The following is a 57671-nucleotide window of genomic DNA, read 5'->3' on the forward strand; positions in this document are numbered from 1 at the left end:
GTTAACTTAGATAACTTGTAAATACTTATCTTCTTTTTATCCATTATTTTTTGAATCATTTCCCACATGTTGTGTATAACTCCTTTACTTATATCTACATATAGTGTTAAAATTAATACCGAATTGCCCCTTGATATAGTGATATATCATTTGAACCGAGTGAATTCAGGGGAAACCTAAGTCACTGATATGGCAACCCTGAGCCAAGCTTAATTGAAGGTGCAACGCATAGGACTAAGTCCCACGAGCGCTCGGCAACTCATACGAGTTGAACATATATGCTGAACTACTAGGAAACTAGTAGAAGTTAAGAATAAAAAGCCTTAACGATAACAAAGTTGAACACAATCAATAGAGCTTTAGAGAATAGAAATCATTTTGCAAATTATCTGAATAAGACTAATGCACTTGCTAATATGGCATCTACTACTAGCCCAGCTTTAAAAGTAACTTTAGATAGGACAAATGGTATTATTAATGAGGAGATGAAGTCATTGACAGATAGCTACAAACGCACAGTTTCTGCAATTACACCATCCTCTGCATCATTCAAGAAAGGATTTTCTGAGCTATCAAATACTGGTAATTCAATCAACTAAGTCATCCCTAGTGGATGGCTTTTTTATTGCTGTCTTTTTCAATCATTACAGTTCTTTAGCTTCATAACGATCAAACCATTCTTGTTGATTTGCTAAATCTAATGCCTTTTCGGCTATAGTGCGCCAAACATGTGGTGTCGGATACCATTTGCCATCAACTACTTCGCTGGCTTGATTTTCAGCTGAATCAACAAGAAATTTAAGTTCCTGCACCGACCTAGTCATTTCTTTATCGTGCTTATCAAATTCTTCTTTTGTATACTTCATGTTTTGAGCTCCTTCTTAGTATTCCTTTTCCCAAACTTTGTATTTAATAGCGCAATCTTTAACCACTGCCATGTAGATTTGCTTAAGTCGCTTGTCAGCATCAATTACATCTAATCTGTTCAAACGATCAATTGCTGACTTGCATGAACCGTTAAGTGCCATTCTTTGCCTTAAATTAGTCAGTCTAGTTTTTAAGCTTGAACCTGCTCGTGCATCTACCTCTTTATAAATGTCACCTTGAATTTGTTGGTAAGCTCCAAAACCGCCTTCGGTCTTAGCCATTTTGTGAATTAAACCTTGTGCTGTTTTACGCCACTCGGTCGTATTTAAACTAACGATTTCAGTAATGTTGTCTACCTTTTGGTCTAACCGCTTAATTTTTCTTTCGTGTTCAGCATTCACTTTTAGCATCTGGCTAAACATCTGTAGCTCTGGACTAAGTTCTTTCATATCCAATTGGTTTTCTCGATACTTCTTTTCCACACTAATTAGATATTTACGATACTGCTTACCTTTTTCTGTCCGACTTAATAAGCAAAGTTGTTTGGCCATGTCGATTGTTAAGGCATAGTCTTGTAATTCACGTTTGGCGCCATTATTAACAACCGTACCTGCAGGTACACTTGTAAAATCTATGTGTTCTTCAAAATCTCTAAAATTTTGTTCTACCCAAGCGCTAAATCTTTTTTTGATTTCTAAGGCTTTGTATAAATCTCTAGCACTGACTAATTGCTGATCATCTTTGACCTGTACTTTAATTAATTCCAAGATTGTTTCCTTCCATTTGTTTTTTAACGCTAAAAGCGTTATTGGGACCAAAAAAAATATAATCTGTTGGTATTTTGTATAAAGCTGCAATTATACTAATATCCCGAATTGATAGCTTAGTTGCATCTTTTTCCCAAGTTTGTAATGTTGTGCGACTAATATTTAACGCTTCAGCAGCCTCCCATTGGGACAATCCGGCTCTCACTCTTAAATCTTTGATTGTATGTTTAACGTTATTGGGAACTTTATAATTGCTCACACATATTCCCTCCTTTCATAGTTTATAAATATATATTATCACGCTTTTAGCGAAATGCAATACTTTTTACGCAAAAAGCGCAAAAAAACATTCAAAAAGATAGTTAATAGCGTTATAATTCATTTATAGGAGATTTAAAAATGAACGATTTAAAAAATATTTTTTCAGCAAACTTAAACAAATTGATGGCTAATCACAATGAAAGTGTGACAGATTTAGCAAAAAGTATTGGTACTGCGTACTCTACAGTTTCTGACTGGAAAAACTGTAAGAAAATGCCTAGATCAGGAGGTTTACAAAAAATAGCTGATCATTATCATATTAATATTAGTGATTTGCTAGAAGAAGTAGTAGACAAAGAAGACTCTTCTAATCTCGATTGGACTGACTTAGGTATGGCTTATGGTGGTCACATTCCTGATGATTTGAAAGATATGTATCGTGCCATTGCAGAAGAATATGTCAAAAAACATCCTGAGGCTTTACAGAGAGATAAGAATAATAAGTAGAAAGTTTGATAATATGCAGAATATGGATGAAGTTCTAGATTGGATTACTCGTTTTTGTTGGTCTAAAAAAATTGGTATTCAATACATCCCCTACATGGATCCTCACGATCCTTCCATATGCTATGAATGGCCTAGACTAATCATTTTTAATGAAAACTGGCATAAAATTGCCGAAAAGCCGTTTATGCTCAGTCATGAAATTGGGCACATTTTAAATGGTGACACTTCTCATTATCACAATCATAATTGTCTACATGGTGTTGGTGAGGAAGAATACTTGGCAAATGTTTTTGCGATTAAACTTTTAATTCAGTATTGTCAGGAAAATGATATACATTTTAACAATATCTATGATTTCGCAAAAGCTTTTGGCATCCCTTCAAATGTTTACTACATATTAGAGAAATATGTAGACGTTAATAAATGTAATATTGTTGATTTTTAAGTAAGCGTTTTTAAGGAGGAGTCAAAAAATGAAACAAAATCACTGTGGAGTATGTGGTAAGAAAATAGGTTTATGGTCGTCACAATATCTTTTAAAAGATGGCATAATTTGTAATAATTGTGCTACTAAAACTCAGCTTTTGAAAAAGTCAAGCCAAGCTAAAATGGATGATTATTTTCAATATCATACAATTGCTGAAATAAACAACTTGCTTAATATTTCAAACCAATCTTCAAATAATGAAAACCAAAAAGTAAGCGATTCTTCAAATAAAGCAAATTCTTTTTTTGATATTTTTCATGTTCGCGAATTAAAAGGAGAGATTGTAAATTTAAAGACTGAGAATGCTAATTTAAAGAAAGAAACTGAGCTTAAATTGAGCATTCAGCAGATGAAACCTGTTGAACTTGAAGTTCTTATTGAAAAAAAGAATGCTCAACTGTGTAAATTAGATAAAGCAATTGAGACTAAGCAGAATAAAGAAAAACAACTTACTGCTACTATAAACTCACTGTATACTAAAGTAGACGAATTAAATAGCCAAATTGTAGATTTATCTGAAGAAATAAATTACGAAAGCTATGGTCTCTATAAACCGCGTTATGAATTTTCGAATTCAAGTACTTATAAAGGTAAGCTAACTGAAGTTCGATCTAATCAAAAAACAATGATTCGTAATGAAACAGCAGCCGAAATATTCGAACCTATGACCATGAATGGCTCTTTAGCTAAAGGAAAATCCATGCAGAAGAAAAACATAAAACAATTACTTCGCTCCTTTAACGGTGAATGTGAAGCAGCCATTAACAAGGTAACAAAATCTAATATTGAAACTATTGAAAAAAGAATAAATACGTCATTTGCACAGTTAAATAAATTAAATGAGCCTAATGGTATCCGCCTTACTCCTGATTATCTTGACAGCAAATTGGACGAAGCTCATATTGGTCTCGAATATGCATTGAAAAAAGAAGAAGAAAAAGAGCAATTACGAGAGCAACGTGAACGAGAGCGTGAGGAAAAGAAACTACAGCGTGAAATTGCATCAGAACGTGCCAAATACGAAAAGGATGAAGCTCACTTTACTCAAGTAAAAGAGCGCATAACTGACAAATTAAGCAACACTACAGATACAGCTGAGATGTTAGCTCTTAAACATCAATTACAAGAATTACAAGATAAACTTAATGATATTCGTGAGAGAAAAGAAAAATTACAAGATAGAGCAACTAACCCCACAGCTGGTTATGTTTATATAATTTCTAATATTGGTTCATTTGGTAAAGATGTATATAAAATCGGAGTAACTCGTAGATTAGACCCAATGGATCGCATTAACGAATTAGGAAATGCTTCTGTACCATTTAAATTTGATGTTAATGCTTTAGTATTCAGTGAAGATGCATTTAGCTTAGAATCTAGTTTACATACTTACTTTAAAGAATATCGTGTTAATCGAGTAAATAAACGTAAAGAATACTTTAAGGTACCTATGAATAAAATCAAGGAAGTTCTTGCTAAACACAAGGAACTAACTTTTGATTTTAATGAGTATCCTGATGCTTATGAGTATCGTGATACCTTGTATATTGAAGAGCATGAAAAAGAAAAAACAGCTACTAGAGCTGTAATGTAAAACAAAAAATCTAATTTACTCCAAGCTTGTTACTTTGAACTGTAAACTTTCCAAGTTTGAATGTTTTTTGACCAATTTTTGGTCCATCAACACCTTTGGTAGCTTTCAAAGTAACGGGAATCTTATTACTATCAAGGTTATATGCAATAGCACCTTCGAGTTTTCCACCCTTTTTTATGGACTTATTTTGATTATTCAAGATTTTACCAGCATAATTCAAAGGTGTTGAACCAACTACTAGTTTGCCATCTGTATTTTTATTATCTTGATACGCATTGAATACGGCTAACCATGCATTAGTAATATCAATCTTTTTATTACTCTTATTTTTTACAATGTATTCAAAAGCTATTTGTTTTTTGTCCTTAGGAGTTAATCCCTTAAAAAACTTAACTTTTGTAATAGTTATATCTAAATCACGGATACTTGCCTTTTTGCCATCAAAATAATACTTTGGCTTAGGTTTAACTGTGAATGTTTTAGATTGATTATTACTCTTGTTAGTAGAGGAACTAGAGCATCCCACTAATGACAAACTCGCAATTGCGACAGAAATAATTGTAATAATTTTCTTCATAATGTACTCCTTCATAAAATAATAATTTTATATATATAATTATTATATTTGATTGAAAATATAAAGAAAAGAGTAATTTTGTCCACGACGCCAGTGACGTTAAACCTACGGCAGATTATAATGAGGTTAATTATGAAAAAACTAATAGCTGTAGTATTCAGTGCACTATTAATGGGTTTAGGACTGATAACTACTAGTAGCACTACAATTAATGCCACATCAGCTACAACCAGTGCTGCATCAAAAATGGACTTTAAGCAAATTAAAAAAGGAAACTACACTAGCTTATTGGGTAAATGGAAGCAAGTTGCAGGAATGCACAATGATTACCATAAAGGCATCACTTGGTATAAGTTAGATCCTAAGAAACTATCTACTTTAAAGGTACACAAACATAAAATAACTGCATACAACGGATACATTACTTTTCAAGGTAAATATATGACTGATAACAACAAGAAAAAGAGAAAGCTCGCATTTTCAATGTATAAGAAATCGCTAAGATCTGTTAGTGATGATGCAATCTTGTGGGAAATAGACTATTACCCTAAAAATGTTCCAATCTACGATGACAAATATCATAGAAAACAACCTAAGGAGATAGATAATAAAAAAGATAGAATTGTAATTTTTTGTAACAATATGGGATCAACAGCCGTTTTTCAACGGAATTAGCCGATTATGAATAAAACAAAAAAGCCCTTAAGAACCCGTCTGGAAAACTATTCTTAAAGGCTTCACATGTAGGCAATTAGCCAAAGCTTTTTGTCTATCCTATTTTAGCAAATTAATAAGGAAAAATAAATATGGCATATTTCAAAAAACGCGGCAACAGTTGGCAAGCACAAGTATCGTGGTATGACACAGACAATACTAGGAAGTATAAAACCAAAAGTGGCTTTGCCACTAAGACTCAAGCTAAAAAGTGGGCTAATGAATTCGAAGTTGCTAAAGACAAAAATCAAATAACAAATTATGACCCCATTTTTATTGAATACTTTTTAGATTGGGCCAAAACTTATCGCATCCCCGGTAAGACAACCACTTCTGTTGATAGATATTACCAAATTTACAAGCACCTAAAAGAATATTTTAAAAATCAAAAACTAAGTAAAATTAGTCGATCTCAATATCAAAAATTTATTAACGAATATGGTAGCAAACACGCTAAAATAACAGTACAAAAAAATCATAGTACAATTAGCGCTTGCGTGAATGACGCAATTGCAGATAAGATTATTACCACTGATTTTACTAAACGAATTAATTTAATTTGGGATAAAGACAAAACTAGAACGGTTGATTATTTAACTAATAAAGAAGTTGTTGCATTACTTGCAAATTTAAAAAATAAAATTAATCCACGTTTTACTAGTCGTTACATGATAATAACTGCGCTTTATACTGGAATGCGAATTGGCGAAATCATGGCTCTTGAATGGACTGATATTAATTTTAAAAGAAATACCATTTCAATCACTAAGACTTACGATTATATCAATAACAAGCTTAAAGAACCTAAAACCCCTTCTTCTGTTAGAACGATTAGAGTCAATAATAGTTTGCTAAATTTATTGCAACAGCTTAACACTAATAATCAAAGATTTGTCTTTGCAGACAAAAATGGTAAGCTTCCATCACCCGCTGGCATAAATAAAGTTTTGCGCATCCACTTAAAAGAATGCAATATTAATCGAAGTGGTTTCCATTTTCATAGTCTAAGACACACACATGTGGCTATGCTTCTTTTTAAAGGAATTGATCTATATGCTATTTCTAAGCGTTTAGGACACTCAAATATGACTATAACAGCCAAAGCATATGCTTACATGTTAGAAGAATATAAGGCTCAACAAGATGACAAAATTGAGAACATACTTAATGAGATATAAAAATGACCTATCTATTAATTTAGATAAGTCATTTTTATTACTTCGGCGAGCATTTGGCGAACATTTATATTTTAAATGCTGTTATATCAATGTTTTCAAGCACTGTATTAAGGAGAGTACAGGATTTGAACCTGCGCGCCAAGGAATACTTGGTTCGCCGGATTTCGAGTCCGGTGCATTACCACTCTGCCAACTCTCCACAACAATCATAATTATACATGATATTGGCAAAACTGCAAAATTAATTTTACAATTTTGCCAAATTTGTTCTTATAATTGTTATCCATTTTAACTATGACTTCTTTAATTTTTGCCAAAATGGCTTACTATCGTTTTGCAACATTAACCGTTTATATGATTTGCCAACAGAAAATACTAATAAACCAATGCATCCAATTAAAATAAGTAAAGAAAAGGCACTCTCCCAATTATTAGCCGTTTTAGTAATTAAGCGTAAAGGCATGAAAAACGATGAGAATCCAGGAATAAAGGATAAAAAAACTATAATCGGATTCTTTAGTGTACTGATATTGCTTGATATTAATCCAATAAATAAGATAACAAATGAGAAGTAAGTAACTGGCTGTGCAGCTTTTGAAGCATCTTCTGTCCGTTTGACCACTGCTCCACAATATGCCGCCAAAATCATGAATAGAATTATTCCCAATAAAAGATATACTAGTTTAATTCCTAAAAGACTTTGGACAATATCTCGGGCGTAAGCTAATAAATTAGTTTGCGCCATAAAAGGAGCAGCTTGCGGTATATGTTTAATCATTTCTAGCCCAGTAGCTCCAATGATTAAATAAATCAATAATTGAAAAACTACAAGCCCTAAAATGCCAGTAATTTTTCCAGTGAAATATTTAACGGCAGAAATGCTTGAAAAAATAACCTCAATTATCTTTGTCCCTTTATCAGCAGCAATTTCTTGTGCGGTAATATTAGTATAAATACCAACGATAACAAACATAATTCCAAATATAGTCGATAAAAATAGATAAGGATCTTCACCGAGATTAATGGTCATCTTCTGCAAGTGCTCGCTTAATACTGGAGTCAGATGAGTCTGAGATGAGTTTAGTTTAGAATCTTTCTTGCTACGCTCATTTTGAAGTTGTTTCAGGTATTTTACTAATCTCTTTTTAAACTTTGAATCAATTTTCTTAGTACCAAAATAATCGGCTTGAATTTGACCACGTTTAACTTCAATATCAACATAACCGTCAATATCAACATTTTGTAAACTCTTTTTAGCAATTGAAACTGTTTTGATAGTGTCATCAACGTAATCTTCAGCATTAGCTTTTACAAAAGGTTTACTTATCTCCGGATTATTGCTGACAACAGCATAAGTGTCACCCATGCTGTTAATAATGAAGTATTCGGTTCCAAATGTAACAGCTAAGAGCAAAAGTGGTACTGAAAATAACATCACGAATGACCATGATTTTACTTGTTTGTAAAATGTGTGCCAAACAACAATAGCAAATTTACGCATTCTTCTCACTCGCTTTCATCCGAAAAATTTCAGCTAAAGTTGGTGCTTGCTGCTGATATTCTTCAATATACTGATCTTTTGTCAAAGCTGCAAAGACTTCTGGACCGCTTTTTTCGTCATCTATTCTTAATAAATAGCGATTATTTTTCCTCTGCTCAACAGTTTGAACATGTGGCAATTTAATTAGTTCTGCTAGCGGTGTAGCTGTTTTGACAAGAATTTCATTTTTAGAAAACGAATTTCGAACTTCTTCAACCGGACCTTTTAAAATTACCTGGCCTTTTCTGAGCATCAAAAGTGAATCGCAAATTTCCTCAACATTCACCATATCATGACTTGAATAAATAATGATAGCTCCATTATTCTTAGCGTCTAGAATTGCCGTTTTTAGTAATTCCGCATTAATTGGATCAAGCCCACTAAATGGTTCGTCTAAGATAATTAATTTTGGTTGATGAATCAAAGTACAGATCAACTGTACTTTCTGCTGATTACCCTTTGATAAAGTCTTTATTTTGTCAGATTTATTTCCATTGACCTCAAAGCGATCTAGCCAAGCATCGATTTTACTTAAAATATCTTGCTTTTTCATCCCTTTGAGTTGAGCATAATAAATAATTTGATTTTGAAGCGTCAACTCTTTCATCAAACTGCGCTCTTCAGGTAAATAACCAATTTGATCAAAATTATCTTCATTTATCTGTTTATTTTCCCAGGAAATCTTACCGTCATAGCTAATAAAGTTCAAAATACTATGAAAAGTTGTAGTTTTACCAGCACCATTTTGACCAATTAGTCCTAAAATTTTACCGGATTCAGCTACAAAACCAATATCATCCAGTGCGACCTTGTCACCAAACTTTTTACTAAGATGTTCAATTTTCAGCATATAAAACCGCCTTTTTAATTTTTTCTAAATAATTGATTTATAAAATAAGATAGAGCGTTTTCTTTTTTTATTAGAATTGCTGCATCACCCTTCATGCCGTAGCGAATTATTTTCGCCTGCTTAGCTGATAATTTGGTTTGAGCCTCAACTAAATAAAAATCATTATTACCTATAGTAATAGACTTTATCCCCACTGTATTAATTTTTCCAAAAATAGATGTTGTTAAAGATTCACTTTGTTTAATATTTAATATCAGTTCCTGTCCTTTTTTTATTAAACTAATGTTGTTACTTGGCACAAAGGCTATGATTTTTACCCTATCGTTTACTCCTAATTTAGGATAAATTTCTATTATTTCGTTTATTTGCTTAGCTTTTTTTAAAAAATCCACATGAACTAGGCCTGATTGCTTGGCCTTCATTTTTACTATTCTGTTTTTAGAATTTCTATACGAAGCTAATACCTGCCCTTGTTTTACCTTTTGACCTTCAAAATAGTATTTTTGTTTAGGTTTTAATTCAGTATTCATTTGAATTGTTTCAATTATACCAATGGGCTCAATCTGACCTTTTAACTTTAACACTGACTCATGTGGTAAAAATGAAAATAAAATCACTAGTATCAGTAATAAAATTATACTTGGTAAAATAATTATTATAGAAAAATTCTTAAAATGCTTGTTATAATAATCACTGCTTTCTAGTTCATATTTATTCATTTAACTCACCTGTTGCATTCAAAAGCCGGTAGTATTCACCCTTTTTGGTTAATAATTTGTAGTGGCTACCTTGTTCAGCTATTCTTCCTTTTTTTAAAACTACAATATTATTAGTTTTCCGTGCAATCGATAAACGGTGAGCAATAAAGATTACAGTTTTACGAAGCTTAAGTAGTTCATTTACTAAATTTGCTTCAGTTAGAGCATCTAAATTACTTGTCGATTCATCAAAAATTAGCACTTGTGCTGGAGAAAGTAGTGCTCTTGCAATAGTCAAACGCTGCTTTTAACCACCTGACAGTCCGGCACCATTTTCATCTAGCTTTGTGTTGTACTGCAATGGCATAGACTCAATATCATTTTTTATTTGTGCAATTCGACATGCTTCACTAATATCTGAATAATTAATATCAGGTCTATTTCCAAGTTGTAAATTTTCAAGAATTGTTCCAGAAAAAATGAATGGCTCTTGCGGAATATAGACAATTAGAATTGAAAAACCAAAAATTACAATCGCTAGTGGCAAGAGATTACCCTTTTTTAAAGCAGAGCTAGGATCTGACCATTCTTTCAGATGATGATAAATATCTTTTAACGCTTCGAAAACTGTTTCTTGTTTTTTCATCGTCTAATTTCTCCTATTTAGACTTTTAAGATTGTAATATCTTATGATTAAAACTGGCACTTTTTCAAGCTAAGTTTCTAAGATATGCATTAGAGCTTGATTTATTAAGTCATGTAGAAATCGCTTAATAAATTTTTTGAAAAACGGATTATTATTTGATGCAAAAGAATTTAAGCAAAGACAAACAATTATTATTAACATTTTTCTCGCGATTTTTGAAACTTATTCGAAAATTCAAAGTAACATTAATTTTCCCAACAGTTTTTCTTTATTAAAAAACAAACTTGAAGTCCATCTCCTATTAAGCTAGCTATTATTGAAAATATTAGTACTGACCAAAGATTAAATTTCATTTTAGTATAAGTACAAATTGAAAGCATGATGCTAACAATAATCAAGCTCATTCTTATAGATGTATTAATTAAAATCCATCTTTTCATTGAATCATTGATATTATTAGCGTTAATTTCTTTAATGATAGCACATTGATAACAAAAGCCAGTCCATATTTCTGCAAATACATCAAAAACAAAAAGTGGGCCCATAACACTTACAGATTCGTTACCCCCATAATTAAAATTTAAATCTTGCAATACCATGAAAACACAAAACCATAAACGGGAATCGAATTTTAAAAAAGTATTTTTTTTCTCTAATTTATCCATATTTAATCTTTTCCATTTAGAAATATGGTTATGGATATCCATTAAGCTTTCTATAATCCCGTTTTTTTTCATTTTAGTCTCCCCTCTTCTATACCCCCAAACAATTTTTTAAAAAACATTTTCAATAGTATGATATTAAAAGTTATTACTTGATGTACTCTACAGTAAGCCATAAAAATGATTTCTAAGAAAATATCATCTCAACAATTGGTACTGAAAAAATCACAAATAATTGATATAAAATTTATCTTTTATAATTTTTAAATATTATATTGTCTTTTTAAACCAATAATGCTTGAATGTCATTATGTATGTACACATGATTTAAATTTTTTAATAGAAAGTCATAAAGATGGAATTAGGAGACAAAATTAAACATTATCGTATTAAATATGGTCTTACACAAGAACAATTGGCTAAAAAATTACTAGTTTCTCGTAAAACAGTATCAAGCTGGGAAAATGATCGTAGTACACCAAATATTGAAATGCTTTCTAAGCTTTGTAGTATATTTGAAATTTCACTTGATGAGCTAGGTAGTATACAAGATACAAAATTAAAAAAAGACAATAATGTAAAAAAGAAAAAAAAGCCGTTAACCGTTATACTATATTTATTATTATGTGCATTTGCCGTAATGACTTATCTGAGATTTTTTGGATTTAAATTGATTATTAAATATACTCCATTTATAGCTTTTATAATCAATATTGTTTATCTTAATTTTTATTCTGAATGGAGTAAATTTTCTGAACCAAAAGCACTTGTCCTTCTTTTATGTTCTATTTTTATTTTTCTTATACTAAATTGCTGTTTATTATTTAAAAACAACTACCTTTTTTCTTCTTATTCGACAGATTATATAAATAATATTTTAGTTACTTTAGCTTCAATTACATATGTTTTGATTACCACATTTATTATTACAACAATAGTTTTTTTTAGTCCTTTTAATATAAAAAAACTCACAAAAAATAATTTCTAGCCTACTTCTCTCTTAGATTAATCAACTTTTTCATTAGACAATCTTTGCTATAAGTCTGTAGGTAGCAGTAATATGTTTTTATTAATTTTAAGTAGAACAAAATTATTTTTGATTATAATAAAAACCCTTTAGCTTTAATTTCTTTAGTCTTTGAGACTTCTAAAAAAACCCATGTATTTATGTATGTATTTATTTAATAAATTTGTTTCAGAATGTTTGCCTCCGCGTATTTCAATTAAATCCGCATTTTTTAGCAAATAAAATTGTATTTTTTTTGTTGCATTTTTCATAATTAATTCCTCTCTTAAATTAATATTATTTAAAAAAGTTAACTAAATAATCTAAAAAATCGTACTTTCACAAAACTAAACAAAAACAAGTTAGAGTAATTCAGTAAAACTGTTTCTTGTTTTTTCATCCTCTAATTTCTCCTATTTGGACTTTTAAGATTATAATATCTTATAATCAAAGTTGGCATTTTTTCAAGCTAAGTTTCTAAGACATGCATTAGAGCTTGATTTATTAAGTCATGCAGAAATATTTTAATGAAGCAAAAAATATTTTTGCCTAGGAATATTCAATTACATTTGACTAAATTTTTAAAATTAATTGTTTATAATTCTAACTAAACCAATAACAAGTTAATGACAAAAAACATTTATAACTAGCAATTTTCTTAATTTTTACTCAAGAGTGTCCTTTAAAGTATATTGAAACCTTGGTAACTGGTAAAATACAGTCGAATAAAGTTTGATAGGTAGGAATTTATCTTGTGTTCAAATATCTGGATTGCCATTATGTCCGCTCTAATATTGGTGCTACTTATTTTTAACATTAAAAATTCACGTCGGTTTAATCTGTTTGACCATTGGCTGCACCACAAATTAATTAGACGTCATGACGGCTACAGCTGGCAAATAATCGCTTTTATCAATGATCCAAAACTTTTAGTAGTTTGGGATATTTTTCTTGCCAGCTTTTTAATCAATGAAGAAAAAAATCTAACTGCTTTTTGGGTTCTTTTTACACTAGGTTTTACTGATTTAACTGGGTTGCTACTTAAGAAATGGATGCACCGGAAACGTCCTATTAAACATTCAAACCTTGAAGACGGCTATAGTTTTCCTAGTGGACATGTTTTAGGAACCACAATAATGGTTCTTATTATCTGGAAAATATTTGCAAATGAATTTGGTAGTGGACTTTTAATTACTCTGACTGCAATTTGGGTTATGGTGGTCATTTCTCGACTTAGTCTTAAAGCTCACTATCCTTCAGACGTTATTGGTGCAACTTCTTTAGCTGTCTTCTGTTTTACCTTATCACAGCAAATTTTTCTTTTGTTTTTCTAAGAATCCAACCAATTAAACTAAAAAAGTACCAAACATTGCTTTTAATTTAAGCGATGTTTGGTACTTTTTTAAAAGATCTTCTTGTTCTTCAAGCTTAGTTGCAATAATAACTTGTGGTGAAATTACTTTTATAGCGTTTCCTGATTTTTTGAAACAAAAATGGCTTTCTTTAAAAGCCAGTCTGTTCATTTTTAATTTTTAGTACCCAGAAACAAAGTGCTTCTGTCAATTTTACTCATTTATCCTTCAAAGCCAATCATCAGGCTTCCCTCTTCTCCATAAAAGGCACATAATCCCATCATTGGTCGAATAACTATATTAGCATCTGGATACAAAGCAATTATTTTATCCTTTAATATATTTGCATCTTTTTCATTCTTACAATGATCAATAATTACTCGCCCCCCTTGATATTTCATTTCAGTCATCAGCTTTATAACTTCTCCTAAAGCTCGTTTCATACCCCGAACTTTGGAAATTGGTTCCAGTTTTCCCTCTTCACTTGCTGTGCCTACTAGATCAATTTTTAACATCTTAGCAACCTTAGCCACGGCCATATTAACACGGCCATTTAATGCCAAATTATGTAGTGATTGCAGGATAAACAATAAATGGGTATGCGTTTTATATTTTGCAATTTTTTGTTCCAAATCCAAAAAACGAACTTGACTTTCAGCTAGGTGTTCAATCTTATGTTGAATCATTGCAACCTCTGGACCAGCAGTTCTTGAATCTACAACAATTACGCTACTACCAGGATGATCCTTTTCATAAATTTGTTTTGCTTGATAAGCAGAAGAAAAGCTGCCGCTTAATCCGCTAGTTATTGTTAACATAATTGCCTTTGTACTTCCTTCAAGTGCTTCAAGCCAGTCATTAATGCTAGGGCATGAGGTCTTACCTTCTTCAGTATTTTTGTTCATATCAGAAATAAAGGTTTCCATATCAAGGGTTTCATTATCGATAAAATCTTGACCAGCAATTGTTATTGTTAATGGAACTACCGTTAACTTGTCAGATGCTTGTTCATTAGCACTAGAATCTACTATTAATTTTACTTTTTCCATGTATTGTATATCCTTAAATCAAATAAACCAACTAAACTTTAATTTGTATAGTTAAATAATAATGCAAAATGCTAGAAAAAGCGACAAAATGTTTTTGGAAATTTTTAATATTAGAAATCGTTTACAAATGTTTACATAATCACAAACTTAGTCTAAAATTTATTTTGTAGAGATGGAGCTGTTGCTCCAATAATGTATGTGCGGTTGCACAACATTTAATATTTAGGAGGTTTTTAGATGTTAAAATCAGTCATTGAAAATGTTCATGCACTGGAAATCTATGATTCACGTGGTAACCCAACTGTTGAGGCTTTTGTTACCCTTTCAAATGGTGTAGTTGGAAAAGCCGAAGTTCCATCAGGTGCTTCAACTGGTGAAAACGAAGCTGTTGAATTGCGTGACGGTGGTAAACGTGTTGGCGGTAAAGGTGTTTCTAAAGCAGTTGAAAATGTCAATACTAAGATTGCTAAAGCATTAAAAGGCTTAGATCCACACGATCAAGCTAACATTGACCACGTTATGATCGAATTAGATGGTACCCCAAACAAGGCTAAACTTGGTGCTAACGCAATTTTAGGTGTATCTATGGCAACTGCCGCCGCTGCTGCTAAAGATAGTCACCAACCTTTGTACAGATACCTTGGCGGAACTGATCTAGAAATGCCACAAACTTTCCACAATGTTATCAATGGTGGTGAGCATGCTGACAACGGCATCGATGTTCAAGAATTCATGATCACCCCTGTTAAAAAGACATCATTCCGTGATGGTTTTGAAAAGATCGTTAACACTTACCATACTTTGAAGAAAGTTCTTGAAGACATGGGTTACGAAACTGGCCTTGGCGATGAGGGTGGTTTTGCTCCTAACATGAAGAACTCAGAAGAAGCTTTGCAAGCATTACATGATGCTATTGTTAAAGCTGGTTACAAGCCAGGTGAAGACATTGCTATTGCGTGTGACTGTGCTGCTTCATATTTCTACAACAAAGAAGATGGCAAATATCACTTTGAAGGTAAAGTCTTTGATGATGATCAATTAGCCGATTACTATGACAAGTTATTGGAAGAATTTCCAGAATTAATTTCAATTGAAGACCCATACGACGAAAATGACGTAGAAGGTATGATTAAGTTTACCCAAAGTCACAAAGACAGAATTCAAATTGTTTTGGACGATTTCATCTGTACTAATCCTAAGCTTTTAAACAAAGCCATTAAGGAAGGTGCCGGTAATGCTTCATTAATTAAGTTAAATCAAATCGGTACTGTTACTGAAACATTGGAAACTATTCGACTTTCACGTAAGAATGGTTACAACACCATGATTTCTCACCGTTCAGGTGAAACTGGCGACACATTTATCGCTGATTTTGCAGTTGCCGTTAACGGTGGTCAATTGAAGACTGGTGCCCCAGCTCGTTCAGAACGTGTTGAGAAGTACAACCGTCTACTTGAAATTGAAGAAGAACTTGGCGAAGGTGAGCGTTTAGCTACATTCCCAGATAATGTTGATAAAGACTAACTAGTCAATTCAAAAAAGCTTGCGATGCAAGCTTTTTTTGTTTCCAATAAAAGAATGCTTTTAAAAATTACTACCTAATTGCAAAATCCCCCCAAAATTAAAGCTTAACAATCATAGAATTAGGCTTACATAAAGTTTTTTCAAATTTAGCAGGTTTAAATACTCCCCTACTTGTCTACTTCCATTTGCTAGAAAAAATCAACTAATTGTGCTAATTTAGATAAAGATTATTTATAATATCAAGAAAGGGTAATTATGTCTGAAAAAAATAACGGCTTAAGTCAAGCCGAAGCAGATAAACTTCTTAAAAAAAATGGACTTAATGAAGTCCCAGAACCTCAATTCAATTTTTTTAAAGAATTTTTATCTAAATTGTGGAATTTATCAGCTTGGATTTTGGAGGCAGCTCTACTTTTAGAATGCATTTTAGGTAAATGGATCCAATCTTTTTTCGTGTTACTAATGTTGCTTTTCGCTGCCTGGAATGGTGCTTCAAAGAAAAAACAATCGCGACGTGTCCTAAACGATATTTCACACAAATTGACACCTACAAATTCCGTTAAGCGCGATGGTCAATGGCAAAATATTGATTCAAAATACCTAGTTCCTGGCGATTTAATAAGTATTCAACAGGGAGATGTTCTTGCTGCTGACGTAAAATTAATTGACGGTCAAATTTCAAGTGATGAAAGTTCAATCACTGGTGAATCTAAAACTGTTCGCAAAAATCCTCCCGATACTGCTTTTGCCGGTACTACTGTGACTGAAGGTAATGGCTTAGCAGTAGTTGTTGCAACTGGAGCTAATTCTCGTTCAGGAAAAACTATTAATTTGATCAATAATTCAGCTGCACCGGGACATTTACAGCAATTATTAACTAAAATTATTTACTATCTTTGTATATTAGATGGGATTTTAACACTTGTAATTGTTATTGCTTCATTTTTTAAGGGTGGCGACATTCAAAATCTGATTAACATGTTACCATTCTTAGCTATGATGTTTATTGCCTCTATTCCAGTCGCTATGCCCTCAACTTTTGCACTTTCTAATTCATTTGAGGCGACCAGATTAAGTAAGGAAGGAGTATTAACCTCCGATTTAACGGGAATTCAAGATGCAGCTAATTTAAATCTGATTTTACTTGATAAAACCGGTACAATTACAGAAAATAAAACTGCCGTTTCGCAATGGATTAATTTTAGTGAACTTGATGACAATATCATTTTGCAATTAGCCTCTGCAGCTGTTGATCAAAGAAACAAAAAAATTATTGATAACGCGATTGAAGATTTTATCTTAAGTAATGATTTAAAGATGAAGTCAACTGATAACTTCTCTCCTTTCACGTCTGCTACTGGATATTCAATGGCTAATATTGATAATCATAATATTAAGCTAGGTTCATTTAAACAGTTGTCAAGAATTGATCCAAGTGCAAATGATAAAGTTAAGGATATTGATTTTAGTGCTGGACGGTCCGTTGCTCTTTTAGTTGATGACAAATTAGCTGGTGTCTTTATTTTGCAAGATAAAGTTCGTCCTGATTCAAAAAAAGCACTAGCTGAACTCAAAAAACGTGGCGTTTTACCAATTATGTTAACTGGAGATAATCAAAAAACGGCTGAAGCCGTAGCAAAACAAGTTGAATTGCAAGGACAAGTTATTTCAATCCATAATTTTAATGATCAGACAGACATGGGAACACTTGCTGGAATTGCTGATGTTCTCCCAGAAGATAAATTACGTGTAGTTAAATTTTTCCAAAGCAAGGGTTATATTGTTGGTATGACAGGAGATGGTGTTAATGACTCGCCTGCATTGAAACAAGCCGAAGTTGGAATTGCCGTTTCAAATGCTGCAGATGTTGCTAAGCGATCGGGTAAAATGGTCTTACTAAATGATGGTTTAACTTCGATTGTTAAAATTCTGGATGCAGGCCACCGCGTCTACCAGCGTATGACTACCTGGTCATTGACAAAACTTGCACGAACGGCTCAATTGACTATGATCTTGACCTTTGGCTATCTTTTCTTCGACTACATTCCAATGGCTCTAAATGCAATGGTCATATATACTATTATGAATAATATGGTTACTATGATGATCGGAACCGACCGCACTCATATTACTTATAAGCCTGAAAATTGGAATATGGCTAAATTAGCCAAAATTGCATTTTCACTTGCCTTTGGTTGGACTCTAATAGGAATATTAGGAATAGGTTTTCTCAATACCCATGGATATAGTCATGGAACAGTATCAACAATGGTATATGTCTTCTTGGTATTGAGCGCAATGTTTATTATTCTTATCACTCGTACAAAACATTACTTCTGGCAGGATTACCCCTCAAAATCAGTTGGTCTAACTCAGCTTGCAGACATTGTTTTAACAATAATCCTTGCACTATTTGGTATTGCGATGACTAAAATCAATTTAACTAATTTATTACTTACTTTTGTTGTCGCACTCATAGCCGCAGTAATTATTGATCTCTTCTACCAACCTATCATGAAAAATAAATAATTACAAAATTTGATAAAACACCCAAAATACTGCTAAATGCGTATCTTGGGTGTTTTTTAATATTTTCTCAAATCACAAAAATATATCCGTTTGTTCACATTGTATATAAATAACCGCATTCGATTTATCATCAAATACGGTTATTGTAAACTTGTAAGACAATTATATTCTTTCTTACATTTTTAAAGTAAAAACATTTTTCTATTAATCTAGCAAAACGAAATAGAAAAATTATTCAAGAAAATTTAAGTAAAAATTGGTCATTTTAATCTTATTTTTTTAATTCATAAACGTAAGAAATTTCATCTGGTCTGTATACACCATGTAAAGTACCAACCTTTGTGAACCCCATCTTGTCAATTAAATGTTGCATAGCTTTATTATCTTCATGTGTATCAATTCGGATAGAATCAATATTATTACCATGATCTTTAATAAAATTAATTACAGATTTTAAAAGCTCTGTTGCATATCCCTTACCAGCATAATTTGAATGAATAGCCACACGATGAATGACGACATACTTATCAGTATCACATAGCCAATTTCCATTTAAATTATCATAAGCATGATCAGGTGCATTTACAATCGAAATTGCTCCAACAGTTTCATGATCAGCTGATGAAGCTAAATAAGCTGAGCCGTTTTTAATATCCTCTTTAATCTGTTCTGTCGAAGGATAATCACCTTGCCATTGATTAACTCCTCGTTCAGCCAATTGATTTGCCCCATCCTTTAAAATGGTAATAATTTGGTCAAAGTCGGCCATCGTTGCTTTTCTTAATTGCATAATACCTTTCTCCTTTTTTGAGATACCGTATTATTATATATACTTGACCAGTGCTTGTAAAAAAATTTGCCTTCTACTTACGAGAAAATTTACTAAGACTAACTTTCAGCACAAATTTTGCTGAATAAGTTAAACTGTGAAGGAGTCAAATAAAATTCATTGACAAAAATCATTATTTTTAATGAAACTCCTTTAAGCCTTCCATTATCAATTAAAGAAGTAAAAAAGCACAAAACTATCTAAATAGCTTTGTGCTAAAATAATCATTAAACTCGACTAACAATACTTGAAAGAGTTTAATAATTGTTATTATGCTCCATGATACTGTACAAGAGAAAATACGTCCAATCCCGGAAGTTTTTCTTTACCTTTCAAATCAGGCAATTCAATATAAAATGCCGCACCAACCAATTGAGCACCTAACTCTTCAACTAATTGTTTACATGCACGTAGTGTTCCAGCAGTAGCTAGCAAATCGTCACAAATAACAACTCTTTGACCCGGTTTTAACGCATCTTTATGCATTTCCAAACTATTTGATCCATATTCAAGATCATATGAAGCACGTTCAACTTCGCGAGGAAGCTTATGAGGTTTTCTCGCGGGGACAAAACCTAGTCCTAATTCAGTTGCAACTGGGCAGCCAACGATAAATCCACGTGCTTCGGGACCAACAATGACATCTGCCTTCCGACTCTTAGCATATTCAGCCAATTTATGTGTTGCTATTTGAAATAATTCTCCATCTTGCAAAATGGGTGTAATATCCCGAAACATGATTCCCTGATTAGGAAAATCTTTAACACTAGCGATATGCTTTTCAAAAACGTTTGCCATAAGAAGAATAAAACCTCCAAAACTTTAATTGCTTGCTAAAGCTTCTTTGACTTACCTATTCTAACAAACTTTTTACTGAAAAGCATCAAAAGCACCTATTTAATGCTGCTTTAGTTGTTTTTTTACATACATTAACAGTCTAGAACTAGACATTCGACGCAATTGTTGTACAAAGTTAATTTGTGACTGTGTTGTAATTAAATATTTTGATGCTGTCAGAGACTGTTTAGAAGGATTTTTTATTCCAAAAAGTTTTCCTGAAAGTAATTCAACAAAATTAAGTTCAAAAAAGACACGCAAAATAAATAATATACTTTGAAAATCTAATCCAATGAACGGACCGACTTGTCGATAATCTTCAATAGAAAGTCCAGGATGTGAATAAACATATTTTAGAACCGTTTCAAAAGAAGTTTTAGTTGGTATCTTTTTTACAGGTAGCCGATCGAGAATAAAGCGTAAATATAATTGTTCATACCTAGCTGTTAAAGCAGCATCAAGCTCCTTTTGACTATGAGGCGCATCAAGCAATACAGCAACTTCATTCTCACCATCATAATCACCAATTGAGATGATTTTGTTAGGATCAAGGTTAAATGCGTTAGCTGATAACGATCGATTTCTTTCATCAAATAATAGATACCGGTCTGCAAAACCCATTACATGCTTTTCTCGCCGTAAATCTATTACCGGCTCAACTATGTCTAGTTTGGGCGCAGCAAAGACAATTCCCTCTATTATTCCTTGAAGCTTTTTTTGCTTACGATAGCAGTTTTCTTTCAGTTGTATAAATAGTTCACCAATATACGGTAAAAGTGATTTGGTTAAAAATTTTTTATTAAATCCAACAACCTCAAGTTTCTTGTTACTCTTTTCAATGGTTAAATTAATATGATTTTTTTCTTTACCCATAAAAAACCAATTTTTAATTTGGGGCGAAGTAATTTTGAAAATTGGTTGATCGTTGTCAGTTCCAAAAGGCCCAACAAGTTTAATTTCTGATAAAATGTTCAAATCAAGTTGATTAAAAGGTAATTCAAAGTCATATTGTTTGATAATCGCGGTATCAGCAATCGTAAAGCTAGCTTCAAAAGCTTGTCTTAATGGCACAATATTATCTTCTTCAAGGGATAAACCACAAGCAAAATCGTGTCCACCAAACTTAGTCAGTAGCTTACCTTTCAAAGGTACAAGTGCGTTAAAAAGATTAAATCCTGGAACTGATCGACCTGAACCTTTAATAATACCAGCAGCATTTTTAGTTAAAATAATTGTCGGTTTATGAAATTTATCCGCAATTTTATTGGCAACTAATCCTAAAACGCCTTCATGAAACTCAGGATTATAAATAACCAAGGTGTTTTGTAAATACCAATTTTTGATTTTAATTTGATGACAGCAATTCTGGTAAACTTTTTCTGTCAAAACTTTACGTTTATCATTTAATTGTTCGACTTCATCAGCTAATTTTTGAGCAGTTTCTTCATCTTCTGACAAAAGCAATTCAACTGCTAGTCCCGCATTAGCCAATCTTCCAACTGCATTTAAACGTGGAGCAATACTAAAACCAATATCTGTTTCATTAATTTGTCCCATATTTAATCCGGCATTTTTGATTAAGGCTAATAACCCCGGTCGCTGAGTTTGATTTAGAATTTCCAGACCTCGTTTAATAATTACATGCCCTTCACCAGAAACTTTAACCATATCTCCAATTGTCCCAATCATCACCAAATCAAGCAATTCAGTCATCGGGTCTTGCATAAGCTCGCGACAAATTGTGTAGGCAACGCCAGCTCCACAATAATCATCGAACGGATATTTTTGTCCCGGATAATTAGAATGAACCAGCGCATAACTTTGCGGAATAATTTCTTGCATTTTATGGTGATCTGTAATAATTGTATCAACGCCTTGTTGTTTGGCATACTTAACTTCTTCAACTCCGGTTACACCATTATCGACCGTAATAATCAGCTTGGTACCATTGGCTATAATTTGCTTATAAATTTCGAGATTAGGGCCATAACCATCTTTAAAGCGATCCGGGATGAAAAAATGAACATCGGCACCAAGAATACTTAAAGTTTCCACCATAATTGTGGTAGCAGTAATCCCATCTGCATCATAATCACCATACACCGTAACTTTTTCACCATTGTCAACCGCTTGGTTTATCCGTTCGACAGCTTTAACAAGATCATGCATTAATTTGGGGTCAGCTAGGCTATCTTCAGTGGAATTTAGCCAAAAATCTAATTTTTCAGCCGTATTTATATGTCGCGAGGCCAATAAACTTGCCGAAACAGGAGACAATTGAAACTGTTCAATTAATTCAGGATCTAACGTTTCTTTATAACGTTCTTTCCATTCTATCATTTAATTAACTACGCCTTTTTCTATCATTAGATTAATTTCTAAGAAAAATTCCAAAGCTGCACTCAAAATTAACCTCAATTATAGGAAATCAATAAATGCATCTCTGGAATTAATAATTATTTCGAAGATAAATCATCGTCATTCATTTTTAAGACAGCCATAAAAGCATCTTGAGGAACTTCCACATGACCAACAGCCTTCATTCGCTTTTTACCTCGTTTTTGTTTTTCAAGCAGCTTAGCACGCCGATCAGGATCACCCGTGTGAATTTTCCATGTAACGTCTTTTCTATATGGTTTAACAGTTGCACGAGAAATAATTTTTGCCCCAATTGCTCCTTGAATATCGACTTCAAAGTTTTGCCGCGGAATCAGCTTTTTCAGCATTGAAGTCATTTGACGAGCCCGGTTTTGAGCTTCATCACGGTGAGCAATAAAACTTAACGCATCAACAACTTGTTTATTTAGCAAGATATCAATCTTTACTAAGTCAGTTGCTCGATAACCCGTAATCTCATAATCAAGTGAAGCATAACCCTTTGTTGAAGATTTCAGATCGTCAAAGAAGTCATAAATAATTTCAGCTAATGGCATGTTGTAGATAACATTTACACGGTACTTATCTAAATAATCCATAGTGACGAATTCTCCCCGCTTACGTTGACACAATTCCATCACTGGACCCACAAAATCATTGGGCACCATAACCTCAGCCTTGACAAACGGTTCCTGTACTTCTTTGTATTCGCCCGCCGAAGGCAAGTCAGAAGGATTATCTATTATCTTAGTTGAATTATCATTCATAATAGCATGATAGTCAACCGATGGGGCAGTCATAATTAAATCTAAGTCAAATTCTTGTTCCAGTCGTTCTTGCACTACATCCATGTGCAACAAGCCCAAAAAGCCACAACGAAAACCAAAACCTAATGCCGTAGAGGTTTCAGGTTCAAATTCTAGAGCCGCATCATTAAGCTGTAATTTTTGTAATGCTTCTTTTAAATCATCATATTTAGAATTGTCAACGGGATACATACCAGAATAAACCATCGGTGGAATCTGACGGTAGCCCGGAAGTGGTTCTTGAGTAGGTCGATCAGACAAGGTAATCGTATCTCCAACTCGAGTTTCTCGAACAGATTTAATATTCGCTGTTAAATAGCCTACATCACCAGCAATTAAAAGATCTTTTTTAACTGGATGTGGGCTAGAAACTCCTACTTCAGTAACTTCATATTCCTTTTCTGTATTCATAATCTTGATATGATCTCCAGGTTTAACCATACCATCTTCAACACGAATGGACAGAACAACGCCGCGATAGTCATCGTATTTTGAGTCAAAAATCAAAGCTTTCAGTGGTGACTCTATATCACCTGTCGGTGAGGGAACTTCCTGTACAATCTTTTCTAATAAGTCACTGATTCCTTGACCAGTTTTGCCAGAAACTTCAGCAGCTTCTGTTGCATCAATTCCTAACATTTCAGTTATTTCTTCTTTTGCTTGTTCTGGATTTGCCGATGGCAGATCTATTTTATTAATGACGGGTAAAATTTCCAAATCATCATCAATCGCCAAATAAGTATTAGCCAGTGTCTGTGCCTGAACCCCCTGTGAAGCATCAACAACTAAAAGAGCCCCTTCGCATGCTGCAAGCGACCGTGATACTTCATAGGAAAAATCAACGTGTCCTGGGGTGTCGATTAAGTGAAAAATGTAGTCTTCACCATCTTTTGCATGATACTTGATTTCAACCGAATTCATTTTGATAGTGATTCCACGCTGCCGCTCAAGCGGCATGTCATCAAGCATTTGATTTTTTAATTGACGCTCAGAAACGGTATCAGTTAATTCGAGAATTCGATCGGCAATCGTTGATTTACCGTGGTCAATGTGTGCCACAATTGAAAAGTTGCGAATATGATTTTGATAATCTTGTAATTTTTTAATGTCCATAAATTATTTGCATCCTTTTTTCTATCTTCTTATTATACCAAATCAAAAGTAGCAGTTAAAACTAAAGCGTTACATTTACATGTTATTGCTGTGATAAATACTGCTCAACGTCAGCCAGCATTCTCATTCCTACTTGCTCAAAATTAGTATCCATAATTTGACTGGTATAGCTAAAGATTCCTAGAGCAGTTATAAAAAGTAGAAAATTCTCAGTAACTTTGCTTATTTGCCAATCGATTTGGTTTGACTGGTAACCACGTAAAAACGCCTTTTTCAGTTTTTGATCATTGCGAAAGTCTTGGTAGAACAGTTTGGTGAAATCTAAAAAAACTGGTCCAATTTTAACTTTTTCAAAGTCGATCAAACATATCCTGCCAGCAACAATTTTATAATTGCGCAAACCTACATCCCCATGAATTACATGCTTGGAGGTACGATTAATGTCTTGCTCAATTGTTTTTGCATAAAGCTCAAAGTAACTGAGTATTTCTTGCAAATGAATAATAAAACTACTTGCAGAGATGTTGGTCAGTGTTTCATTCGCCATGATCCAATAATCAATCTCTTTATTAATACCCGCAAACGGTTTTACTTCTCGGTGAAAATCACTTAACACCTCTCCCATTGTGCTAGCCAAATCAGGTGTAATCGGTCTAGCAATATCTTCAAGGTCGAGATTATGCATAACTAAAACATATTGTGCCGGTTCAATCACAAAGTCAGTTAAATAACGCTGATTGATCTGTTGGTTGACTTTCTTTTCCGTTTCCATTTTATGCTTGACTTGAAAAACTTTGACAAAGATAGTTTGTTGGTATAAATAGCTAAATCCACTAAAGGATGTGTTTTTCGATTCATGTGGAATCAGTTTTAAATCCGCCACCAGTTGCTGATCCAAAATTTGTTTTACGTTCATCATAGCTTCTCTCATTTAGCAAGTGAAATAGTAGTTCTAAAATATAGGATACCATTAATTGCACTGATAAATTATAACCTTTGTATTTTTTCATATCTAATGATTTATCAGAGAATAAAAATAAAGCATTAAGGTAATTCACCTACCTTAATGCTTCGTTTTTTTATTGCAATTTATCTTTTAGTCTTTCAAAAAAGCCTTTTTCCTGCGGTGTAATTGAACCACCACCTGCTTTAACAAAGTCAACTAAAGCCTGTTTTTGCTTTTCGTTGATTGACTTTGGAATCTGAACTTCAACAGTTGTAACTTGATCACCATTACCGTTGCCACGAAGATACGGAACACCTTCATCGCGAATTGTAAACTTCTTATTAGGTTGCGTTCCCGCAGGAATCTTGAGCTTTTTATCACCGTGAACAGTTTTTACATTGATTTCATCTCCAAGGGTCGCTTGAGCAAATGAAATCGGAACTGTAGTATAAATAGTTGTACCTTCTCGTTTAAATTCCTTAGATGGTTTTATGCGATAGCTAATATATAAGTCACCATAAGCACCACCATTCTTACCGGCTTCACCTTGACCCTCATAGCGAAGTTGTTGACCATTATCAATTCCGGCTGGAATATTAACTTCAATCGTATTTTTACTATCAATTACACCTTTACCATGACATGTCTGGCAGGGATGCTGAATAATTGTCCCACGACCATTACACTTATCACAAGTAGTTTGTCGCCGAATAACCCCAAGCATTGACTTTTGAGTTATTGTCATATATCCTGTACCGTTACACTTATCACAGGTGATAGGATGTGTGCCCTTTTCTGCACCACTGCCATTACAAGTTGAACAGGTCTCGCTTCGAGTATATGATACTTGCGTTTTTTTACCCGTAATTGCATCCATAAAATCAATCGTTAGAGTATAATCTAGATCTTCTCCTCGTGTAGGTGCTGTCGGATCGGCACGCCTTTGGCCAGTACCACCACCAAAGAAATCGTTGAAAATATCTCCAAAATCGCCGAAGCCTCCAAAGTCACCATAACCTTGGCCACCTCCAAATCCACTTTGACCATTATTTACTCCTGCTGAGCCGAATTGATCATATTGTGCACGTTTTTGTTGATCATGTAAAACTTCATATGCTTCATTTATTTTTTTGTATTTTTCTTCAGCACCCGGCTCATGATTAATATCAGGGTGATATTTCTTAGCTAATTTACGATAAGCAGAGTTAATTTCTTTATCACTGGCATTTCGATTAACGCCTAGCACATTATAATAGTCTTCTTGTGCCATCTACAAAGCTCCTTACTTTCCAAAAGAAAAGAACTACTTCGTGGCAGTTCTTTTCTAATTTATTTAATTATAAACCCTTTACTTATCTGGGTCTACCTTATGGAATTCTCCGTCACTAGCAGAACCATCACTTGGATTACCGCCTTGTGCACCAGGATCTTGTGGTCCAGTTTGTCCTTGAGCTCCACCGTTAGCTTGATATAATTTAACTGCTAAGTCTTGAGCAACCTTAGATAATTCATCTTTCTTAGCTTTCATTTCATCTAAATTATTATCTTTTTGAGCTTTCTTAAGTGCATCAAGTGCGTCTTGAACCTTCTTAGTATCATCTTCAGATACCTTGTCTTTAACTTCACCTAAAGTCTTTTCAGTTGAGAAGATTAATTGGTCAACTTCATTGCGTAGGTCAACTTCTTCTTTCTTCTTCTTATCTTCCTCAGCGTGTTCTTCGGCCTCTTTTTGCATCTTTTGAATTTCTTCATCAGACAAACCAGATGAACTCTTAATAGTAATCTTTTGTTCCTTGCCAGTACCCATATCTTTTGCGGAAACGTTTACGATACCATTCTTATCAATATCAAAAGTAACTTGAATTTGAGGAACTCCACGTGGTGCAGCCGGAATGTCAGTTAATTCGAATCTACCTAAGGTCTTGTCATCTGCTGCCATTGGTCGTTCACCCTGCAGCACATGAACATCAACCGCTGGTTGATTATCAGCAGCTGTCGAAAAAATTTGACTCTTTGAAGTTGGAATAGTCGTGTTCTTTTCAATTAATTTAGTGAAAACGCCTCCCATAGTTTCGATTCCTAGTGAAAGCGGCGTAACGTCAAGTAAAACAACATCCTTAACATCACCTGAAATAACACCACCTTGAATTGCAGCACCCAAAGCAACAGCTTCATCAGGGTTAATTGAGTGGTCAGGCTCTTTACCAGACCATTTCTTAACTGCTTCTTGAACAGCAGGAATCCGAGTTGAACCACCGTTCAAGATCACTTTATCAATATCATTAACCGTCAAATCAGCATCTTTTAGAGCATTGTCAAATGGTACTTTGGTTCTATCAACAAGATCAGCAGTTAACTCATCAAACTTTGCTCGAGTCAAATCAGCTTCAAGGTGCAAAGGTCCTGCCTCACCAGCAGAAATGAATGGAAGTGAGATATGTGTTGAAGAGACACCAGAAAGATCTTTCTTTGCCTTTTCTGCGGCATCTTTTAATCTCTGCAAAGCCATTTTGTCTGTTGATAAATCAACACCATTTTCATCCTTAAAGTTCTTGATGAGCCAATCCATAATTTTATTATCAAAGTCATCACCACCAAGACGAGTATCACCATTAGTTGACAATACTTGGAACACACCATCACCTAATTGTAGAACTGAAACGTCAAAGGTACCACCACCAAGGTCATATACCAAAACTTTTTCGTCTTCTGCGTCTTTATCTAGGCCATAAGCAAGTGATGAAGCGGTTGGCTCATTAATAATTCGTTTAACATCTAAACCAGCGATTTTACCAGCATCTTTAGTTGCTTGACGCTGTGCATCATTAAAGTATGCAGGAACCGTAATAACTGCTTCAGTAACCTTTTCACCTAAGTAATCTTCTGAGAATTTCTTAATGTATTGTAAGATCATCGCAGAAATTTCTTGTGGTGTATATGCTTTATCACCAATCTTTACCTTATAATCTGTTTCACCCATGTGGCGTTTAATTGAAGAAATTGTATTAGGGTTAGTGATTGCTTGTCTTTTTGCTACTTCACCAACTTGAATTTCACCATCCTTAAAAGCAACTACAGATGGAGTAGTTCGATTACCTTCTGGATTAGTAATAATTTTTGGTTCTTTACCTTCAAGAACTGCAACAGCTGAGTTAGTAGTTCCAAGATCAATACCGATAACTTTTGACATTTTTTTAACTTCCTTCCAATTATTGTGCGACAACAACCATTGCTGGTCTTAATGTACGATCTTTATATAAATATCCTTTTTGTAAAACTTGCACAACATGATTTTTTTGATCATCACTTTCGGCATCAACGGTTTGAACCGCTTGATGCAAAGTTGGATCAAATTCCACACCTTCAGCATCAATTTCGCTAATTCCATGATCTTTCATGGCTTTTACAAGCGAATCAAGGGTCATTTCAACACCCTTTTTTAATTGCTTAGAAGCTTCATCGTCAACTTTAGTTGCTAAAGCCCGCTCTAAATTATCCATTGCAGGTAAAACGTCTTTAGCTAATGATTGTGATTCATACTTAATCAACTGTGCCCGCTCGTTATTATACCGATTTTGCATATTTTGCATTTCAGCTTGGCTACGTAAAAATTTATCTTCTAAATCTTTATTTTCTTCGCGCAACTTAGTTAATTCAGCCACTTCTTTATTTTCTATAGATTTTGACTTCTTTTTATTAATTTTGTTAGTATCACTATCAGTTGCTTTAGTTGTTTGTGATTGAGCCTTATCCAAATCCTGTTCGCTAGTAAATTTTTCTTTACTCACGTTAACCTCCTTTATTTAAATCGACCATAATACTCAAGCATTTTTTTAGCTAATTCATTCCTGAAATATTCTAATAAACTAATTATTTGCGAATATGGCATATTATTGGGGCCAAGTAAAGCAATTACACCTTTACCATGAGAACCAACGCTATATTCTGCTGTTAACAAACTATAATCTTTTAGCAAATCATTAGATAATTCTGAACCTAGACTGACTTGAATGGGAGAATGATTATTATTCGTAATTGTTCCTTGACTCATCCAGTGTGAAATTAGATCTTCATGATCAATTAAGTCATAAAGCGTTCGTAAGCTGGTTACATCATTTAAAGATGTATTATTGAGCAGATTGATTTGACCATCGACATACATTTGCTCACTAGCTGCTTCATTAATAACATCTTCCACTAGTTCAATCAAACCATCGATATGACTACTGTTAAATTTCTTATTTAGTACATGACTTAATATGGTTGGTGATACATCCCCCAATGTTTTACCAACAAGTTCATCGTTTATCATTCGAACAGCTTTTTCTACTTCATCGCCATTAACATTAGATGGCAATTGATAAACTTGATTATGAACGTTACCATCACTAGTTACTAAAATAGCCATGATCTGACAACTGAACAAGGGAACTATTCGAAAACCGGTAATAGTCAATGTACTACTTTCAGGACCCTCCGCAAAAGCTGTATAATTTGTTAAATCAGACAAAATCTTAGCGGCTTCTTGCACAATTTCATTAACTTGATGAAACGGTTGACTAAACTGATTAATAATTTTTTTATAAACAGAAGATGGAATTTGAAGAGGCTCAACTAAATTGTCCAAATAATAACGATATCCATCAGTTGATGGCACACGTCCACTAGACAGATGGGTCTTTTCAATCAATCCCCGCTCTTCCAATAGAGCCATTTCATTTCGAATTGTTGCGCTAGAAACTTTAATTGGTAACTGATTCATAACAGTTTTAGAGCCTACAGGATCATGCGTTTGCGTAAAATCATTTATAATAGTTTTTAAAATTAGTTCTTGACGTTCGGTCAACATAAATATCGCCCTCACTTTTAGCACTCACACTTCAAAGGTGCTAACAATTATTATGATACTAGGTTTTAGCAGATTGTCAAGTTGAGTGCTAATTTTTTTGAACAAATTTGTATAAATAGATTAGTCTATTTATTTAGATTAGAAAAATATGCTTTTATTTCTGCCTCATCCTGAACCATTTGCTTTTTCAAGTCGGTTAAATTGCTAAATTTAATTTCTCCTCTTGTATACTTATACCATTTTATAATCATTTTTTGATCATATGCATCTTGATTGAAACCAAACAAGTTTGATTCAATATAAATTTTTGAATCGTCATTGATTGTAGCATTATAACCGACACTGGTCATTGAATTGTACCACTTGCCATTAATTTTTGTTTTAGTAGCATAGACTCCTATCTTAGGAATCACTTTATTTGTATCCCAAACTAAGTTAGCAGTAGGATAGCCTAACTTATGTCCATTTCGTAGTCCATGACCAACATAACCAGACATTACATATGGAAATCCTAATAACTTCTTAGCTAAAGTCATATTCCCTGCACCAATTGCCTTTTTAATTTCTGTTGAGCCTATTTTTTGTCCATCATAGCATTGTTCAGGAACATTAATAATATCAAATCTACCTTTAGCAAACTGTGGTAAATTTTGCATATTAGCTACATCTTTAGGACCATAGGTATAATCAAAACCTGCAACAATTGTGTCAGCATGTAATTTGACAATAATATTATCAACAAATTTCTGTGCAGTTAGTCTACTGAACATCTTATTAAAATGCATTACCAATAAGTAATCTACGCCAAGTTTCTGCATTTTATATGCTTTTTCATCTAAGTTGTCAATATACGTTACACCAGCATTTTGATACACTTCTTTAGGATGTCTATCAAATGTCATTACCATTAGAGGCAGATCTTTTTTTATTGCAGTTTTTTTTGCAATCTTGATAAGTTGTTGATGTCCACGATGAACACCATCAAAAAAGCCTAAAGCCAATATTAGTTTACCCTGAACAATATTATCTGTAATTGGATAATTTAAATGGATAATTTGCACGTTGAGACCTTCATTTCAACTATTTATTTTGTAAAAGCATCAGTTCGGGACAATAAAGATGTCCTTTCACATGATAAATTGCTTTAACCTTTTTATTGTAACGTAAAGCAACTTGTTTTTCATTCGTTTGTAATGAAATTGCTGCACCGTTTTGAACTTTTTTCCATTGATCTTCAGTTAAATTTAGTTGTTGGTAATCCTTAAAAAATGTTTCGATCGGTTGAATATATTCAACAATGTGGGATGGATTGCAAACAATGTCATCTAACTTGACCGCTTGACTAATATCGAAGCCAGAACTAGCAGTACGACGTAAACTTTTCATTGTGGCCGGGATATTCAATTTATTGGATAAATCATTGACAAGAGAACGAACATACGTACCTTTACTACATTCAATTTGAAAGCTAAATTCCTCTTGCCCTTTTTCTTTATTAAAAGTTGGCGTACCAACTAGATTATACGAAAAAACATTGACCAGTCTTTTTGGTCTCTCAACCGTAATATTTTCTCGAGCATATTCATATAAATGTCGTCCATTAACTCGAACAGCTGAATAAATTGGTGGCACTTGCTCTATTCTTCCTACAAATTGTTGCATTGCCTTACTAATATCTTCAGCTGACAATTGTTCTGTCAAATTTTGAACTTGTAAAAGTTTACCACTAAGATCATAACTATCAGTCGAAAAACCTAAAATACCAGTCCCACAATATTCTTTATTTTTAGTATGCATTAGCTCAATTAACTTTGTAGCTTGACCTAGGGCAATAGGTAAAACACCAGTAACATCGGGATCTAACGTCCCTGCGTGACCAATTTTTTTAATATGTAAAGCTTTTCGCAACTGATAAACAACATCTGCACTAGTCATTCCTTTATCTTTATCGATTACTAAAATTCCGTTTATCATCTTACCTACCTATCAAAAAAGCGCCAAAGAGCGCTTTTTTTAATTATTTCGATCTTCTTCTTGTCTTTTTACCTCGGCAATTAATTGATCAATTTTACTACCATATTTAACTGAATTGTCTCGCTTAAATATAAGCTCTGGAACCTTATAGACAGTTAAAACCTGTCCCAAAAGATGACGTGCCATGCCTTTGGCTTTTTCTAATCCGTTAGCAGCCTCTTCTTCTTTTTGAGGACTATCACTGAGTATACTATAAAAAACAGTTGCATATGAAAGATCATTGGTGCATTCTACAGCAGTTATGGTTACATCTTTAACACGTGGATCACGTATGTTTTTGCGCAAAATTTTAGTTAACTCACGAAGGATTTCACCTTCAACGCGACCTATTCTGTGTTTCATCCTTGCCTCCAATTTTAACTAACTAGGCTTAACTTCCTGTTGTTCAACAGCTTCAAGCTCATCGCCAACTTTAATGTCATTATAGCCTTCAATTGTCAGTCCACAATCTAACCCTTGCTTAACAACCTTAACATCGTCTTTAAATCTCTTTAGCGAACCAACTTTACCAGTATAGATTACAACACCATTGCGAATTAAGTTTACTTCAGAATCACGAGAAACATAGCCAGAATCAACAAATGCTCCTGCGATAGTCCCAACTTTAGATACTTTCCAAATTTCACGAACGGTCAGATTTCCGACAACTTTATCTTCGTAAGTTGGTTCCAACATTCCCTGCATGGCTGCTTTAACATCGTCAATTGCTTTATAGATAACACTGTATAGTCGAATATCAACTCCAGCATCGGATTCCGCTTGTGATTTAGCTGTTGCAGTTGGTCGTACATTAAACCCAAGGATAAAGGCATTAGAAGCCGCTGCCAGTGCAACATCAGATTCATTAACAGCACCAACACCAGAGTGAATAATATTTACACGTACACCTTCAACTTCAATTTTTTCAAGTGATTGCTGTAATGCCTCAGCTGATCCCTGAACATCAGCCTTTAAAACGACACCAACTTCTTTCATGTTTTCTTTTTTCATTGTATCGAAAAGATTGTCCAACGTAACATGTTGAGTATTTTCACGGGATTGCTGCAAAGCTTGTTGTGCCCTTTGCTCTCCAACACTTCTAGCAGTTTTTTCATCATCAAAGACAACAATTTTATCAGCAGATTCAGGAACATCATTCAAACCAGTTATTTCAACAGGCATTGAAGGCATTGCTTTTTCAACTTGTCGACCACGATCATTAGTCATCACACGAACACGACCAAAGCGATTACCAACAACAATTGGGTCACCTGTGTGCAACGTACCTTGTTGTATTAAGATATCAGCAACTGGTCCACGACCACGTGATAACCGAGCCTCAATTACAGTTCCAATAGCTTTTTGCTTTGAATCAGCTTTTAATTCCATCACATCAGCTTGAAGGAGAATCATTTGCAAAAGCTCATCAACATTTTCACCTGTTTTAGCCGATATTTTAACAAAAATTGTGTCCCCGCCATAATCTTCCGGAATTAAGTTATACTGCATTAGCTGTTCAATAACATGTTCCGGATTAGCACCTGGGGCGTCCATCTTGTTAATTGCAACAATAATTGGAACATGGGCACTCTTAGCATGATCAATAGCTTCAATTGTTTGGGGCATTACACCGTCATCAGCAGCAACAACTAAAACAACAATATCTGTAATTTCTGCTCCGCGTTCACGCATATTTGAAAATGCCGCATGTCCCGGTGTATCTAAGAATGTAATTAAGTCCTTACCGATTCTTACTTGATATGCACCAATTTTTTGAGTAATTCCTCCAGCTTCATGAGCTGAAACATGAGTATGTCTCAATCGATCAAGCAATGTAGTCTTACCATGATCAACATGTCCCATAATGGTAACAACTGGCGGACGCTTAACTTGAAACTTCGATTCTTTTGAAGCAGCCATCTGTTTTTCATACAAGTTATCAATATCAGAAATATCCTCATGAATTTTTTCTTCAGCATTAATGCCATACTCAGCTGCAATTAATTCAATTGTATCTTTGTCAAGCGACTGATTTTGGTTGGTCATTATCCCAAGCATAAATAATTTCTTAACAATTTCTGCTGGTTCTCTGTGTAAAGTTTTACCTAAATCTTGAGCATTCATACCAACTTCATAAGTCAACGTTTCTGGCAGCGGACGTTCCTTTCTTTGGGATGGTTGCTTCTTAGGAATTTGTTCTATTTGACGTTTTTTAGACTTTGCTTTACGTCTTTCTTGGCGTTTAGGATGATTATTGCCACCAGCATATGATTGATTTCTACCTTTGCGACCTGGTTTGCCAGTATTGCGGGTATGTCCATTTCCACGTCTGTTATCATCTTTTGCTGGCTCTTGAGTAGTACTTGGTTCAACTATTTTAACCTTGTTTGCTACTGCTGAATTATGATTTTGCTTCATTCTAGCAGGTGACGGTTTAATAATTTTTGGACCAGTTACTTTTGATTTTGAAATTTCTTTTTTAGTAATTACTTCTTTGTTTTCTTTAGGTTCTTTTTTTACTTCTTCTCTTGTAGAAGTCGACTTAGTCACTTCTTGACCAAAATTTTTACTAACCTTTTCATTTTGACGATTCAGCGTATTTTCCTCTACTCTTTGTTTATGCTTTAGTTGTTTAAGCAAATCCTGTGCCACAGGTTTTGCCGTTTTTTGACTGTGGTTGGCAAGTTTTGCATTAGATTCTTTTTGTCGCCTATGATTGTTTGAACGACGTCTATTTTGATGATTGCTACCGTTTTTTTCTTCTTCGTGCTTTTTTTCGTTTTTACGAATTGAAGTAACAGAAATTTTGATTTTATTAATCTTTTTAACTGACTTATCTTCCTTTTTTGCGGGAGCGGGGTTACGCAAATTACCCTTTAACTGATCCACTTCTGAATCTTCTAGTGATGACATATGATTTTTTACATCAAAGCCTAGGTCTTTAGCTTTATTGACCACAACTTTATTATCGATGCCTAACTCTTTTGCAATTTCGTAAATTCTTTTCTTAGTCATCCAATCACACTCCTTCATGAATCTTTTGAACTAATGCTTTACCAAAGCCAGCATCGGTAATTCCTAATACTTTACGCTTCTTACCGATAGCATGTGAAAGTTCATTACTAGTAAAGTCGGAAATAACTTTAATTTCATTTTTTCCAGCAACTCTTCTTACTTTTTCACTGGTATCTGGTTGAATGTCACTAGCCAAAATAACAATTTTAATTTTTTTTGCCTTAAGTCCAACAGTAACGATTTCTTGTCCTGTAACTAGTTTCCCAGCTCGTTCAGCCAGTCCCAACAAATTTAATGCCTTTTGTCTATTCTGCAACGTTATTTATCACCAAACAATTCTTTTCTTGCTTTTTGATGATCAACATAAGAATATAATTCCTCATAGAATGAATCTGATATTTTTGCACCTAAGCTGCGTTCCAGTAGGCCTTTATCTTTAGCAAACTGAATTTTGCTCGGGTCTAGTGAAACATAAGCTCCACGACCTGGTTCTTTTCCTGTCGGATCAACGGTCACATTTTTATCCTTGTCAACTACAATTCGAACTAGCTCTTTTTTGGGCTTCATAGTATTCGTTAGCAGATCTTTTCGCATTGGAATTTTTCTTTTTTTCAAAAGAACCCCTCCTTGACTTATTATTCTTCAATATCAATAACTTCATCAGAAGTTGACTCAGCAGCTTCACTGGTTTGACTAAGATCGTTACTTTCTTCAGAAGACTCATTTGCTTCAACAGCAGCTGTGACTTCAGGCTCTTCAGCATTAGCTTCATCAACAAATTCAACTTCTGATTCAGGTCTAATATCAATTTTATAGCCTGTTAAACGTGCTGCCAAGCGAACGTTTTGTCCCTTTTTACCAATTGCTAGCGATAATTGATAATCAGGTACAATTACTAAAGCACTCTTTTCATCCTCTTCATCTCCAAATTGTACTGCAATAACCTCTGCAGGATTAAGCGCATTAGCAATAAAATCTGATGGATCTTCTTCATATTTAACAACATCAATATTTTCACCATCAAGTTCATTTACTACATTTTGAACTCGGGCACCACGCTGACCTACACAAGTACCAACCGGATCAATATTAGGATCGTTTGTTTTAACAGCAATCTTAGTTCTATCACCAGCTTCACGAGCAATTGAAACTATTTCAACTGTACCGTCATAAATTTCAGGAACTTCTTGTTCAAATAGTCGCTTAACCATGTCAGGAGCAGTTCGTGAAACAGTAATCTGTGCACCTTTAGAATCGGAACCTACGTGAGTTACTAGCACTCTAATTTGATCTTGCGGATTATAACTTTCATTAGGCATTTGATCATTACGTGGCATCACTGCTTCAACATTTCCAATTTTAACATAAACGAATCTATTATCACGTCTTTCGACAGTTCCAGTGATCAATTCATCTTCATATTGTGAATATTCATCTATTATTTGGTTTCTTTCAGCTTCACGTAAATGTTGCATAATGACCTGCTTAGCTGTTTGAGCGGCAATACGACCAAAGTTCTTCGGAGCCACTTCAAATCTAATTGTATCGCCTAATTCATAGGCTCTATTAATAGCCAAAGCATCCTTTAAACTGATTTCTAATCGATCATCATGAACCTCTTCAACAACAGCCTTTTCAGTCATTAATCTGAAATCACCTTTGCGCTCATCAAATTCAACTACTACATTCGTTGCTTGGTTATAATTTTTTTTATAAGCAGCAACAAGAGCTGCTTCGATTGCCTCAACGATAACATCTTGTTTAATGCCCTTTGTTTTTTCTAAAGTAGCAAACGCTTCCAGCATTTCTTTAGACATAATTTTTAATCAGCCTTTCTAAAATTCAATTGCAAACCTAATACTTGCAATCAATTTACGGGGAATAGTAATCTGTTTTCGCCTAGTTTTTATCTTGATTTCCAATTCAATCTCGTCACCACTATATGACCTCAATGTACCTTCATATTCTTTTTTATCAGCTATTTTTTGATAAAGGGCAACATGAATATAATTATTCAATGCCTTTTTCCAATCATTAGCTGTTTTAATCTCACGTTCAACTCCAGGTGAAGATAGTTCTAAAACATAAGGCTCTGGAAATGGATCAGGTTCAATTTTATCTAGTTTTACAGATATTAACTCGCTTAAATTAGCAATTTCATTTATATCAATACCATTTTCACGATCAACGTATATCCTTAAATAATTTTGACCTTTTTCTTTTACGTATTCACAATCAACTAATTCATCATTACACGACGCAATGATTGGCTTAATTTCTGCGAGAACAGATTCTTTAACTTTCGCCAAGTACTTTCCTCCGTAATAAAAAGAGTGAGCTAGATAGCTCACTCCGAATCATTATTCGAACTTCTATATGAAGTATACCACATTTATATTAATACTGCAAAAAATTAAAAGAGCGAGAGTTGATTTTGATCTGGTAAATCAGCTAACACCTCATTATCCTCTAAATAATTCATTATTGATTGAGAAACTCTACCCCTGTTTGCCAAATCTTCCTTTGATAAAAACTCTTGTTCAGCGCGAGCGGCAACAATTTGCTTTGCTGCATTAATACCGAGTCCTGGAACTGCATTAAATGGTGCCAAAATTGTATGTTGATCAATAATTTTAAAATTTGTTGCTTCTGATTGATTAAGATCAACCATTTTGATATTAATTCCGCGTTCAAGACATTCATTGGCAATTTCCAAAACAGTTAACAAGCTCTTATCTTTCGCCGATGCATCATTGCCCTTTTCTTGAATATCACTCATTGCTTTTTTTACAGTGTTTTTCCCATGACTCATTGCAACTAAGTCAAATAAATTTGCACGAACTGAAAAATAAGCGGCATAGTATATTTCAGGATAATATACCTTAAACCATGCAATTCTCAAAGCCATTAAGATATAAGCAGTGGCATGAGCTTTGGGAAACATATACTTAATCTTCAAACAAGAAGGAATGTACCAATTAGGAATTTTATCATTTTCTTGTAAAATAGCCATATCATCATCACTAATTCCACGCCCATGACGAACTGACTCCATCGTTGAGAACGCAACTTCAGGCTGTACACCCCAGTGAATTAAGTCCATCATAATATTATCGCGACAGCCAATTACATTCTTTAATTTACACGTGCCATTATTAATTAATTCTTCAGCATTGCCCAGCCATACATCTGTACCGTGGGATAATCCAGAAATTTGCAATAATTCTGAAAATGTTGTTGGTTTTGTTTCTTCAAGCATTCCACGAACAAATTTGGTTCCAAACTCTGGCACGCCTAAAGTTCCTGTTTTTGATTGGATTTGCTCCGGAGTTACTCCTAAAATTTTAGGACTAGAAAACAAGGACATAACTCCAGGATCATCTGGTGGAATAGTTAATGGATCAACCCCAGACAAATCCTGCAACATTCTGATCATCGTTGGATCATCGTGACCAAGAATATCAAATTTTAAAATGTTATCATGAATAGAATGAAAATCAAAATGAGTGGTTTTCCAAGCTGCATTTACATCATCTGCAGGATATTGAACAGGAGTAAAATCATAAATATCCATGTCATCTGGAACTACAACAATTCCAGCTGGATGTTGACCGGTTGTTCGCTTAACGCCACTAACACCAGTAGCCAGACGATCTAATTCTGCTTTTCGCAAGCTTAATTCTTTTTCATCATCGTAATGTTTAGCATAGCCATAAGCTGTTTTATCAGCAACTGTAGCAATAGTCCCAGCCCGATATGAATTAGTCGGACCAAACATAACTCGAATAAAGTTGTGTGCCACCGGTTGATAATCACCAGAAAAGTTCAAATCAATATCTGGCACCTTATCACCATGAAAGCCTAGAAAAGTTGCAAAAGGAATATCTTGTCCGTCTTTTACCAATTCAGTATTGCATTTTGGACATTTTTTATCTGGTAAATCATAACCCGAACCATATTCACCATTCTCAAAAAATTCGGTGTATTTGCAATTTGGACAACGATAATGTGGTGCTAGCGGATTAACCTCAGTAATACCAGACATCGTAGCAACTAGACTAGAACCAACTGATCCACGGGAACCAACCAAATAGCCGTCTTTATTGGATTTAGCAACCAATCGTTGTGAAATAAGATAAATAACAGCATAACCATTGGAAATAATCGAATTTAGTTCCATATCTAAACGATCTTGTACTATTTGAGGTAGCGGGTTACCATATAATTCATGTGCTTTATCATAAGTTAGCCGTTTCATTTCTTCATCTGCATTATCAATGTGCGGTGGATATAATCCATCCTTAATTGGAGAAATTTCTTCAGTAGACTCAGCTATTTTATTTGGATTTAAAATTACTACTTCTTTGGCGACCTCTTCACCCAAAAAACTAAACGCATCAAGCATTTCTTGAGTTGTGTAAAAATGTAAATCAGGTTGTTTTTTATTACGATTAGGATTGCCTCTTTGAGCCGAAATTAAAATTGTTCGGTAAATTGCATCTCTTGGTTCAACATAATGTGCATCACCAGTTGCCACCACCGGTTTATCCAACTCTTTACCTAATTTATATATATTAGTTAGAATTTCTTCTAACTCCGCTTTGTCACTAATTAAATGGTCTTCAATCAATGTCGAATAATTAGCTGGGGGCTGAATCTCAAGAAAATCATAAAATTTTGCTTTTTCACGAGCCTCATTATATCCTTTTTGCAACATTGCAGTAAAAACTTCGCCTTCTGAACATCCAGATCCATATAGTAATCCTTTATGATTTTTAATTAAGTCTGATTTTGGAGTTCGTGGAATGCGGTAAAAATATTTAGTATTTGCAATTGAAACTAGTCGATACAAATTTTTAAGTCCAGCCTGCGTTTGAGCCAAAACAGTCATATGCTGGGGTCTTGCTCGCTTAAAGATCTGACCATGTGCAGCATAACTATTCATTTTTCCCAAATCATCTTCATGATATTTATCATTAAATGCATCTAATAATTTAAACATCAAATAGCCGGTTGCTTCAGCATCCTGATTTGCACGGTGATGATGTTCTAAAACAACTCGATACTTTTTAGCAAGAGAATCCAGAGTATGTCTAGCTTGCTCTGGATGTAAAAGTCTTGATACTTCCAGAGTATCTACTACAGGTTGCGTGATTTCATCTAATGATGCACGTTTTAGCGCAGCATTTACAAATCCTAAGTCAAACTGTACATTATGTCCACATAATGGTCGATCACCATAAAAGTCTTGAAACTGTTTAATTACAACAGCTTCATCATCTGCTGACCCCACCATTTCATCAGTAATCGAAGTCAGGTTAATTGTTTGCTCACTCAGTGGGTGATGAGGATTAATAAATTTATCAAACCGAGCAATAACTTCCCCATTTTTCATTTTGACTGCACCGATTTCAATAATTGTATCGTACACTGATGACAATCCCGTTGTTTCAACATCAAAAATCACAAACTCACGGTCTCGATATTTCATTGGAGCTGGATTAAGAACAAGTAAAGCATGATCATCGATCATATTTGCTTCAAGACCATAAATTATCTTAATATCGTTCTTTTTACCAGCGTTATAGGCTTCGGGAAAACTTTGAACCCCGCCATGATCGGTAATTGCAATTGCCTTTTGCCCGAATTTTTTTGCAGCTGCAATAAATTTACTTGCTGGATTAGTCGCATCTAGTTGACTCATATTAGTATGTAGGTGTAACTCAATTCGCTTTTGCTCACCATCATATTTTTCTTGGCGACCAATATGTTCGATAATTTCAAAATTAGAAATATTAAAAACAGTATCGTGACTCCACTGATCTTCTAGAGCAGAACCTTGCATTTTTGCCCAAGTTCCAACTTTTAAATTAGCAATATTTTGCAATTGATCTTTATCAGCTATAAATTTTTTAAACACCAGTGAGTCCGTATAATCAGTAATTTCACCCAAAAAAATCACTGCACCATTTTTTAGTTCGCGCGTTTCAACATTAAAAATATTACCTTCGATTACAACATTTCTACTGCCATCAATTACGTTTTTGATTTTAGTAATTGGAATATTTTCATCAAGCTTATGATTTCCATAGTGAGTTTTTTTCGTTGAATAAGGTTGAGAGTTAGAATGTTCTTTTGGTGTTGCAGCATTGTATGCTTTTTGCATATCATGCTCATGTTCTTTTTGTAGTTGCTGCAAACTAGCTAAATTATTTTGAGAGTTTGCTTCATCAATTTCTGTCAAAAATTTTAAATTGAAAAAGCCAAACGTACGCATTTCCATTGCTAATTGATCAAGTGTCTTTTGGTCAATTAAGTCATCAACTACTAAATTATCAACAGGTATAATCCAGCGGCCATTTACTTTTTTGGGTAAATGAGTTGAAATAAATTCTCGGGCAACAGGTTGTAAAATTTGAGAATTTTGCACCGCATGTTTCCAATACTCTTTCAAATATTCATCTGAACCATCTTGAGAATTTATCAATAACCGTGTTTTGACAAAGGATGAAAAACTTGCTGTAATTGCATTATTTAAAGCATCGTAAGTCGCGTATTTTAATGGTGTAGCAAAAAGAACATGGATATCCCACCTATGTTCTTTAGTATATACGTCTACATCAGTAATTTGGCCTTTTTGCAAAACTTCATTATCCTCAAATTCATTTGGAAAATGGATTTGCTCTAAAAGTCGTAAGAAAAGTTCGTTTTTAGTAGCCACGAAAATTATCCTAACTCTTTTTCTACAAAATCAGCTAATTCACTAATTGTCATTTCAGTAGCCTTTTCATCAACCGGACGTTTGACTTCAACAATTTCTTCATTAGCTTTCTTACCAATAGTAACCCTAATTGGTGCGCCTACAAGATCAGCATCTGCAAATTTTACACCAGCACGTTCATTGCGGTCATCATATAGAACATCATATTTCTTACCATATTCTTGTTCAAGTTTTTCAGCTAATTGAGTCTGTGCTTCATCTTTCATTTTCATTTGGATAATATGAAGAGCAAATGGAGCAATTTCCTGTGGCCAAGCAATTCCATGTTTAGTTAGGTGTTGCTCAATAACTGCAGACAATACGCGAGTAACACCTATTCCGTATGAACCCATAATTACTGGCTGTGCCTTACCATTTTGATCCAAGAAATTTGCACCCATTTTTTCAGTATAGTAAGTACCAAGCTTGAAAATGTGACCAACTTCAATTGAAGTTGTAAATTGTAATGGCAAATGATCAATAGGGTCAGGCTCGCCTTCATTAGCAACTCGGATATCTCCAAAAATATCAACTTTGTAATCACGATTGATATTTGTATTTTCAAACTGATAACCGATCTTATTAGCCCCAACAATCACATTAGATAAATTCTTAACTGTTTCATCAGCAACAATTTGATCAGCCCAGTCTGCATTAACCGGACCAATGCTTCCCTTACTAATAGTAGTTATTTGTTTTAATTCTTCATCAGTTGCAACACGAACTGAATCCGCATCAAGCAAATGGGTCAGCTTCACCTCATTAACTTGCTTATCACCTCTAATTAAAACTAAAACACGTTCTTTTTCATTAACAATATATAGAACGCTCTTCACAATTCGAGTATTCTCAACATTTAAGAAATTAGCCAATTCAGCAATTGTTTCTTGATTAGGTGTTGCTACCAGATTAAGAGGTTGAGGATCTTCTTTTACCGGTTTGAAAGTATCAACACTGGCTGCCATTTCTAGGTTAGCAGAGTAAGTACCAGTTTCATTAGTAGCAATAGTATCCTCACCTATTGCTGCTGGAGCTTGAAACTCCGTAGAATTTTTACCACCCATTGTGCCAGAATCGGCAATAACTGGGGTCACCTTGACTCCACAACGATGAAATATAGCTTCAAAGGCTTTCTTCTCATCATCAAATTGTTGATCAAGTTGTTCTTTGGTAGCTGCAAAGCTATATGCATCTAGCATAATAAATTCACGAGTTCTAAGTAATCCGAAGCGTGGCCGATTTTCATCACGAAACTTAGTTTGAATTTGATATAACGCAATCGGCATCTGTTTATAGCTCTTTAAATTTTTGGCTACAATTTCGGTAAAAGTCTCTTCGTGCGTTGGTCCTAATAGACTTAGACGACCATGTCGATCCTTTAGTCTAAACATTTCTAAACCATATTTTTGCCAACGACCAGATTCTTCCCAAAGAGAAGCTGGTAATAAATCAGGCATGGCCATTTCAGGTACATTGATCTTAGCCATTTCTTCCTTCATTATATGTTGAACTTTATTTAGAACTCGAAAACCTAATGGTAAATAAGAATATACCCCCGCAGTAACCTGACGAACATATCCTCCCCTAAGCATTAGTTTATGGCTCTCTGCCACTGCATCCGAAGGAGCTTCTTTTGAAGTAGGCATAAAAAATTTAGATTGACGCATTAATTTTCTCCCAAATGAACAAAAATCTTTCACTTAATAAAATAACGATAAATATCGTTTCCTGTAACAGCAATAATTAATAATAATAAACAACCAAACCCGATAAGCTCAACCATTGCTTCATGTTCAGGTGAAATCGGTTTTCCACGAAAAAGCTCAATTAAATTTAATAAAAATTTTCCACCATCCAAGCCAGGTATTGGAATTAAATTTACTATCCCCAAATTAATTGATATCATTGCTAAAAAGGCTAATACATAGGAAAAGCCCATCTGTGAAACCTGTGAAGTTTGTGAATAAATACCAACCGGACCAGATAATTTATTCAAACTAAAATGACTAAACAAATCCCCAACAGCATTAAATATCATTCCCGTTGTTGTAACCGAGGTAGACCAGCCTCGTTTTAATTTAACTATTGCTCGTTCATCACTTTTGGCCTTAATACCAATTTGATAACTAGTCTGACCTTGTATAGAAACTTTTTGAGGTCTAACATTTACTACTTGATTTTGACCATTTTTATTTAGCTTAATATGCAAATTGTTTCCTCTGCTTTGATCAATTTGCTGTGAAATATCGTCAAAACTGGTGACTGGATGATTATTAATTGAAATTATCTTTGAACCTGCTTCAATTTGTGCATTTTCTGCTGGTGAGGCCGCACTAACCTTGTCAATTGTTGTCGTTGGAGGACCAGCAACCGTAAAAGTCCAGATCAAAAAAACGACAAAACCTAAAATAATATTCATTAGAGGACCAGCAACATTTGTAGCAAGCTTTTGCCAAACATTGGCTTCTTGAAATTGCGTATCACGAGGGGCAATAACTAACTCTGTCTTCGATTGGTCAATAATAGTGGCGTCATGACAGACAGAATATGTTACGTTTTTACTTTCATTACCATTTTCATAACCACTAATAAACAACTTATCAACTAAATCCGCCTTGGTAATTTGCACAGGTATTCCTTCAATTGGAATATCTGAACCGGAAGCATCGATTCTTGTTACCTTTTCGTTATTATCCAATTGGACAATAACTAACATCCCAGGCTCAAGTGCAGTATCTTCGTCACTTCCAGCTAAACGTACATATCCGCCTAAAGGTAACCAGCGAATAGTATACGTAGTTGGATTACGACGAACTTGAAAGAGTTTAGGTCCCATCCCAATCGAAAATTCACGAACTAAAATCCCACATTTTTTTGCGACAATAAAATGACCAAATTCATGAATAAAAACCAGCAAGCCAAAAACTATTAGAAAGATTAATATTCCTTTCAAATTTATCACCTAATGCACAATTCCTAATAAAGCAGCAAAAACTGGTAAAACAAACAACATACTGTCAAAGCGATCTAAAATGCCACCATGACCTGGCAATATTTTACCCGAATCTTTAACGCCGTAGTAACGTTTATACGCTGATTCTACTAAATCCCCCATTTGACCGATAATTGATAAAATTAGTGCAAAACCGATCATTTCTATTTGTGGTTGACCTACTTGAACAAAATAAGTATAAATTGCTGCACATATTACGGCACATAACGTCCCCCCCAGGGAACCTTCCCAGGTTTTGTTGGGACTAATTACGGGCCATAATTTATGCTTACCTATTTTGCGACCAATCATGTAAGCTCCTGTATCAGTTAGCCACACCACTACAAATACATAGCACAATAAAGCTAATCCGTTAGAACTATTTCTTATACTTGCCATGTAATGAAATCCTGTTCCAATATACAAAGAACCTAATGTATATGCGCCGACATCATCAAATGTCGTCTTGTTCTTAGATAAAACAGTCCAAGTCAACATTAGCATAATTAAACTAAAGTAAATTCCATATTTTGTCCAATGAAATGGCATACTCTTGATAAAACTATCAGGAACTGCCCAAATTATCGTTGCAAGTAAAGCTAATAAAAAGTTTATAGAAACCAAAATTTGCTTCTTCATCAAGAATATTTCGCTAATACCAACTGCAGCAAAAGCCACTGTTAGTAAATCCATCCATATTCCACCTAAAAGAACAATAGGAATAAATAACATTAAAGCAATAATTGCTGTGATCACACGTTGTTTCATATAATTACCTAACTATCTGATTCATCGACTTTGCCAAAACGACGATGTCGATTTTGAAAATCTTTAACAAACTCCGCTAAGTCTTTTTTAGTAAAATCCGGCCAGTATTTAGGGCTAAAAGCTAATTCAGCATAAGCTAATTGCCAGAGCAAAAAATTCGAAAGCCTTTGCTCTCCTGAAGTCCTTATCAAAAGGTCTGGATCACAATATTCTCCAAGGTTAGCGGTCATCAAATGCTCAGAAATCATTTGCTCATTAATTTGACTAGAAGTAATTTGCTTAGATTCTACCAACCCAGCAACTTCCTTTACTGCAGTTGTTATCTCACTTCTTGAACCATAATTGAAAGCAAAATTTAAAATCAAACCAGTATTATTAGCAGTTTGAGTCATGGCACGTTCCACAACTGTAAAAGTTTTTGCTGGCAACTGATCAAGATAACCCATAATATTAACCTTAACATTATTTTCCATCAATGTTGGCATAAATTTATCAAAAAAGCGAACAGGTAAATTCATTAAATACGCTACTTCTTCTTTTGGACGTGCCCAATTTTCAGTAGAAAAGGCATATAATGATAGTACTTTAATTCCAAGATCATTAGCGGCCAATGTTATGCGCTCAACATTATTCATTCCTTCGTGATGTCCAGCAATGCGAGGTTTGCCCTGCTTAGTAGCCCAACGGCCATTACCATCCATAATAATTGCCAGATGATTTAATTGATTCTTTTTATCTGCCATTCGTTATCCTTGCGTGATTTCTTTACGCTTCTGTTCAGCAAGTTCATCCACCTTTTTGGTTGCATTATCAGTTTCCTTTTGAACTTGCTTTTCAAGATTACGTTGCTCATCTTCAGTTATTTCATCATCTTTTTGTTGTTTTTTTAAACTATTCATTGCATCACGACGAATATTTCTAATAGCAATTTTACCTTCCTCGGCAAGTTTATTAACTTGCTTAGCAATTTCTTGGCGTCTTTCACCAGTTAATTGTGGAATTACCAAACGGATGACTTTACCATCATTTGCTGGAGTCAATCCAAGATTAGAAGCTAGCAAAGCATGTTCAATATTATCTAAACTAGTTTGATCATATGGCGTAATCAAAAGAACACGTGCTTCTGGAATTGTAATACCAGCCATTTGCGTTAAAGGAGTTGGAACACCATAATAATCCACTTTAATACCATCAAGAATAGCTGAATTTGCTACGCCTGCACGAATAGACGCAAGATTCTTTTCAAAAACATTGATCGACTTACTCATGTTTTGTTTGGCTTTTTTAATTACTTCATTATTCATTATTTTCCTCCTTCAATAACTGTTCCTATATTTTCTCCCAAAACAACTCGTTTAATATTTCCTTCAGTATTAACATTAAAAACAATTAACGGAATATTTGTGTCCATTGAAAGTGAACTTGCTGTTCTGTCCATCACCTTTAAATCTTTAGCGATAACATCAAGTTGAGTTAATTCGCTATACTTTGTTGCACTTGGATCAAGCTTAGGATCAGCTGTATAAACACCATCAACGCCATTTTTAGCCATTAAAATAACATCAGCATTTATTTCGGCTGCACGTAAAGCCGCAGTTGTATCGGTTGAAAAATACGGATTACCAGTACCTCCACCCATAATTACTACACGGCCCTTTTCTAAATGACGGATTGCCTTTCTTCTAATGTAAGGTTCAGCGATTTGTCTCATTTCAATAGAAGTTTGAAGCCTTGTTGGAACACCGACATGCTCTAAACCATCTTGAAGAGCTAGGCCGTTCATGATAGTCGCTAGCATTCCCATGTAGTCTGCTTGGGAACGTTCCATTCCAAGTTTCGCCCCGGTTTCTCCTCGCCACATGTTTCCGCCACCACAAACAATTCCAATTTCAACGCCTAAATCGTGAACTGTCTTGATTTCTTCTGCTAAATGACTAATGACCGTCGGATCAATACCAGTACCCTTATCACCGGCTAAAGCTTCTCCGGAAATTTTCAAAACAACCCGCCTATATTTAACTTCAGTCATGACAACCTCCTCTATTAACTTAAATTATTCTACCATATAAAGTCTTTTAATGTTGATGAACAAAACAAAAGAACGGATTTTTGTCATAAAAAAACTCATCCTTTATCAAACAAATTGGTAGTTAAACTAACAAAATCTATTTTTTCGAAATGAGTTTCAAATTTAATGATTCAAATTTTCGTTGTTCATTTGTAACAACAAATTATACAAAGCCCCATAAAGATTAGATTCATTTTGAAAACTTGCTGCAACTATTTTTGGTTTAGTTAAGGTTTGCCCGATCACCGGGTTTATCTCATAAATTAATTTATCATACGCCTTATTAATTGCAGGAAGCAAAATGGGCTGGGCACTTATTCCACCACCAATTGCAATTTTAGTTACATCTACAACTGTTTGAAGATTCAAAATCAAGATTGCAATCCTCAAGCAAAACGAATGAAAAATTTTGACCGCTTCAGGATTTTTTTCTTGAATAGCATCAAAAGCATTTTGACCATCATTTTCATCTGAATAACCGAGATGATGATTAACTTCCTGAATAAATTTGACTGCCGAGCCAGTCATTGCAGCACTTCCAGCCATCTTTGACAGATGTGAACTATTACAAATCATGAAACTAAGCTCGCCAGCTTGATAATGAACTCCTTCCAGCAAATGTCCATCAATTATAATGCCGCCTCCAACAGCGGTACCCAAAGTAATTGCTGCGCAATTTTTCTCACCCTTTAAACTGCCCAGCCAGCTCTCAGCCAAAATACTAGCTTTACCATCATTGATAACTGCAACTGGAATATTAAGCTTATTACCATATCTTTGGGCAAAATCAACTCCATCCAGAAAAGGCAAAGCTCCACCAAATCGAATTCTTGTCTTTTCAACTTTACCTGGAGTACAAAAAGCGATACCTTTTATTTCGGCTGAGTAATTATCAATAATTTGATCTATAGTTGCTAAAAAGTTTTTTTTCTCATGTTTGGTTTTAACTTTCCCTTTATCGATAACATTACCAGCTTGGTTAAATTGAGCAAATTTAATTTCTGTACCACCAATGTCAATACTTAAATACGTTTTCATAACTTTCTTTCATATAGTTAAATTAATCTATCGTCTCTATCTAATTAACACTCTATTGTAATATTGTCAAACTTTACATTTATTATAATTAGCTAGAATTCATCACTTAAATTAGGACGGATTATTAGTTTTAACTGAAAATAAATTTCAATATTAAAGACAGTAAAACTATCTTCATAATTTTTGTGAATTCAATGATAATACCTTTAATTATGAGTCATTAATTAACATACAAATACCCCATAATTACGACAACTAATTATGGGGTTTCGTATCAATTTTAAAAATTAAAATTGAAAATATTATTTCATTTGTTCTTTAACTTCAGCAGCAAAGTCTTCTTGTTTCTTTTCGATACCTTCGCCAACTTCATAACGAGAAAAGTTTACTACTTCAGAATTGGCTGATTTTGCATATTCTGCCACTGTCATGTCGCTATCCTTAACGTAAGGTTGATCAACCAAACAAATTTCACTCAAGTATTTATTAACTCGACCTTCAACGATCTTAGGAATAATATTAGCAGGCTTGCCTTCTTTTTCAGTTTCCTTAGTGAAAACTTCTTTTTGCCGATCAAAGTCAGCTTTAGGAACTGATTCTTTGTTTAAGTATTCTGGATTAATTGCAGCTACGTGCATTGCAATATTCTTAGCGGCTTCTGCGCTATCACCCTTTAAAGTAACAAGAGCAACAATTGCACCACCATTATGCTTGTATGCACCAAATACTTCATCATCATTCTTAGAAATCAAATCGAATCTTCTCAAAGTGATCTTTTCGCCAATAACAGCAGTCAAATTAGTGATTGCATCACCAATAGTAGTATCACCCATTGGTGCTTTCAATGCTTCTTCAACATTGGCAGGTTTAGTTGCAAGAATTGCCTTAGTAACATCGTCGACTAATTTAATGAATTTGTCATTTGAAGAAACAAAGTCAGTCTCTGAGTTGATCTCAACTAAAACAGCAGTATTGCCCTCAAAGGCGAACTCTGCCAAGCCTTCAGCTGCAATCCGACCACTCTTCTTAGCAGCTTTAGCAACACCATTTTCTCTTAAGATATCGATTGCTTTTTCAATGTCTCCATCAGCTTGAACTAAAGCTTTCTTGGAATCCATCATCCCGGCACCGGTCCGGTCACGTAACTCTTTAACTTGTTTAGCAGTAATGTTAGCCATTAAAGTTTCCTTCCAAATAAAACTAGTCTTCGTCTGAAGCTTCTTCAGTTTCTACAGTAGCATTGTCGTCACTGCCCTTAACCATTTCGGCTTCAACTTTCTCATCACTATCATCTTGACCTTGCTTACCTTCAATAACAGCATCAGCCATTGCACCAGAAATTAAGCGAATTGCTCGGATAGCATCATCATTTGAAGGAATAACAACATCTACTGGTTCTGGGTCAGTATTGGTATCAACCATCGCTACGACTGGAATACCCAAAATATTTGCTTCGTGTACAGCAATCTTTTCTTTCTTAGGATCAACAACAAATAAGACATCAGGAATTCTAGGCATATCTTCAATACCACCTAAGAATCTTTCTAACTTATCCATTTCTTTAGTTAAAAGTGAGGCTTCCTTCTTTGGTAGTACATCGAAAGTACCATCTTCTGACATTTTCTTTAAATCTTTTAATCTTTGAACTCGGCTTTGGATGGTCTTCCAGTTAGTCAAAGTCCCACCTAACCAACGTTGGTTAACATAATATTGACCAGCACGAGTTGCTTCTTCAGCAATTGAATCTTGAGCTTGTTTTTTAGTACCCACAAAAAGAATAACACCATTATTTTGAGCAACTGCTCTAACAAATGCGTATGCGTCATCTAACATCTTAATTGTCTTTTGCAAGTCAATGATGTAAATACCATTTCTTTGTGTAAAAATGTAAGGAGCCATTTTAGGATCCCATCTTCTAGTTTGGTGGCCAAAGTGGACACCAGCTTCAAGTAATTGTTTCATTGAAACTACTGACATAATTATAACTTCCTCCTATGGTTTTAATCCTCTCAAGCGGTCATTTTAACGTTTCACCAATATTTGGCACCAAAATGTTAATCGCCCTTGATGTTTTATCCATGTACTTATAGCACACTAGAAAATAATACTAAATTTTTACTAAAGATGCAAGACTAAAAGTCAACTCTGTGTTCTTTTAAAAAAGCTTCCTTCCATTGTCTAGAATGGTGTTTAAACCAGTATTCACGTTTAAGAGCCAACTTTTTATCAGCAAACTTTTCGTGGTAAATCATCTTGACTGGTCGACGTGCCTTGGTATATTTAGCTCCCTTGCCATCATTATGAGTTTGTAGGCGCTTTTTAAGATTATCAGTAAAACCACCATAGAAGCTTCCGTCACTGCAAAGAAGAACATAGAAATAATATTCTTTGCGATCTGCTCTACTCCTCTTTTCAGTATCTGATTCATGAATTATTCGCTGAATGACTGGTTGATAATCTCCAGATTGATTATGAACTTCAATTGGATCTTTTAATACCAAGCCATCACTACCGGTATGCTTGACTGCCTCAATAATAATTAAATTACTGTTTTCACCGCGATGAGAAACATATGGCTGAATCAACTTAATGCTTAAATCATGCTTTAGACAATAGTAGGCAATTTCATTCAGACGCTCGGGTCGATGAACCATAAACATCTTTCCCTTCATCTTAAGTAACATGCTCGAAACGTTAATTATTTCTTCAAGATTAATTAGAAGTTCATGGCGAGCAATGGCTTTTTTAGCATCTGGATTAATCTTGTGATCTTTAACAACCTTGAAGTACGGTGGATTAACGACTATAACATCATAGTAATCCTTTCGTAAAAAGGTCGTTGCATCCTTAACATTTTCCGAATAAACCTTGATTCGATTTTCCATTTGGTTTAATGTAACTGAACGCTCTGCTTGAGAAACAATATCTTCTTGAATTTCTATTGCATCATACTTTGCTCGGTTAAAATATGCCATATAGATTGTTGCCGCACAGTTACCTGCACAAAGATCTGCAACTTTAAAGTTATCCTTAATTGAATTTTTAGCCATTGAGGCCAAAAGTAATGTATCAAGAGAAAAACTAAAGGACGTTTTATCCTGAATGATTTTTAAATGGTCGCTATACATATAGTCAATTCGCTCATTTTTTTTCAAATTTATCATAAAAGTTTTATCCTCTTCCTAAGCTTTGCTATAATATTTTACAACAAATGGAGGGAATTATGTTTTATCATTTTATTCGACCCGTTGCTCGCTTCATTGTGTGGCTAATTAATGGGCATTTACACGTTAATCATAAGGAACGCATTCCTGAAGGAAATTATATATTAGCTGCGCCGCATCGCACTTGGTGGGAACCCATCTTGTTTGCTCTTGCTGCCAGTCCAAAAGAATTTATGTTTATGAGTAAAATCGAGTTATTTAAAAATCCAATTTTACGTTTTATTCTAAAACATGCTCATGCTTTTGCTGTCGATCGCCAGCATCCCGGACCTTCTGCTTTAAAGACCCCAATTAAGGGACTTAAAAATGGCAATTATTCATTAATTATTTTTCCATCAGGAACTCGCCATTCCACAGAACTTAAAGGAGGAACGATTGCTATTGCCAAGCTTTCTGGCAAACCAATTGTCCCCGTAGTTTATCAAGGACCGCTTACATTTACTGATTTACTCAAACGTAAGCCTTTGGAAGTTTGCTTTGGAGAACCATTTCAAGTTGATCGAAAAGTGAAACTGACACATGAAAATGAAGAATTACTGGGCAAGCAGCTTCAAGAGGCATGGAATAAAATAGACTACGAACAAAATCCCAATTTTCATTATCAACCTAAATAAAAGTCGAGAAATTTTCTCGACTTTTATTTGTTCTCATTTAATATTTCAGAACGCATTATTATTGCAACTTTTGATTTTTTAATTAAATAAACACTAGCAAACTTATATATGGAATTGATGCAAGATTTTTCGAACATGTTTTATAAGTGTTAAAATGTTAATAATAATGATTATATAAATGGAGGTATTCGAAAATTGTTAGAAAAAACATTTTACAGGACAATGCTGAGCAAGTCCTTTCCGTTTCCAATAAAAGTCACTTATTGGGATGGTAAGAGCGAAATATACGGAAACGGTAGCCCGAATATCGAAATTGTTTTTAATGAAAAAATTCCGGTAACAGCCATTTCCCATAACGCATCGCTTGCACTAGGCGAAGCTTATATGGATAAAAAGATTGAAATCAAAGGCAGTCTACAAAAGTTAATTTGGGGAGCTTATGAGAGCGCCGATAGTTTTTTGCGCTCCTCAAAATTTCGCAAATTTTTACCCCAAGAAAGACATACCGAACAGCAAAGTGAAAAAGATGTTCAAAGTCATTATGATATTGGAAATGATTTCTATGAATTATGGTTAGATCCAACATTGACATATTCTTGCGCTTATTTTGAAGAAGATAATCATGATAATTTAGAAAAAGCACAACTTGCTAAGATTAATCATATTCTTGAAAAATTACATCCAGAAAAAGGTAAAACATTGCTTGATATCGGATGTGGCTGGGGAACTTTAATGTTAACCGCTACCCAAAAATACGGTCTAAAAGTTACTGGAGTGACCCTTAGTGAAGAACAATATAAGTTAGTCCAAAAAAAGATTTATGATCAAAATCTTCAAGATGTGGCTGAAGTTCAATTAAAAGATTACCGTGAACTTGGTAACCAACAATGGGACTATATTACATCAGTTGGAATGTTTGAACATGTTGGACAAGAAAACTTAGGCGAATATTTTCAAGATGTATCTAAATATCTTAAAAAAGACGGAATTGCTTTAATTCATGGAATTACTCGTCAGCAAGGCGGGGCTAAAAACGCTTGGATTAATAAATATATTTTCCCAGGTGGTTATGTTCCTGGATTAAGTGAAAATATTGAACATATTATCGCCAGTGGTTTACAAATTGATGACTTAGAAATGCTTAGACGTCATTACCAGCGAACATTAGAAATTTGGGACGCCAATTTTAATGATCAACGTGATGTAATCCAAAAGAAAATGGGTGAACGCTTTACTAGAATGTGGGATTTATACTTGCAAGCTTGTGCTGCTTCCTTTGAATCCGGCAATATTGATGTTGTACAGTATTTGATAACCAAGGGACCATCTGGTGAAAACCTGCCAATGACAAGAAATTATATGATTACTAAGTAATTAATTTTATCTTGTTTAGATAATTTAGACATAAAAATATAACCTCCGAGATTGTCTTAATTTCGTGGGTCACATCATTGTTTGTCTCTTTTTTCTTGGTGGCATTAGCTTAAATTTTAGTACAATTAATAAAAAGAATATGATTATACAACAAACACTCTACTTTAGGCTATTAAAACAGAAAAAAACACTGTTTGATTAACATTTTTGCTGACGTGAAAATTATTAATTGTGTAATAGGACATGGTCTGTTGGTCAGCCAAATACAGCATTGGCTGATTTTGGGTAAGCGTCGAGACAATCTTATGGCTATAGGGTAAAAAGCGAGATTTTAAATGTGTGATTGCCTGTGGTATAATTTTGATACATTGTTATTAGTCTACGAACACTTATGGTTTTATAATTAATAATATCAAGACCGAGAAAAAGCGTTGAACATGCAAGTTCAACGCTTTTTTGTTGATCAAGGAGAATAGTTTCTCCAGACTCTTATTTAATTATCTATCAAAATTACTTTTGATTTTGCAAAGTATAAAGATTGTAATAATAACCTTTTTGGGCAAGCAACTGCTGATGTGTGCCTCGTTCTACAATCTTTCCACTATCTAAAACAATTATTTGATCAGCATCAACAATTGTTGATAATCGATGCGCAATAGCCAAGGTGGTTCGACCCTGACGTAATCTTTTTAGACCATTTTGAATCAATGTTTCCGTTTCGGTATCGACATTTGCTGTTGCCTCATCCAAAACTAAAATCTTCGGATCAGTCACAAGAGTTCGGGCAAATGAGATCAACTGCCGTTGTCCCTGACTGAATTCATCTCCACCTTCGCCAACTTTTGCTTTATATTTACCAGGAAGTTTTTCAATAAATTCATCAGCCTGAACCGTTTTAGCCGCATCTTTAATTTGTTGATCCGAAATTGTTGCGTTATATAGTCTAATATTCGAATTTATATCACCATAAAACATAAACGGTTCTTGTAAAACAAGTCCAAGTTTTTGACGAAGTTCGGCTTTAGGATATTTTTTGATATCCACACCATCTATCAAAATTTCACCTTGATAAAATTCGTAAAAACGCATCATCACATTAATGATTGAGCTTTTCCCAGATCCTGTATGACCAACAATACCTAGGGTTTGCCCTGGATTTACTGTGAACGATATATCATGTAGTATTTCGTTTTTTCCATCATAAGAAAAACTTACATGCTTAAATTCGATCTTTCCTTTGGTAATAGTTAATCCAAGTTGCTCATCTTGCTGTGGTTCGTAATTAGTATCATCGAGAATACGAAAAATTCTTTTTCCGGCAACTATCCCATCTTGAAAGAAAGTCATTTGATCCATTAAATTTGATATAGGGTTAAATAATTGTGAAATATATTGTGAGAATGCATAAACTACTCCAGCTGGAACAAAAGTTTGTCGTAAAGGATAACCAAAATACATTAATGTCAAAGCCAATGCTAACGAATATAACAAACTTGTTAACGGTGACAATAGGATTGAATTTAACGTAATCATACTAAACCGGGTTTTCATTAATGCAAAGTTTTCATTTTCAAAGTATTGACCCATTCTCTTTTCCTGCTTAAATTGCTGAATTAGAGAAACTCCTTCAATTGACTCATTTAAGTTGGTATTAATTCGACTCAGATTTTCACGGTAGTTGCGATATAACTTTGAACTTTTTCTTGAATATAACCAGATTATTATTAACAGTATTGGTAAAAATGCTAGAACAATGCAGCCAGCAACAACATTGGTAGAAAACATTGCAACAAGGGCAGAAATAACCGAAAAAATTGAAATAACAACACTAGCTAATACTGTTAAAAAATTGCTTAGTGTCATCGTATCATTAGTCACACGTGAGACAATTGAACCAGCTGGAGTTTGATCAAAATAACGCATTCCCAATTGATGCAATTTTTGATAGAGCTTAACTCTTAGAAATTCTAATGATTTTTCTGAACCTAACGAAAAGAAATATTCATATGTAAATTGTAAACAGCCTTTTATAACTGAACCCAAGGCATATAATAAGCCACCAAATAAAATTATTTGAGTCGTGACATTTACTTTTACTAGAAAATTATCAAGAAAATACTGTAATCCATATGGCAAAAGCATGTTGATTACACTAACTAGAAAAGCACCAACACCTGCAATAATCATTTCATTTTTAAAATACAATACATAATGCAACAGCCTCTTTAAAATACTTAGTTGCTCCTTAACAGGTATTTCCTGAGACCATACTGATTGATTCGAATTTTGATTATCCACCTTATTCACCTACTTTCTCTTCTAGTTCCTGACGACTCCATGTATCTTTATACCAACCGTTTGCAGACACTAACTGATTATGAGTTCCTTGCTCGATAATTCTACCGTTCTTTAAAACTAAAATTAAATCGGCATTCATGACAGAAGTTAATCTATGTGTAGCAATCAACGTTGTTTTTCCTTGTCGTTCCTTATTCAATGCTTTTAAAATTGTCATTTCAGTTTTGGCATCAACCGCTGACAATGCATCATCTAGAATTAAAATCTGACTCTGCTTTAACAAGGCACGTGCAATTGACATCCGTTGTTTTTGGCCCCCAGAAAGTGAAACTCCATTTTCACCAATTAAAGTATTATAGCCTCCGGGCATTTGTAAAATATCATTATGTAAATCACTTTTTTTAGCTGCTGCAATAACATCTGCCTCATCTGCATTTACTTTGGAAAATGAAATATTGTTCTGAATACTTGTTGAAAATAGATAATTATTTTGAGGCACATATGATATTTCTCGCAGCAACACATTAAGGGGAATTTCACGAATATCATATCCATTAATTGTTATTTGTCCATCATAACGATCAAATTCACGCAAAAGTAATTCAATAATCGTCGACTTCCCAGAGCCAACTTTTCCTACTATACCCAATGTCTGACCTGGTTTTAAGTTGAATTTGATATTTTCTAAAACAGGAATTGTAGGTTCATCTGGATAAGCAAATGATTTAATTGAAAACCTTAAGTCTCCAGTCAAGTCTTCCGAAGTAATTGTTTGATCTGCTCCATCATCTGTGATGGCCGGCTTTTCTGCTAATAGTTTTTCAATTCTATCGTAGCTTGCACTACCACGTTCTAAAATATTAAACAAATAGCCAATCGCAAACATTGGCCAAACCATATTGCCAATATACGCAATAAAAGATACTAATTGTCCAATAGAAAG

At 34.2% G+C, this 57671-nt stretch carries 53 protein-coding genes, 1 tRNA gene and 1 pseudogene (2 of these 55 running past the window's edge); 12 read left to right on the forward strand and 43 right to left on the reverse strand.

Features of this window, described 5'->3' with window-relative positions:
* Nucleotides 1-68, reverse strand: partial view of a helix-turn-helix transcriptional regulator gene (locus F5ESL0228_RS04875; RefSeq protein WP_122023042.1) — the 5' portion only. The gene continues 151 nt to the left of window position 1, outside the view; the window shows 68 of its 219 coding nt (coding positions 1-68); the start codon lies at nucleotides 66-68; its stop codon lies off the left edge, out of view.
* Between the two features lie 270 nt (nucleotides 69-338).
* Between F5ESL0228_RS04875 and F5ESL0228_RS04880 the strand changes: the two genes are divergently transcribed.
* Entirely contained in the window at nucleotides 339-599 is a 261-nt protein-coding gene (locus F5ESL0228_RS04880) for a hypothetical protein (RefSeq protein WP_122023043.1), read from the forward strand.
* Nucleotides 600-644: 45 nt separating this feature from the next.
* Here the strand turns inward: F5ESL0228_RS04880 and F5ESL0228_RS04885 are convergent, their stop codons facing one another.
* From F5ESL0228_RS04885 to F5ESL0228_RS04895, 3 genes are read right to left on the reverse strand one after another with little or no spacing between them, the layout of a single operon-like run.
* The gene (locus F5ESL0228_RS04885) at nucleotides 645-866 is read right to left on the reverse strand and encodes a hypothetical protein (protein ID WP_122023044.1); all 222 of its coding nucleotides are present in this window, start codon (nucleotides 864-866) and stop codon (nucleotides 645-647) included.
* A 15-nt stretch (nucleotides 867-881) separates the two neighbouring features.
* Nucleotides 882-1634: an antA/AntB antirepressor family protein gene (locus F5ESL0228_RS04890; RefSeq protein ID WP_233553550.1), complete on the reverse strand. Its 753-nt coding sequence runs from the start codon at nucleotides 1632-1634 to the stop codon at nucleotides 882-884.
* Complete coding sequence (locus F5ESL0228_RS04895; RefSeq protein ID WP_158592491.1) at nucleotides 1621-1893, reverse strand: helix-turn-helix transcriptional regulator; 273 nt, start codon at nucleotides 1891-1893, stop codon at nucleotides 1621-1623. Before F5ESL0228_RS04895 ends, F5ESL0228_RS04890 begins: the two co-directional genes overlap by 14 nt.
* Nucleotides 1894-2033: 140 nt before the next feature.
* On the opposite strand from F5ESL0228_RS04895, the gene F5ESL0228_RS04900 reads away from it, so the two are divergent.
* From F5ESL0228_RS04900 to F5ESL0228_RS04910, 3 genes are read left to right on the forward strand one after another with little or no spacing between them, the layout of a single operon-like run.
* Nucleotides 2034-2402: a helix-turn-helix domain-containing protein gene (locus F5ESL0228_RS04900; protein WP_122023046.1), complete on the forward strand. Its 369-nt coding sequence runs from the start codon at nucleotides 2034-2036 to the stop codon at nucleotides 2400-2402.
* A 13-nt stretch (nucleotides 2403-2415) separates the two neighbouring features.
* Nucleotides 2416-2847 (forward strand): ImmA/IrrE family metallo-endopeptidase, encoded by a 432-nt coding sequence (locus F5ESL0228_RS04905; protein WP_158592449.1) that lies wholly within the window; start codon nucleotides 2416-2418, stop codon nucleotides 2845-2847.
* Nucleotides 2848-2875: 28 nt separating this feature from the next.
* Nucleotides 2876-4483, forward strand: a complete 1608-nt coding sequence (locus F5ESL0228_RS04910) for a DUF4041 domain-containing protein (protein ID WP_122023048.1) — start codon at nucleotides 2876-2878, stop codon at nucleotides 4481-4483.
* 10 nt (nucleotides 4484-4493) lie between these two features.
* Here F5ESL0228_RS04910 and F5ESL0228_RS04915 read toward each other — a convergent pair whose 3' ends face one another.
* Complete coding sequence (locus tag F5ESL0228_RS04915) at nucleotides 4494-5060, reverse strand: DUF5067 domain-containing protein (RefSeq protein WP_158592492.1); 567 nt, start codon at nucleotides 5058-5060, stop codon at nucleotides 4494-4496.
* Nucleotides 5061-5192: 132 nt separating this feature from the next.
* Here F5ESL0228_RS04915 and F5ESL0228_RS04920 point away from each other — a divergent pair, with 132 nt between their 5' ends.
* Complete coding sequence (locus F5ESL0228_RS04920) at nucleotides 5193-5735, forward strand: DUF6287 domain-containing protein (RefSeq protein WP_122023050.1); 543 nt, start codon at nucleotides 5193-5195, stop codon at nucleotides 5733-5735.
* A gap of 131 nt (nucleotides 5736-5866) precedes the next feature.
* Nucleotides 5867-6952, forward strand: coding sequence for a tyrosine-type recombinase/integrase (locus tag F5ESL0228_RS04925; protein WP_122023051.1), 1086 nt, complete (start codon nucleotides 5867-5869; stop codon nucleotides 6950-6952).
* A gap of 110 nt (nucleotides 6953-7062) precedes the next feature.
* Here the strand turns inward: F5ESL0228_RS04925 and F5ESL0228_RS04930 are convergent.
* From F5ESL0228_RS04930 to F5ESL0228_RS04960, 6 genes and pseudogenes are all read right to left on the reverse strand, one after another.
* Nucleotides 7063-7151: transfer RNA gene (locus F5ESL0228_RS04930), tRNA-Ser, on the reverse strand.
* 93 nt (nucleotides 7152-7244) lie between these two features.
* A complete protein-coding gene (locus F5ESL0228_RS04935) occupies nucleotides 7245-8453 on the reverse strand; it encodes an ABC transporter permease (protein WP_122023052.1) in 1209 nt (402 codons plus the stop codon).
* On the reverse strand, nucleotides 8446-9342 hold the full coding sequence (locus tag F5ESL0228_RS04940) for an ABC transporter ATP-binding protein (RefSeq protein WP_122018364.1): 897 nt from the start codon (nucleotides 9340-9342) through the stop codon (nucleotides 8446-8448). Before F5ESL0228_RS04940 ends, F5ESL0228_RS04935 begins: the two co-directional genes overlap by 8 nt.
* A 14-nt stretch (nucleotides 9343-9356) precedes the next feature.
* The gene (locus F5ESL0228_RS04945) at nucleotides 9357-10061 is read right to left on the reverse strand and encodes an HlyD family efflux transporter periplasmic adaptor subunit (RefSeq protein ID WP_122018365.1); all 705 of its coding nucleotides are present in this window, start codon (nucleotides 10059-10061) and stop codon (nucleotides 9357-9359) included.
* Nucleotides 10054-10548 (reverse strand): annotated as a pseudogene (locus F5ESL0228_RS08490) (ATP-binding cassette domain-containing protein); the annotation flags it as partial. The gene F5ESL0228_RS04945 and the pseudogene F5ESL0228_RS08490, both read right to left, overlap by 8 nt.
* A 383-nt stretch (nucleotides 10549-10931) precedes the next feature.
* Nucleotides 10932-11423, reverse strand: a complete 492-nt coding sequence (locus tag F5ESL0228_RS04960) for a hypothetical protein (RefSeq protein ID WP_090092159.1) — start codon at nucleotides 11421-11423, stop codon at nucleotides 10932-10934.
* 280 nt (nucleotides 11424-11703) lie between these two features.
* On the opposite strand from F5ESL0228_RS04960, the gene F5ESL0228_RS04965 reads away from it, so the two are divergent.
* Nucleotides 11704-12336: a helix-turn-helix transcriptional regulator gene (locus tag F5ESL0228_RS04965; protein WP_122023055.1), complete on the forward strand. Its 633-nt coding sequence runs from the start codon at nucleotides 11704-11706 to the stop codon at nucleotides 12334-12336.
* A 143-nt stretch (nucleotides 12337-12479) separates the two neighbouring features.
* Here the strand turns inward: F5ESL0228_RS04965 and F5ESL0228_RS08315 are convergent, their stop codons facing one another.
* A complete protein-coding gene (locus F5ESL0228_RS08315) occupies nucleotides 12480-12626 on the reverse strand; it encodes a hypothetical protein (RefSeq protein ID WP_158592493.1) in 147 nt (48 codons plus the stop codon).
* A 507-nt stretch (nucleotides 12627-13133) separates the two neighbouring features.
* On the opposite strand from F5ESL0228_RS08315, the gene F5ESL0228_RS04970 reads away from it, so the two are divergent.
* A complete protein-coding gene (locus tag F5ESL0228_RS04970; RefSeq protein ID WP_122023211.1) occupies nucleotides 13134-13688 on the forward strand; it encodes a phosphatase PAP2 family protein in 555 nt (184 codons plus the stop codon).
* A gap of 239 nt (nucleotides 13689-13927) precedes the next feature.
* Here the strand turns inward: F5ESL0228_RS04970 and F5ESL0228_RS04975 are convergent, their stop codons facing one another.
* Complete coding sequence (locus F5ESL0228_RS04975; protein ID WP_122023056.1) at nucleotides 13928-14755, reverse strand: DegV family protein; 828 nt, start codon at nucleotides 14753-14755, stop codon at nucleotides 13928-13930.
* A gap of 237 nt (nucleotides 14756-14992) precedes the next feature.
* Here F5ESL0228_RS04975 and eno point away from each other — a divergent pair, with 237 nt between their 5' ends.
* Both eno and F5ESL0228_RS04985 read left to right on the forward strand, forming a co-directional pair.
* Nucleotides 14993-16279, forward strand: coding sequence for a phosphopyruvate hydratase (gene eno, locus F5ESL0228_RS04980; RefSeq protein WP_122018370.1), 1287 nt, complete (start codon nucleotides 14993-14995; stop codon nucleotides 16277-16279).
* A gap of 255 nt (nucleotides 16280-16534) precedes the next feature.
* Nucleotides 16535-18808, forward strand: coding sequence for an HAD-IC family P-type ATPase (locus tag F5ESL0228_RS04985; protein ID WP_122023057.1), 2274 nt, complete (start codon nucleotides 16535-16537; stop codon nucleotides 18806-18808).
* A gap of 271 nt (nucleotides 18809-19079) precedes the next feature.
* Here the strand turns inward: F5ESL0228_RS04985 and F5ESL0228_RS04990 are convergent, their stop codons facing one another.
* From F5ESL0228_RS04990 to F5ESL0228_RS05125, 28 genes are all read right to left on the reverse strand, one after another.
* Complete coding sequence (locus tag F5ESL0228_RS04990) at nucleotides 19080-19598, reverse strand: GNAT family N-acetyltransferase (protein ID WP_122018372.1); 519 nt, start codon at nucleotides 19596-19598, stop codon at nucleotides 19080-19082.
* A 309-nt stretch (nucleotides 19599-19907) separates the two neighbouring features.
* Nucleotides 19908-20435, reverse strand: coding sequence for an adenine phosphoribosyltransferase (locus F5ESL0228_RS04995; protein ID WP_122018373.1), 528 nt, complete (start codon nucleotides 20433-20435; stop codon nucleotides 19908-19910).
* A 99-nt stretch (nucleotides 20436-20534) separates the two neighbouring features.
* Nucleotides 20535-22811, reverse strand: a complete 2277-nt coding sequence (recJ, locus tag F5ESL0228_RS05000) for a single-stranded-DNA-specific exonuclease RecJ (RefSeq protein ID WP_122023212.1) — start codon at nucleotides 22809-22811, stop codon at nucleotides 20535-20537.
* Between the two features lie 119 nt (nucleotides 22812-22930).
* Nucleotides 22931-24769 carry a translation elongation factor 4 gene (lepA, locus tag F5ESL0228_RS05005; RefSeq protein ID WP_122023058.1) on the reverse strand — a complete coding sequence of 613 codons (1839 nt, stop codon included), beginning with the start codon at nucleotides 24767-24769 and terminating at the stop codon, nucleotides 22931-22933.
* Between the two features lie 82 nt (nucleotides 24770-24851).
* On the reverse strand, nucleotides 24852-25688 hold the full coding sequence (locus F5ESL0228_RS05010) for a phosphotransferase (protein ID WP_158592494.1): 837 nt from the start codon (nucleotides 25686-25688) through the stop codon (nucleotides 24852-24854).
* Between the two features lie 160 nt (nucleotides 25689-25848).
* A complete protein-coding gene (dnaJ, locus tag F5ESL0228_RS05015) occupies nucleotides 25849-26985 on the reverse strand; it encodes a molecular chaperone DnaJ (RefSeq protein ID WP_122018376.1) in 1137 nt (378 codons plus the stop codon).
* Nucleotides 26986-27063: 78 nt separating this feature from the next.
* Nucleotides 27064-28905 (reverse strand): molecular chaperone DnaK, encoded by a 1842-nt coding sequence (dnaK, locus tag F5ESL0228_RS05020; RefSeq protein ID WP_122018377.1) that lies wholly within the window; start codon nucleotides 28903-28905, stop codon nucleotides 27064-27066.
* A gap of 19 nt (nucleotides 28906-28924) precedes the next feature.
* Nucleotides 28925-29503 carry a nucleotide exchange factor GrpE gene (gene grpE / locus F5ESL0228_RS05025; RefSeq protein WP_122018378.1) on the reverse strand — a complete coding sequence of 193 codons (579 nt, stop codon included), beginning with the start codon at nucleotides 29501-29503 and terminating at the stop codon, nucleotides 28925-28927.
* Between the two features lie 11 nt (nucleotides 29504-29514).
* Nucleotides 29515-30564 (reverse strand): heat-inducible transcriptional repressor HrcA, encoded by a 1050-nt coding sequence (gene hrcA, locus F5ESL0228_RS05030; RefSeq protein ID WP_122018379.1) that lies wholly within the window; start codon nucleotides 30562-30564, stop codon nucleotides 29515-29517.
* 125 nt (nucleotides 30565-30689) lie between these two features.
* The gene (ribF, locus tag F5ESL0228_RS05035) at nucleotides 30690-31625 is read right to left on the reverse strand and encodes a riboflavin biosynthesis protein RibF (protein ID WP_122018380.1); all 936 of its coding nucleotides are present in this window, start codon (nucleotides 31623-31625) and stop codon (nucleotides 30690-30692) included.
* Between the two features lie 19 nt (nucleotides 31626-31644).
* Nucleotides 31645-32538 (reverse strand): tRNA pseudouridine(55) synthase TruB, encoded by an 894-nt coding sequence (gene truB, locus F5ESL0228_RS05040; RefSeq protein WP_122023060.1) that lies wholly within the window; start codon nucleotides 32536-32538, stop codon nucleotides 31645-31647.
* Nucleotides 32539-32577: 39 nt separating this feature from the next.
* Nucleotides 32578-32940 carry a ribosome-binding factor A gene (locus F5ESL0228_RS05045; RefSeq protein WP_122018382.1) on the reverse strand — a complete coding sequence of 121 codons (363 nt, stop codon included), beginning with the start codon at nucleotides 32938-32940 and terminating at the stop codon, nucleotides 32578-32580.
* An 18-nt stretch (nucleotides 32941-32958) separates the two neighbouring features.
* A complete protein-coding gene (gene infB, locus F5ESL0228_RS05050) occupies nucleotides 32959-35592 on the reverse strand; it encodes a translation initiation factor IF-2 (RefSeq protein ID WP_122023061.1) in 2634 nt (877 codons plus the stop codon).
* A 4-nt stretch (nucleotides 35593-35596) separates the two neighbouring features.
* Nucleotides 35597-35908, reverse strand: coding sequence for a ribosomal L7Ae/L30e/S12e/Gadd45 family protein (locus tag F5ESL0228_RS05055; RefSeq protein WP_122018384.1), 312 nt, complete (start codon nucleotides 35906-35908; stop codon nucleotides 35597-35599).
* Between the two features lie 2 nt (nucleotides 35909-35910).
* On the reverse strand, nucleotides 35911-36207 hold the full coding sequence (gene rnpM / locus F5ESL0228_RS05060) for an RNase P modulator RnpM (protein ID WP_122018385.1): 297 nt from the start codon (nucleotides 36205-36207) through the stop codon (nucleotides 35911-35913).
* A 20-nt stretch (nucleotides 36208-36227) separates the two neighbouring features.
* A complete protein-coding gene (nusA, locus tag F5ESL0228_RS05065) occupies nucleotides 36228-37409 on the reverse strand; it encodes a transcription termination factor NusA (protein WP_122023062.1) in 1182 nt (393 codons plus the stop codon).
* Nucleotides 37410-37427: 18 nt separating this feature from the next.
* Nucleotides 37428-37901 carry a ribosome maturation factor RimP gene (rimP, locus tag F5ESL0228_RS05070; RefSeq protein WP_122018387.1) on the reverse strand — a complete coding sequence of 158 codons (474 nt, stop codon included), beginning with the start codon at nucleotides 37899-37901 and terminating at the stop codon, nucleotides 37428-37430.
* Between the two features lie 104 nt (nucleotides 37902-38005).
* On the reverse strand, nucleotides 38006-42313 hold the full coding sequence (locus tag F5ESL0228_RS05075; protein WP_122023063.1) for a PolC-type DNA polymerase III: 4308 nt from the start codon (nucleotides 42311-42313) through the stop codon (nucleotides 38006-38008).
* A gap of 5 nt (nucleotides 42314-42318) precedes the next feature.
* Complete coding sequence (locus F5ESL0228_RS05080; protein ID WP_122023064.1) at nucleotides 42319-44019, reverse strand: proline--tRNA ligase; 1701 nt, start codon at nucleotides 44017-44019, stop codon at nucleotides 42319-42321.
* 29 nt (nucleotides 44020-44048) lie between these two features.
* Nucleotides 44049-45305, reverse strand: a complete 1257-nt coding sequence (gene rseP, locus F5ESL0228_RS05085) for an RIP metalloprotease RseP (RefSeq protein ID WP_122023065.1) — start codon at nucleotides 45303-45305, stop codon at nucleotides 44049-44051.
* Nucleotides 45306-45314: 9 nt separating this feature from the next.
* Nucleotides 45315-46112 carry a phosphatidate cytidylyltransferase gene (locus F5ESL0228_RS05090; protein WP_122018391.1) on the reverse strand — a complete coding sequence of 266 codons (798 nt, stop codon included), beginning with the start codon at nucleotides 46110-46112 and terminating at the stop codon, nucleotides 45315-45317.
* Nucleotides 46113-46120: 8 nt separating this feature from the next.
* The gene (locus tag F5ESL0228_RS05095; RefSeq protein ID WP_122018392.1) at nucleotides 46121-46855 is read right to left on the reverse strand and encodes an isoprenyl transferase; all 735 of its coding nucleotides are present in this window, start codon (nucleotides 46853-46855) and stop codon (nucleotides 46121-46123) included.
* Nucleotides 46856-46858: 3 nt separating this feature from the next.
* Entirely contained in the window at nucleotides 46859-47416 is a 558-nt protein-coding gene (gene frr / locus F5ESL0228_RS05100; RefSeq protein WP_122018393.1) for a ribosome recycling factor, read from the reverse strand.
* On the reverse strand, nucleotides 47416-48141 hold the full coding sequence (gene pyrH / locus F5ESL0228_RS05105; protein ID WP_122018394.1) for a UMP kinase: 726 nt from the start codon (nucleotides 48139-48141) through the stop codon (nucleotides 47416-47418). Before pyrH ends, frr begins: the two co-directional genes overlap by 1 nt.
* A gap of 162 nt (nucleotides 48142-48303) precedes the next feature.
* Nucleotides 48304-49218, reverse strand: coding sequence for an ROK family protein (locus F5ESL0228_RS05110; protein ID WP_122023066.1), 915 nt, complete (start codon nucleotides 49216-49218; stop codon nucleotides 48304-48306).
* A 302-nt stretch (nucleotides 49219-49520) separates the two neighbouring features.
* On the reverse strand, nucleotides 49521-50396 hold the full coding sequence (gene tsf / locus F5ESL0228_RS05115; protein ID WP_122023067.1) for a translation elongation factor Ts: 876 nt from the start codon (nucleotides 50394-50396) through the stop codon (nucleotides 49521-49523).
* A gap of 22 nt (nucleotides 50397-50418) precedes the next feature.
* Entirely contained in the window at nucleotides 50419-51195 is a 777-nt protein-coding gene (gene rpsB / locus F5ESL0228_RS05120; protein WP_199688558.1) for a 30S ribosomal protein S2, read from the reverse strand.
* A 155-nt stretch (nucleotides 51196-51350) separates the two neighbouring features.
* Nucleotides 51351-52382 carry a GIY-YIG nuclease family protein gene (locus F5ESL0228_RS05125; protein WP_122023068.1) on the reverse strand — a complete coding sequence of 344 codons (1032 nt, stop codon included), beginning with the start codon at nucleotides 52380-52382 and terminating at the stop codon, nucleotides 51351-51353.
* A gap of 59 nt (nucleotides 52383-52441) precedes the next feature.
* Between F5ESL0228_RS05125 and F5ESL0228_RS05130 the strand changes: the two genes are divergently transcribed.
* A complete protein-coding gene (locus F5ESL0228_RS05130; protein ID WP_122018399.1) occupies nucleotides 52442-53056 on the forward strand; it encodes a 1-acyl-sn-glycerol-3-phosphate acyltransferase in 615 nt (204 codons plus the stop codon).
* A gap of 195 nt (nucleotides 53057-53251) precedes the next feature.
* Nucleotides 53252-54430, forward strand: a complete 1179-nt coding sequence (locus F5ESL0228_RS05135) for a cyclopropane-fatty-acyl-phospholipid synthase family protein (RefSeq protein ID WP_122023069.1) — start codon at nucleotides 53252-53254, stop codon at nucleotides 54428-54430.
* A 510-nt stretch (nucleotides 54431-54940) separates the two neighbouring features.
* Here F5ESL0228_RS05135 and F5ESL0228_RS05140 read toward each other — a convergent pair.
* Entirely contained in the window at nucleotides 54941-56728 is a 1788-nt protein-coding gene (locus F5ESL0228_RS05140) for an ABC transporter ATP-binding protein (protein ID WP_122023213.1), read from the reverse strand.
* Between the two features lies 1 nt (nucleotide 56729).
* A protein-coding gene (locus F5ESL0228_RS05145) for an ABC transporter ATP-binding protein (protein ID WP_122018401.1) crosses the window boundary here: on the reverse strand, nucleotides 56730-57671 show its 3' portion. It continues 813 nt past the right edge of the window; 942 of the gene's 1755 nt are visible here — the last part of the coding sequence; its start codon lies off the right edge, out of view; its stop codon occupies nucleotides 56730-56732.

Source organism: Lactobacillus sp. ESL0228 (genome assembly GCF_003692825.1).
In the GTDB taxonomy this organism is placed as follows: domain Bacteria; phylum Bacillota; class Bacilli; order Lactobacillales; family Lactobacillaceae; genus Lactobacillus.

Bases quoted from the DNA above. Each gene is read 5' to 3' on its own strand.
- F5ESL0228_RS04885 (WP_122023044.1), bottom strand. From the start codon at position 866: ATGAAGTATACAAAAGAAGAATTTGATAAGCACGATAAAGAAATGACT.
- F5ESL0228_RS04900 (WP_122023046.1), top strand. From the start codon at position 2,034: ATGAACGATTTAAAAAATATTTTTTCAGCAAACTTAAACAAATTGATG.
- F5ESL0228_RS04905 (WP_158592449.1), top strand. From the start codon at position 2,416: ATGCAGAATATGGATGAAGTTCTAGATTGGATTACTCGTTTTTGTTGG.
- F5ESL0228_RS04910 (WP_122023048.1), top strand. From the start codon at position 2,876: ATGAAACAAAATCACTGTGGAGTATGTGGTAAGAAAATAGGTTTATGG.
- F5ESL0228_RS04915 (WP_158592492.1), bottom strand. From the start codon at position 5,060: ATGAAGAAAATTATTACAATTATTTCTGTCGCAATTGCGAGTTTGTCA.
- F5ESL0228_RS04920 (WP_122023050.1), top strand. From the start codon at position 5,193: ATGAAAAAACTAATAGCTGTAGTATTCAGTGCACTATTAATGGGTTTA.
- F5ESL0228_RS04925 (WP_122023051.1), top strand. From the start codon at position 5,867: ATGGCATATTTCAAAAAACGCGGCAACAGTTGGCAAGCACAAGTATCG.
- F5ESL0228_RS04935 (WP_122023052.1), bottom strand. From the start codon at position 8,453: ATGCGTAAATTTGCTATTGTTGTTTGGCACACATTTTACAAACAAGTA.
- F5ESL0228_RS04940 (WP_122018364.1), bottom strand. From the start codon at position 9,342: ATGCTGAAAATTGAACATCTTAGTAAAAAGTTTGGTGACAAGGTCGCA.
- F5ESL0228_RS04945 (WP_122018365.1), bottom strand. From the start codon at position 10,061: ATGAATAAATATGAACTAGAAAGCAGTGATTATTATAACAAGCATTTT.
- F5ESL0228_RS04960 (WP_090092159.1), bottom strand. From the start codon at position 11,423: ATGAAAAAAAACGGGATTATAGAAAGCTTAATGGATATCCATAACCAT.
- F5ESL0228_RS04965 (WP_122023055.1), top strand. From the start codon at position 11,704: ATGGAATTAGGAGACAAAATTAAACATTATCGTATTAAATATGGTCTT.
- F5ESL0228_RS08315 (WP_158592493.1), bottom strand. From the start codon at position 12,626: ATGAAAAATGCAACAAAAAAAATACAATTTTATTTGCTAAAAAATGCG.
- F5ESL0228_RS04970 (WP_122023211.1), top strand. From the start codon at position 13,134: ATGTCCGCTCTAATATTGGTGCTACTTATTTTTAACATTAAAAATTCA.
- F5ESL0228_RS04975 (WP_122023056.1), bottom strand. From the start codon at position 14,755: ATGGAAAAAGTAAAATTAATAGTAGATTCTAGTGCTAATGAACAAGCA.
- eno (WP_122018370.1), top strand. From the start codon at position 14,993: ATGTTAAAATCAGTCATTGAAAATGTTCATGCACTGGAAATCTATGAT.
- F5ESL0228_RS04985 (WP_122023057.1), top strand. From the start codon at position 16,535: ATGTCTGAAAAAAATAACGGCTTAAGTCAAGCCGAAGCAGATAAACTT.
- F5ESL0228_RS04990 (WP_122018372.1), bottom strand. From the start codon at position 19,598: ATGCAATTAAGAAAAGCAACGATGGCCGACTTTGACCAAATTATTACC.
- F5ESL0228_RS04995 (WP_122018373.1), bottom strand. From the start codon at position 20,435: ATGGCAAACGTTTTTGAAAAGCATATCGCTAGTGTTAAAGATTTTCCT.
- lepA (WP_122023058.1), bottom strand. From the start codon at position 24,769: ATGGACATTAAAAAATTACAAGATTATCAAAATCATATTCGCAACTTT.
- F5ESL0228_RS05010 (WP_158592494.1), bottom strand. From the start codon at position 25,688: ATGATGAACGTAAAACAAATTTTGGATCAGCAACTGGTGGCGGATTTA.
- dnaJ (WP_122018376.1), bottom strand. From the start codon at position 26,985: ATGGCACAAGAAGACTATTATAATGTGCTAGGCGTTAATCGAAATGCC.
- dnaK (WP_122018377.1), bottom strand. From the start codon at position 28,905: ATGTCAAAAGTTATCGGTATTGATCTTGGAACTACTAACTCAGCTGTT.
- hrcA (WP_122018379.1), bottom strand. From the start codon at position 30,564: ATGTTGACCGAACGTCAAGAACTAATTTTAAAAACTATTATAAATGAT.
- truB (WP_122023060.1), bottom strand. From the start codon at position 32,538: ATGATAAACGGAATTTTAGTAATCGATAAAGATAAAGGAATGACTAGT.
- F5ESL0228_RS05045 (WP_122018382.1), bottom strand. From the start codon at position 32,940: ATGAAACACAGAATAGGTCGCGTTGAAGGTGAAATCCTTCGTGAGTTA.
- infB (WP_122023061.1), bottom strand. From the start codon at position 35,592: ATGACTAAGAAAAGAATTTACGAAATTGCAAAAGAGTTAGGCATCGAT.
- nusA (WP_122023062.1), bottom strand. From the start codon at position 37,409: ATGTCTAAAGAAATGCTGGAAGCGTTTGCTACTTTAGAAAAAACAAAG.
- F5ESL0228_RS05080 (WP_122023064.1), bottom strand. From the start codon at position 44,019: ATGCGTCAATCTAAATTTTTTATGCCTACTTCAAAAGAAGCTCCTTCG.
- F5ESL0228_RS05090 (WP_122018391.1), bottom strand. From the start codon at position 46,112: ATGAAACAACGTGTGATCACAGCAATTATTGCTTTAATGTTATTTATT.
- F5ESL0228_RS05095 (WP_122018392.1), bottom strand. From the start codon at position 46,855: ATGGCAGATAAAAAGAATCAATTAAATCATCTGGCAATTATTATGGAT.
- frr (WP_122018393.1), bottom strand. From the start codon at position 47,416: ATGAATAATGAAGTAATTAAAAAAGCCAAACAAAACATGAGTAAGTCG.
- pyrH (WP_122018394.1), bottom strand. From the start codon at position 48,141: ATGACTGAAGTTAAATATAGGCGGGTTGTTTTGAAAATTTCCGGAGAA.
- F5ESL0228_RS05110 (WP_122023066.1), bottom strand. From the start codon at position 49,218: ATGAAAACGTATTTAAGTATTGACATTGGTGGTACAGAAATTAAATTT.
- tsf (WP_122023067.1), bottom strand. From the start codon at position 50,396: ATGGCTAACATTACTGCTAAACAAGTTAAAGAGTTACGTGACCGGACC.
- rpsB (WP_199688558.1), bottom strand. From the start codon at position 51,195: ATGTCAGTAGTTTCAATGAAACAATTACTTGAAGCTGGTGTCCACTTT.
- F5ESL0228_RS05125 (WP_122023068.1), bottom strand. From the start codon at position 52,382: ATGATAAATTTGAAAAAAAATGAGCGAATTGACTATATGTATAGCGAC.
- F5ESL0228_RS05130 (WP_122018399.1), top strand. From the start codon at position 52,442: ATGTTTTATCATTTTATTCGACCCGTTGCTCGCTTCATTGTGTGGCTA.